47 protein-coding genes and 1 tRNA gene (1 of these 48 running past the window's edge) are annotated in these 57,671 nt (G+C 60.3%); 36 read left to right on the forward strand and 12 right to left on the reverse strand.

All coding sequences use genetic code 11. The features are described 5' to 3' along the window. Positions 1 to 80: 80 nt before the first annotated feature. Positions 81 to 2,096 (reverse strand): excinuclease ABC subunit UvrB, encoded by a 2,016-nt coding sequence (gene uvrB, locus QMX84_RS09440; protein WP_262122801.1) that lies wholly within the window; start codon positions 2,094 to 2,096, stop codon positions 81 to 83. A 334-nt stretch (positions 2,097 to 2,430) separates the two neighbouring features. Between uvrB and QMX84_RS09445 the strand changes: the two genes are divergently transcribed. From QMX84_RS09445 to QMX84_RS09480, 8 genes are all read left to right on the forward strand, one after another. Further along, positions 2,431 to 3,627 carry an amino acid aminotransferase gene (locus QMX84_RS09445; protein WP_262122799.1) on the forward strand — a complete coding sequence of 399 codons (1,197 nt, stop codon included), beginning with the start codon at positions 2,431 to 2,433 and terminating at the stop codon, positions 3,625 to 3,627. A gap of 65 nt (positions 3,628 to 3,692) precedes the next feature. Continuing rightward, positions 3,693 to 3,768, forward strand: a tRNA-Asn gene (locus tag QMX84_RS09450). Positions 3,769 to 4,386: 618 nt separating this feature from the next. Then, positions 4,387 to 6,417, forward strand: coding sequence for a type VI secretion system tip protein TssI/VgrG (tssI, locus tag QMX84_RS09455; RefSeq protein ID WP_282363685.1), 2,031 nt, complete (start codon positions 4,387 to 4,389; stop codon positions 6,415 to 6,417). Beyond that, entirely contained in the window at positions 6,414 to 7,352 is a 939-nt protein-coding gene (locus tag QMX84_RS09460; RefSeq protein WP_282363686.1) for a hypothetical protein, read from the forward strand. Before tssI ends, QMX84_RS09460 begins: the two co-directional genes overlap by 4 nt. Then, positions 7,349 to 10,708, forward strand: a complete 3,360-nt coding sequence (locus tag QMX84_RS09465) for a T6SS effector BTH_I2691 family protein (RefSeq protein ID WP_282363687.1) — start codon at positions 7,349 to 7,351, stop codon at positions 10,706 to 10,708. The genes QMX84_RS09460 and QMX84_RS09465 overlap by 4 nt, the downstream gene beginning before the upstream one ends. Positions 10,709 to 11,029: 321 nt before the next feature. Further along, a complete protein-coding gene (locus tag QMX84_RS09470; protein ID WP_348775191.1) occupies positions 11,030 to 11,680 on the forward strand; it encodes a DUF6708 domain-containing protein in 651 nt (216 codons plus the stop codon). Between the two features lie 329 nt (positions 11,681 to 12,009). After that, on the forward strand, positions 12,010 to 12,552 hold the full coding sequence (locus QMX84_RS09475) for a DUF6708 domain-containing protein (protein WP_348775192.1): 543 nt from the start codon (positions 12,010 to 12,012) through the stop codon (positions 12,550 to 12,552). A 254-nt stretch (positions 12,553 to 12,806) separates the two neighbouring features. Further along, on the forward strand, positions 12,807 to 13,424 hold the full coding sequence (locus QMX84_RS09480; protein WP_348775193.1) for a DUF6708 domain-containing protein: 618 nt from the start codon (positions 12,807 to 12,809) through the stop codon (positions 13,422 to 13,424). On the opposite strand, the gene QMX84_RS09485 is transcribed toward QMX84_RS09480, so the two are convergent. Then, positions 13,421 to 13,681, reverse strand: a complete 261-nt coding sequence (locus QMX84_RS09485; RefSeq protein ID WP_048369178.1) for a hypothetical protein — start codon at positions 13,679 to 13,681, stop codon at positions 13,421 to 13,423. The genes QMX84_RS09480 and QMX84_RS09485 overlap by 4 nt on opposite strands. A gap of 145 nt (positions 13,682 to 13,826) precedes the next feature. Here QMX84_RS09485 and QMX84_RS09490 point away from each other — a divergent pair, with 145 nt between their 5' ends. Both QMX84_RS09490 and QMX84_RS09495 read left to right on the forward strand, forming a co-directional pair. Continuing rightward, entirely contained in the window at positions 13,827 to 14,537 is a 711-nt protein-coding gene (locus tag QMX84_RS09490; protein ID WP_282363690.1) for a response regulator transcription factor, read from the forward strand. Between the two features lie 77 nt (positions 14,538 to 14,614). Next, positions 14,615 to 15,886 (forward strand): HAMP domain-containing sensor histidine kinase, encoded by a 1,272-nt coding sequence (locus QMX84_RS09495; protein WP_262122803.1) that lies wholly within the window; start codon positions 14,615 to 14,617, stop codon positions 15,884 to 15,886. On the opposite strand, the gene QMX84_RS09500 is transcribed toward QMX84_RS09495, so the two are convergent. Then, positions 15,863 to 17,056 carry an MFS transporter gene (locus QMX84_RS09500; protein ID WP_282363691.1) on the reverse strand — a complete coding sequence of 398 codons (1,194 nt, stop codon included), beginning with the start codon at positions 17,054 to 17,056 and terminating at the stop codon, positions 15,863 to 15,865. The two genes, QMX84_RS09495 and QMX84_RS09500, sit on opposite strands and share 24 nt — an antisense overlap. Positions 17,057 to 17,159: 103 nt before the next feature. Between QMX84_RS09500 and QMX84_RS09505 the strand changes: the two genes are divergently transcribed. Beyond that, the gene (locus QMX84_RS09505; protein ID WP_282363692.1) at positions 17,160 to 18,035 is read left to right on the forward strand and encodes a LysR substrate-binding domain-containing protein; all 876 of its coding nucleotides are present in this window, start codon (positions 17,160 to 17,162) and stop codon (positions 18,033 to 18,035) included. A 5-nt stretch (positions 18,036 to 18,040) separates the two neighbouring features. On the opposite strand, the gene QMX84_RS09510 is transcribed toward QMX84_RS09505, so the two are convergent. Further along, positions 18,041 to 19,462 (reverse strand): MFS transporter, encoded by a 1,422-nt coding sequence (locus QMX84_RS09510; RefSeq protein WP_282363693.1) that lies wholly within the window; start codon positions 19,460 to 19,462, stop codon positions 18,041 to 18,043. A gap of 119 nt (positions 19,463 to 19,581) precedes the next feature. On the opposite strand from QMX84_RS09510, the gene QMX84_RS09515 reads away from it, so the two are divergent. From QMX84_RS09515 to QMX84_RS09560, 10 genes are all read left to right on the forward strand, one after another. After that, positions 19,582 to 20,496 carry a LysR family transcriptional regulator gene (locus QMX84_RS09515; RefSeq protein WP_262122773.1) on the forward strand — a complete coding sequence of 305 codons (915 nt, stop codon included), beginning with the start codon at positions 19,582 to 19,584 and terminating at the stop codon, positions 20,494 to 20,496. Between the two features lie 298 nt (positions 20,497 to 20,794). Then, positions 20,795 to 21,712, forward strand: coding sequence for an ABC transporter substrate-binding protein (locus QMX84_RS09520; RefSeq protein ID WP_282363694.1), 918 nt, complete (start codon positions 20,795 to 20,797; stop codon positions 21,710 to 21,712). Beyond that, a complete protein-coding gene (locus QMX84_RS09525; protein WP_282363695.1) occupies positions 21,712 to 22,878 on the forward strand; it encodes a phosphotransferase in 1,167 nt (388 codons plus the stop codon). Before QMX84_RS09520 ends, QMX84_RS09525 begins: the two co-directional genes overlap by 1 nt. Further along, a complete protein-coding gene (locus QMX84_RS09530) occupies positions 22,875 to 23,753 on the forward strand; it encodes a rhodanese-like domain-containing protein (RefSeq protein WP_282363696.1) in 879 nt (292 codons plus the stop codon). Before QMX84_RS09525 ends, QMX84_RS09530 begins: the two co-directional genes overlap by 4 nt. Before the next feature lie 127 nt (positions 23,754 to 23,880). After that, positions 23,881 to 26,103, forward strand: a complete 2,223-nt coding sequence (locus QMX84_RS09535) for a TonB-dependent siderophore receptor (RefSeq protein ID WP_282363697.1) — start codon at positions 23,881 to 23,883, stop codon at positions 26,101 to 26,103. A 47-nt stretch (positions 26,104 to 26,150) separates the two neighbouring features. Continuing rightward, on the forward strand, positions 26,151 to 26,750 hold the full coding sequence (pnuC, locus tag QMX84_RS09540; RefSeq protein WP_048369167.1) for a nicotinamide riboside transporter PnuC: 600 nt from the start codon (positions 26,151 to 26,153) through the stop codon (positions 26,748 to 26,750). Further along, positions 26,740 to 27,468: a UTRA domain-containing protein gene (locus tag QMX84_RS09545; protein WP_282363698.1), complete on the forward strand. Its 729-nt coding sequence runs from the start codon at positions 26,740 to 26,742 to the stop codon at positions 27,466 to 27,468. The genes pnuC and QMX84_RS09545 overlap by 11 nt, the downstream gene beginning before the upstream one ends. A gap of 776 nt (positions 27,469 to 28,244) precedes the next feature. Continuing rightward, positions 28,245 to 29,678 (forward strand): aldehyde dehydrogenase family protein, encoded by a 1,434-nt coding sequence (locus QMX84_RS09550; RefSeq protein ID WP_282363699.1) that lies wholly within the window; start codon positions 28,245 to 28,247, stop codon positions 29,676 to 29,678. Between the two features lie 4 nt (positions 29,679 to 29,682). After that, a complete protein-coding gene (locus QMX84_RS09555) occupies positions 29,683 to 30,513 on the forward strand; it encodes a shikimate dehydrogenase (RefSeq protein WP_262122753.1) in 831 nt (276 codons plus the stop codon). Then, positions 30,500 to 32,098, forward strand: a complete 1,599-nt coding sequence (locus tag QMX84_RS09560) for a GMC family oxidoreductase N-terminal domain-containing protein (protein WP_282363700.1) — start codon at positions 30,500 to 30,502, stop codon at positions 32,096 to 32,098. The genes QMX84_RS09555 and QMX84_RS09560 overlap by 14 nt, the downstream gene beginning before the upstream one ends. A 187-nt stretch (positions 32,099 to 32,285) precedes the next feature. On the opposite strand, the gene QMX84_RS09565 is transcribed toward QMX84_RS09560, so the two are convergent. The 7 genes from QMX84_RS09565 to QMX84_RS09595 all read right to left on the reverse strand — a co-directional run bounded on the left by QMX84_RS09565 (position 32,286) and on the right by QMX84_RS09595 (position 40,022). Next, a complete protein-coding gene (locus QMX84_RS09565; RefSeq protein ID WP_282363701.1) occupies positions 32,286 to 32,837 on the reverse strand; it encodes a sarcosine oxidase in 552 nt (183 codons plus the stop codon). A 3-nt stretch (positions 32,838 to 32,840) separates the two neighbouring features. Beyond that, on the reverse strand, positions 32,841 to 35,738 hold the full coding sequence (locus QMX84_RS09570; RefSeq protein ID WP_282363702.1) for a 2Fe-2S iron-sulfur cluster-binding protein: 2,898 nt from the start codon (positions 35,736 to 35,738) through the stop codon (positions 32,841 to 32,843). Next, complete coding sequence (locus QMX84_RS09575) at positions 35,735 to 36,037, reverse strand: sarcosine oxidase subunit delta (RefSeq protein ID WP_048369159.1); 303 nt, start codon at positions 36,035 to 36,037, stop codon at positions 35,735 to 35,737. The genes QMX84_RS09570 and QMX84_RS09575 overlap by 4 nt, the downstream gene beginning before the upstream one ends. 13 nt (positions 36,038 to 36,050) lie before the next feature. Next, positions 36,051 to 37,292, reverse strand: coding sequence for an FAD-dependent oxidoreductase (locus QMX84_RS09580; RefSeq protein WP_282363703.1), 1,242 nt, complete (start codon positions 37,290 to 37,292; stop codon positions 36,051 to 36,053). Continuing rightward, entirely contained in the window at positions 37,274 to 38,179 is a 906-nt protein-coding gene (folD, locus tag QMX84_RS09585; protein ID WP_262122740.1) for a bifunctional methylenetetrahydrofolate dehydrogenase/methenyltetrahydrofolate cyclohydrolase FolD, read from the reverse strand. Before folD ends, QMX84_RS09580 begins: the two co-directional genes overlap by 19 nt. Further along, on the reverse strand, positions 38,176 to 39,042 hold the full coding sequence (gene purU / locus QMX84_RS09590; protein WP_048369156.1) for a formyltetrahydrofolate deformylase: 867 nt from the start codon (positions 39,040 to 39,042) through the stop codon (positions 38,176 to 38,178). Before purU ends, folD begins: the two co-directional genes overlap by 4 nt. Positions 39,043 to 39,422: 380 nt before the next feature. Continuing rightward, the gene (locus QMX84_RS09595) at positions 39,423 to 40,022 is read right to left on the reverse strand and encodes a helix-turn-helix domain-containing protein (protein ID WP_048369155.1); all 600 of its coding nucleotides are present in this window, start codon (positions 40,020 to 40,022) and stop codon (positions 39,423 to 39,425) included. Between the two features lie 283 nt (positions 40,023 to 40,305). On the opposite strand from QMX84_RS09595, the gene glnT reads away from it, so the two are divergent. From glnT to QMX84_RS09620, 5 genes are all read left to right on the forward strand, one after another. Beyond that, entirely contained in the window at positions 40,306 to 41,640 is a 1,335-nt protein-coding gene (glnT, locus tag QMX84_RS09600) for a type III glutamate--ammonia ligase (protein ID WP_048369154.1), read from the forward strand. Positions 41,641 to 41,688: 48 nt separating this feature from the next. After that, complete coding sequence (locus QMX84_RS09605; protein WP_282363704.1) at positions 41,689 to 42,594, forward strand: glutamine amidotransferase family protein; 906 nt, start codon at positions 41,689 to 41,691, stop codon at positions 42,592 to 42,594. Positions 42,595 to 42,605: 11 nt separating this feature from the next. Continuing rightward, positions 42,606 to 43,289, forward strand: a complete 684-nt coding sequence (locus QMX84_RS09610) for a protein glxC (protein WP_282363705.1) — start codon at positions 42,606 to 42,608, stop codon at positions 43,287 to 43,289. A gap of 19 nt (positions 43,290 to 43,308) precedes the next feature. Beyond that, positions 43,309 to 44,646: an FMN-binding glutamate synthase family protein gene (locus tag QMX84_RS09615; RefSeq protein WP_048369151.1), complete on the forward strand. Its 1,338-nt coding sequence runs from the start codon at positions 43,309 to 43,311 to the stop codon at positions 44,644 to 44,646. 112 nt (positions 44,647 to 44,758) lie between these two features. After that, positions 44,759 to 46,084, forward strand: coding sequence for an ammonium transporter (locus QMX84_RS09620; protein WP_153329003.1), 1,326 nt, complete (start codon positions 44,759 to 44,761; stop codon positions 46,082 to 46,084). Between the two features lie 65 nt (positions 46,085 to 46,149). Here the strand turns inward: QMX84_RS09620 and QMX84_RS09625 are convergent, their stop codons facing one another. Beyond that, complete coding sequence (locus tag QMX84_RS09625) at positions 46,150 to 47,862, reverse strand: amidase (RefSeq protein WP_282363706.1); 1,713 nt, start codon at positions 47,860 to 47,862, stop codon at positions 46,150 to 46,152. Positions 47,863 to 48,070: 208 nt separating this feature from the next. Between QMX84_RS09625 and QMX84_RS09630 the strand changes: the two genes are divergently transcribed. The 10 genes from QMX84_RS09630 to QMX84_RS09675 all read left to right on the forward strand — a co-directional run. Then, on the forward strand, positions 48,071 to 48,412 hold the full coding sequence (locus QMX84_RS09630; protein WP_153336470.1) for a hypothetical protein: 342 nt from the start codon (positions 48,071 to 48,073) through the stop codon (positions 48,410 to 48,412). Positions 48,413 to 48,508: 96 nt separating this feature from the next. Continuing rightward, entirely contained in the window at positions 48,509 to 49,771 is a 1,263-nt protein-coding gene (locus tag QMX84_RS09635) for a TolC family protein (RefSeq protein WP_282363707.1), read from the forward strand. Continuing rightward, positions 49,761 to 50,999: an efflux RND transporter periplasmic adaptor subunit gene (locus tag QMX84_RS09640; RefSeq protein WP_282363708.1), complete on the forward strand. Its 1,239-nt coding sequence runs from the start codon at positions 49,761 to 49,763 to the stop codon at positions 50,997 to 50,999. Before QMX84_RS09635 ends, QMX84_RS09640 begins: the two co-directional genes overlap by 11 nt. Then, complete coding sequence (locus tag QMX84_RS09645) at positions 50,996 to 54,154, forward strand: efflux RND transporter permease subunit (protein ID WP_282363709.1); 3,159 nt, start codon at positions 50,996 to 50,998, stop codon at positions 54,152 to 54,154. The genes QMX84_RS09640 and QMX84_RS09645 overlap by 4 nt, the downstream gene beginning before the upstream one ends. Further along, complete coding sequence (locus QMX84_RS09650; RefSeq protein WP_282363710.1) at positions 54,151 to 54,483, forward strand: copper-binding protein; 333 nt, start codon at positions 54,151 to 54,153, stop codon at positions 54,481 to 54,483. The genes QMX84_RS09645 and QMX84_RS09650 overlap by 4 nt, the downstream gene beginning before the upstream one ends. A gap of 118 nt (positions 54,484 to 54,601) precedes the next feature. Continuing rightward, positions 54,602 to 54,814, forward strand: a complete 213-nt coding sequence (locus QMX84_RS09655) for a hypothetical protein (RefSeq protein ID WP_282363711.1) — start codon at positions 54,602 to 54,604, stop codon at positions 54,812 to 54,814. A gap of 1 nt (position 54,815) precedes the next feature. Beyond that, positions 54,816 to 55,121, forward strand: a complete 306-nt coding sequence (locus tag QMX84_RS09660; RefSeq protein ID WP_048369143.1) for an NIPSNAP family protein — start codon at positions 54,816 to 54,818, stop codon at positions 55,119 to 55,121. Positions 55,122 to 55,250: 129 nt separating this feature from the next. Then, entirely contained in the window at positions 55,251 to 55,982 is a 732-nt protein-coding gene (locus QMX84_RS09665) for a GntR family transcriptional regulator (protein ID WP_153392172.1), read from the forward strand. A 122-nt stretch (positions 55,983 to 56,104) separates the two neighbouring features. After that, positions 56,105 to 57,394 carry an MFS transporter gene (locus tag QMX84_RS09670; RefSeq protein WP_262122710.1) on the forward strand — a complete coding sequence of 430 codons (1,290 nt, stop codon included), beginning with the start codon at positions 56,105 to 56,107 and terminating at the stop codon, positions 57,392 to 57,394. A gap of 28 nt (positions 57,395 to 57,422) precedes the next feature. Then, on the forward strand, positions 57,423 to 57,671 hold the beginning of the coding sequence (locus QMX84_RS09675; protein WP_262122709.1) for an amidohydrolase family protein. 585 nt of this gene lie beyond the right edge of the window; only the first 249 of its 834 coding nucleotides appear in the window; the start codon lies at positions 57,423 to 57,425; the stop codon falls past the right edge of the window.

The following is a 57,671-nucleotide window of genomic DNA, read 5'->3' on the forward strand; positions in this document are numbered from 1 at the left end:
AGCTTGCCTCGCGATCTTTTAAACAATCAAAAGATCGCGAGGCAAGCTCGCTCCTACAGTTAACTGTGTTATTTAGATAATTAAACCTGCAACAACCGCTCCCGGAGTTTGCCGATTTCGTCGCGCATTTGTGCGGCGGCTTCGAATTCCAGGTCGCGGGCCAGGGCGTACATTTTTTCTTCCAGTTGGCGAATGCGTTTGCTGATTTCGCTCGGCGAACGCAATTCGTTTTCGTACTTGGCGTTTTCTTCGGCGGCCTTGGCCATGCCTTTGCGCTTCTTGCTGCGCGAACCCGGTACCACCGCTCCTTCCATGATATCGGCGACGTCTTTGAACACACCTTTAGGAGTGATGCCGTTGGCTTCGTTGAAGGCGATCTGTTTTTCGCGACGGCGTTCGGTTTCGCCTATCGCCCGCTCCATCGACCCGGTGATGCGGTCGGCGTACAAAATTGCCCGGCCATTGAGGTTACGTGCAGCACGGCCAATGGTCTGGATCAAGGAGCGTTCGGAACGCAGGAAGCCTTCCTTGTCGGCGTCCAGAATCGCCACCAGCGACACTTCAGGCATGTCCAGGCCTTCACGCAGCAAGTTGATGCCCACCAGCACATCAAACACCCCAAGGCGCAAATCGCGAATGATCTCGACCCGCTCCACAGTGTCGATGTCCGAGTGCAGGTAACGCACGCGCACACCGTGATCGGCCAGATAGTCGGTCAAGTCTTCGGACATGCGTTTGGTCAGCGTGGTCACTAGCACGCGTTCTTCAATCGCTACGCGTTTGTTGATTTCGGAGAGCAGATCGTCGACCTGGGTCAGCGCCGGGCGAATCTCGATTTGCGGGTCGACCAGACCGGTTGGCCGTACTACCTGCTCAATCACCTGGCCCGCGTGCTCGGCTTCGTAGTTGCCCGGGGTCGCCGAGACGAAGATCGTTTGCGGGCTGATGCGCTCCCACTCGTCAAAGCGCATCGGCCGGTTGTCCAGCGCCGAAGGCAGACGGAAACCGTACTCCACCAGGGTTTCTTTACGCGAACGGTCGCCCTTATACATCGCTCCGACTTGCGGCACGCTGACGTGGGACTCGTCGATTACTAGCAGCGCGTCAGCAGGCAGGTAATCAAACAGCGTTGGTGGCGGGGCGCCCGACTCACGGCCCGAGAGGTAGCGCGAGTAGTTTTCGATGCCGTTGCAATAACCCAGCTCCATGATCATTTCCAGATCGAAGCGAGTGCGCTGTTCCAGACGCTGCGCCTCGACCAGTTTGTCGTGGGTGCGCAGGTACTCAAGGCGCTCCTTGAGTTCTGCCTTGATCCCTTCCACGGCATCGAGCAAGGTTTCGCGCGGGGTCACATAGTGGCTTTTCGGATAGAAGGTAAAGCGCGGCATTTTGCGGATCACTTCGCCGGTCAGCGGATCAAAGGCGCTGATGCTTTCGACTTCGTCATCGAACAGTTCGATGCGGATCGCCTCAAGGTCCGATTCGGCCGGGTAGATATCAATCACATCGCCGCGCACACGGAAGGTGGCGCGGGCAAAATCCATGTCATTACGGGTGTATTGCAGGTCGGCCAGACGGCGCAACAGCTCGCGCTGGTCGAGTTTGTCGCCACGGTCGATGTGCAGCACCATCTTCAGATAGGTTTCCGGACTGCCCAAACCATAAATGCACGACACCGTGGTCACGATGATCGCGTCCTTGCGCTCCAGCAACGCCTTGGTTGCCGACAGTCGCATCTGTTCGATGTGGTCGTTGATCGATGCGTCTTTCTCGATAAAGGTATCGGAGGAGGGGACGTAAGCTTCCGGCTGGTAGTAGTCGTAGTACGAGACGAAGTATTCCACCGCGTTGTTCGGGAAGAACGACTTGAACTCGCCGTACAACTGTGCGGCCAGGGTTTTGTTCGGCGCCAGCACCAGCGTCGGTCGATTGACATGGGCAATCACGTTGGCAATGCTGAACGTCTTGCCCGAACCGGTTACCCCGAGCAGGGTCTGGTGCGACAGACCGGCCTCAATGCCTTCGATCATCTGGCGGATGGCCACGGGCTGGTCGCCGGCGGGCTGAAAGCGGGTAACGAGCTGAAAATCGGACATAACGGACCTCTGGTTTCGCTTCCTTGAGTCGGGGTAATCCCGGCCAAAGCGAGAAAGACTGCACACGACGCATGCCGCAGCGCAAACAGGATACGTGTAAATATGGAGATCGTGACTGACTGTTTCAAGGCGTAAGGCTGGCACGCCGGTTTGGGCAAATATTGCAATTAGACCAGTGGGCCAAAAATAAACTCAAATACTTGGCCAAAACCGGGTTTCGCCTGTTGCCCCAATCCTGATCAGCTTTATACTTGCTCCCCGTTTGTGCACCGCTCTAGTGCAATCGGCTGGAGCGTGTCACCCCCTCCATCATCCATTCAGAGCCGCCGTAATAATGAGCCTGTTCTCCGCTGTCGAAATGGCACCACGCGATCCTATCCTGGGCCTCAACGAAGCATTCAATGCCGATACTCGTACCGACAAAGTGAATTTGGGAGTTGGTGTTTACTGCAACGAAGAGGGACGAATTCCACTCTTGCGTGCCGTTATCGAAGCCGAAACGATCCGGGCAGCTGAGCACGCTTCACGCGGCTATTTGCCGATCGATGGTATTCAAGCCTACGACCAGGCAGTACAGAAGCTGCTGTTCGGTGCTGACTCGGCACTGTTGGCGGCTGGCCGTGTGATTACCACGCAATCGGTTGGCGGTACAGGTGCGCTGAAAATCGGTGCTGACTTCCTCAAGCAACTGCAGCCAGACGCTGTGGTCGCCATCAGCGATCCAAGCTGGGAAAACCACCGCGCACTGTTCGAGGCCGCGGGTTTCCCGGTACAGAACTACCGTTACTACGACGCCGCCAGCCATGACGTCAACCGCGCTGGCATGCTCGAAGACCTCAACGCCTTGCCTGCCGGCTCGATCGTTGTGCTGCACGCCTGCTGCCACAACCCGACCGGCGTTGACCTGACCCCGGCTGACTGGCAGAACGTACTGGAAGTCGTCAAAGCCAAGGGCCTGATCCCGTTCCTGGACATGGCTTACCAGGGCTTTGGCGATGGCATCGCCGAAGACGCCGCTGCCGTGCGCCTGTTTGCTGACTCGGGCCTGAGCTTCTTCGTGTCCAGCTCGTTCTCCAAATCGTTCTCGATCTACGGCGAGCGTGTAGGTGCACTGTCGATCGTCACCCAGTCCAAAGACGAGAGCGCTCGCGTTCTGTCCCAGGTCAAGCGTGTGATCCGTACCAACTACTCCAACCCGCCGACTCACGGTGCAAGCATTGTCGCGGCCGTTCTCAACAGCCCGGACCTGCGTGCCAAGTGGGAAGCCGAGCTGGCTGAAATGCGCGAGCGCATCAGCGGCATGCGCCGTCAGATGGTTGAACTGCTCGCGAAAAAAGCACCAGGCCACGACTTCAGCTTTGTTGCGCGTCAGCGCGGCATGTTCTCGTACTCCGGCCTGACCGTTGAACAAGTAGGGCGCCTGCGCACCGAATTCGGCATCTACGCGCTCGACACTGGCCGGATCTGCGTTGCAACCCTGAACCAGCGCAACATCGAAGGCGTGACCGACGCCATTGTGAAGGTCATCTAAAATTTTTGGAGAGAAGTCAGCCAAAGCGTTGACTTCTTTTTAGATATCAGTAAGATAGCCCTCATTCCGCGATAGCTCAGTTGGTAGAGCAAATGACTGTTAATCATTGGGTCCCTGGTTCGAGTCCAGGTCGTGGAGCCAGATAAAGATTCAGAGCCGCTTTCAGCGCTTCTAAATCGTCCGAAAAACCCGCCGAAAGGCGGGTTTTTTCGTTTATGCGCTGAGCTCGAAGATGACCCGCGCATCCTGCCCAAATTGACCATTTCTATCTAGACCGCACCCTAAAAAGTATGGGATTGATTCTAAAGCCCCTGTAGGAGCGAGCTTGTCTCGCGATCTTTTGACCTGGCTTTTGATCTAAAAGCCCTCACCACGCCTCTCCCGAAGGAGAAGCGACCGATTGGGGGATGCTGAATAATTCGGTGGCCTGCTTGCTGCGCGATAGCGCGACGTCGTAGGCGGGGCGGCTTTTCCTAGGACTATTCCCACGCCAAAAAGCTATCAGGCCTACAGTACAGCTTGGGTCTTTACAGGGTTAAATGTTCCTTATTCTGAATAGGAAAAAGGACATCCCTAATGTCGAAACAATGCTCCGGCACCACTCCAAAATTATGTCCTGTCCACTTGCCTGTGCTCGGCAGGCAAGTGCAGGGCTAGCGCCCGTCAAAATCCTCCCTCCCTTGGTCTAGATCCACGCCGTGCCAGTTGCCTTCTACCGGTGAAATCCGGGGTAGGGTGCTTGCCGCCTCAGGAGCGCCCATGCCCCGTCAAAGCGATCTGCGTTTTACCTTCGAGCCCCTGCAAGGTGATGCCTTTGAGGTGGTCGAGTTCAAGCTCGAAGAAGGCTTGTCGCAACCCTTCAAATTAAACCTGGACCTGGTCAGCCATGACCCGGCGGTGGACTTTAATCGTGTCCTAGATCTGGGCGCGCTGTTCACGGTGTGGCGCGGCGAAACGCCGGTGCGCTATGTCCATGGTCTGGTCAGTCTGTTTCGTCAGGGCGACACCGGTTTTCGCCGTACCCGCTACCACGCGGTGATCGAGCCAACCTTGGCCCGTGCGGGCCTGCGCTCTAACTGGCGGATGTTTCAGTACAAAACCGTGCCCGAGATCATCACCCTGGTGCTTAAGGGCCAACGCATCACCGACCTCGAAAAACAGATCTGTTTCGATCACCAGACCCGCGAATACTGCGTGCAGGCGGGCGAAACCGACCTCGACTTTATTGCCCGCCTCGCCGCTGAAGAAGGCCTGCTCTACACCTTCGAACACCGCACCGACGGCCACACCTTGATCCTCACCGATCGCGTCGGCGGTCTGGGCACCATCGGCACCCACAAAGACTGCCCGGTGCTTTATCAGCCCATGGGCGGTGGCGATTCGGCAGAGCCTGCCTTGCATCGCTTCAGTTACACCGAGCAGGTGCGCACTTCTCGGCAAGTCCAGCGCGATTACACCTTCACCCACCCGCGCTACAACCAGCAGCACACCGCCGAAGGCGGCCTGGCCCTGAAAAACCAGCACAAGGACTACGAGCGCTACGACTACCCCGGCCGCTACAAACGCGATGCAGCGGGTAAACCTTTTACCAAGACCCGCCTCCACGCCTTGCGCAGCGACGCGCGCATGGCCGAACTCGAAGGCGACGATGCCCGCCTGCAACCCGGCCTGGCCTTCGACCTGAGCGAACACCCACGCCCCGATTTCAACGATCGCTGGCGCAGCATCGCCCTTGAGCACACCGGCAAACAACACAGCAGCCTGCAAGAAGAAGCTGGCGGTAGCGACTACAGCACCACCTACCATTTAAAGGCCAGCGCCATCCGCTGGGACGCCGAGTGGAAAGCCCCGTTGCAGCCCAAACCCTGCATCGACGGCCCGCACACCGCCACCGTGGTCGGCCCGCCAGGCGAAGAGATCTACTGCGACGAATGGGGCCGGGTCAAAGTCAGCTTCCCGTGGGACCGCGACAGCCAGGAAAACGACCACAGCTCCTGCTGGATCCGCGTCACCCAAGGCTGGGCGGGCACTTTATGGGGCGCCATGGCCGTGCCGCGCATCGGCCAGGAACTGATCATCAGCTACCTCGACGGCGACCCCGACCAACCCATCGCCACCGGCAGAGCCTACCGCCAGGCCAACCTGCCGCCCTACGAACTGCCCAAACACAAAACCCGCATGACCATCAAAAGCCGCACCCACAAAGGCACGGGGTTTAACGAACTGCGCTTTGAGGATGAGGTAGGCCAGCAAGAGGTTTACATCCATGCCGAGCGGGACAAGAACGTTTACATCAAGCATGACAACACGACGTTTGTGGGCAATGACCGGAAGGAGGAAGTAGGCAATGACGAACACCTCTGCATTGCACATGACCAGTCCAATGAGATCGGACGAGACCGCTCGCTGTCCATCGGGCGTAACCATGAGGTCACCATCGGCAAAGACCTTTGGCAGCAGGTCGGCAATGATCGCTACGACTCCACCTCCGCCAATCACCAAAGCGAAGTCGGTGGCCACAGCCAAAGCACAATCAAAGGCCAGCATCGTTTGACCGCAGGCCAAGGCATGCACCAAGCCACCACGGTCTATCAACTGCAGGCCAGTGAACGCGTGGTGTTCCAGGGTCCCGGCGGCAGTATCACGCTGGATGCACAGGGCATCCATCTCAATGGCGTTGCAATCACCTTGCAGGGCCCGGTGACGGCCAAAGCAGCAGGTGAAGGTAATGCCCTGGCGCTGACGTTGCTGCCCGATACAGGCCAGACCTGCGTGGAGAAAAATCGATGACTCCGGCCACTGTTCAGGCATTCGTCGCGCAACAACATGCCGCCGACGACACGTTGTACTTGCTGCTCGATCTGTCGGCTGACTGCGCCTCGGACGACCCGTTGCACATTGAGGCGTTGCGTCAAACCCTCGGCCGGGAAGCCATTACGCCCCTGCTGCGTCCCGATTTGATGCATACGCCATTAGCTTGCCCCGTGCTCGTGACTCTGGCCGAGCCGGGCAGGTCGCCCTCACAACAGCTGTTGGCACTCTCGGCTCTGCGCGCAAAAGATGATTTTGCCCGCCACAAACGCTATGTGTGTGGCTGGCTCAGCAGTGGCGCCAATGCACAGACCGTCAGCGCCCATGTCATCGCTCTGGGCCAACTGACGCAGGGGCAGACATGCACGTATTTGCCGGTGCATGAACCCCTTCGCCTGGAGTTGCTCGTCGCCACTTACCGTCGTAATGAACCGGGGCCGTGGTGGCCAGTTCGACACTGGCTGCTGCCCACTAGCAGCGGCGACAGCGGTGTGCTGACAGGCATCCCCGATCAGGGTTCTGCTCCCGACGAGCGCGCTTACGCCATACAGCAGGATGTGCCCATGGTGTCTGCACTGCTGAGCAGTTGGCGGCGGGCGCTGCAAGTGCCACTCACCTATGCACCTGATCGCTGGAACGGCCCTACAGCACTCCCGCCGCTAGCCGCTGCAAAGGCTTACATGCAAATCCGCCAAGCCCGCACGCTGGGGCTCGCACAACAATCCGACCTCCTGACACTGGCCTTGTTCCACCTGATGCTGCACCCGCGCCTGCATGAACATGCCGGCGTTCGCGGCGTGATCAAGCAGGCTGTCCAAGAACAGCGACCGCTCAGCACCTTGTTTGCTCTCTTCAACGACAGCGCCTGGAGGCAAGTTGTGGAGGATTTAACCTATGCCGGAGCCTGTCCATGACTGTGGGTGCACAACTCAACATCGCCATCAGCGAAACGGCCGTTTCAACGGACCGTTGCAGGGCCTGTCAACGTAAGGGCCTGCCCATTCTGCCGTTGCGCCACGCCCTCGTGCCGCGCTCACGGGATGAACAAACCCGACCCGATACCGTACAAACCGATACGCGCATGGGGTTGCGCACCTTGCGTGCGGGCTACCTCTACGTGCTGCTGGATCGTTCGATCTGGCAGGCTTATCAGGTGACGCCGGACGGCTATTTGCGCCAGTTCAACCCCTACGAGCCAGCGCCCGCCAACGAGGCTTCTCTGTCAGATGCATGCGTCAGCGCCCATCACGATGGCCCGGCATCGTTCCTCAACATAGACACCGACAAACACGCCACCGCCTGGCTGGCCTTTGCCAGCGACCCTTGGCCTGCCAGCGTGCTGGACGGTTACAAAGCCGGTCGCGCTCCAGAGCGCTTTCAAAAGCTCGACCTCGCCAGCGCACGCGACAATCCGGCCAGCGTCGGCCTGGCCATGAACACTGAAAACCTGCAGGTGGACAAGCAGGTCTACGAGTACCAAGCGCATAAAACCGCAGCCTCATCCGCAGTCCTAACACTTAACCCACCGGTAAAAGACTGGCGCTTCTACGAGCACTCACAACAAGCGCACGCGCCGTATTTCAATAGCGTGCATGGGTTTTGCAGCCGGGCCCATCGTGTAGGCGCGCTGAAGGGCTTTGTGATTGGCGCCATCGCGACCCATAAACTCCAGCAAGGCGTACTGGCCTTTGTGCTGGATGACACTATCGGTCTGGTGCAGGAATACAACGACCTGCGTAACGGCTGGATCGAGACCCGACAGCAGTGGATGAGCGAGCCAGAGCGGGCCTACAAGTACCAGACCTCTCAGCTGTTGCTGGCTATCCGCGTCGTAAACCGCGAAACCGCTGACAATCAGACACCGCCAGCGATTGATCCTGTCAGTGGCGATGGCCCACCGGACTTTTCCAGCCCCGAGGTGCAACGCGAACGACTCGTACGGCAAAGAACCCTGAGCGCCGATGAGGCGCTGGAAGAGCGTTACGACGAACAAGCCCGCGCCCTGTTTCAGCGACTTTATGAAGAGGCGTTGGCGAACTACCAGCGCTATATCGATCAGAGCGCACACGCCTACGTTGCCGCCTGCCGCTCACAGCAGTTTGTACGAATCGAGCAACATGACTACGACGGGGCCAATCGCCCGTCAGGGCTGGCTTACTGCCAAACCATGGCACGCTGCCTGGAGGGCGGCATTAGCGAGGCGCCGCCCCCGCAAGACAAGGGCTCACACACTCAGAACCCTCCTGCATACACCGGCCCTACGGCATCACTGTGGAGCGATTGGCTTAAAAATCCGCAAAGCCCGGTCTATCGCGCCCTGTTAGTCCGTGACAAAAAACTGCTGGCAGACCTGCTGCCCAGCTTTAACGCTGAGACAGATGAGAGTGAGTGGAACGACACTGAAAAGCTCTATTCCACGATTGTCGCGCTCATCGGCAGCGACGAGTTCAAACACTCTGTTCGCCCTCATCTGCAACTGGCCATGGCGCAACTTCTGGGGGCTCTCAACAGCGCAGCGGCCCGCTTGCAACCGGCACTCAGCACGGCTGTGGCGCATGTTGTGTCGCGTCTTAACTGTGCCGTGCAACTGCTCTATAACGGCGTGCATCTGACCCAGCTCAAAGTGACGATGACTCTGGGTCAGTACTACGCCCTGCAATCCGAATACCTGCGCAGCCTGCAACAAAAAGCCTCTGATGCCATCGACCGCACCTGGGACAGCGCGAAAGACAAGTTGGGCGAGATCGACCATGAGGCCCGCCAAGCGCGCAAACAGGTACGCCCGATCATCCAGAACGGCCTGCTCAGCCTGGCGGTATTACACCCCAAAATAGCTGACCATGCCGTGACCATCAGCGTTTGGGTCGAAGGCAAAGTCACCGAACTGCAAGACAGCCTGATGCGCCAGGCCAACTTGGGCGTGGATCATCTGGGCCGAAGCGCACACGCCTTGCTGGTGAACGTCACCGTCGGTTTTGGCACCCTCGACCCGCAAACGCGCAAGCTGCTGCAAGGCCTCAAAGTATCAACCCAACAAGCGGCGCACTGGGTGCGCACCGGCTTTACCGGGCTGCGCGGTGTCGCCACCAGCAGCGAACTGCTGCTGGCCATTGGCGGGCTCTACTTAGCCAGCGACTCATTGAAGAAGAACGTTGAAGAAGCGGAAAAGGCCATTGGGGATAAATCCGATGAGGCCAGGTTGGCGCTGTACGGGAGTAGTTTGGGGGTGTTGGGTGGCGGGGTTGAGATTGTGGGCCTTTCACTGGAAGCTGGCTCAAGCCGACTACAAAAAAGCAACGCACTAAACCCTGCCCGAACAGCAAGGTTTAAAACCCTGGCTAATACCGGACGCTTGCTGGCTAGAGCCGGTGCGACAATTGGCGCAGTTGCTGGTTTATATGATGCGACTCAAGCGGGGTTTGCTGCTAGTCGTAGTTCGAAGGGGGGGGATACTACTGCGACATCCAGATATGTATTTTCTGCAACAGTTTCAGGTATTGGAGCCGGATTTGGTATCTGGGCTGCCGCAACAGGTGCTACAGCGCTCCTAGGTCCACTCGGCATCGCCTTAATACTCGGTTTAGCAGGATACGCGCTACTCAAATGGGCAGAAGCAGAAGAGTCAACAGCGCTAGAGCGCTGGGCCCGCCGCTGCTACTTCGGTTATCACAATGAAACACCCCCCGTTCATTGGGACAAACCTGAACATGCCGCCTTGGCTATTGCCGAACTCAACGCCGCGACCATGGGTATTCAGGCGGGCGTCAACTTCAGCTTGCGACTCGTCGAAACCGACTCACCCGGCAACATGGGCAAAAGCTCGGCAATCCTCAGGCGACAACTGGAATATCGCCTGGTCCTGCCGCTCTTCGATGCCGAACGTTCGGCATATCGCTGGTCACTTACGGTCCATCGCCACGGCGATGGTGCGGCCGATCAGTACACGGGCGGTGAGGTCGTGGCGCAAGGCAATTTGAACCCGCCCGAACTGGCGACGCCAGCCAGCAAGCGTCAAACAGCACTGGCCGTTCCCAAACTGCCAAAAAAACCGGATTACCAGGCCAGCAGCACCACACCCACCCTAAATATTCGGACAGTCACGTCCGCCGATGCCCGCACGCTGCAAATAAAAGATATCAAAGGCGCGATTGAGCTGCTGCCCGATAGCCGTCGACACAACATCGAAGCGGCCACTTTGTCCCTGACCTACTGGCCAAATCGCGACATTCTCGATGCCTATGCGGAACTCACCTTAATGGATCACCAGTAAACCACATGGCCTGTCTGCTCTTAGTTCGCTTATTTCGTATCTGTCCTACGGCAAACTTTGATGAAAGCCATAAACACTGAACTTGACCTTTTACTGCTGGCACCTCCTCGAAAGATCGAAGAGGTAAATGGCACTTACCTGAACTGGAAAGAACGCACGTTATTTAAAACACCTCTACTCGATAAACCGGCCCCGGGCTGGAAGCGTGATTTACCGGGGCCAAACGAGCCTCCATCCATAGAGCCTTACCCGCCAGTACTTACTAATCCACCCAATCATGTTGATGATGTGTACCTTGAGTTGGCGCGCGCCACGATGAGGATGCGTGGGGTAGGCGTTTGGCTAGCCCCCTTTAATTTCCTGCTGTCCATAGTTTTTCCGGCCACTCTGATTTTGTATGCACTTACAGAACATAGAGCGCCTTCACTATCTCTAGTCTTAGTTGGCCTCTGCGGGTGTATTACAGCCCTATGGGCGGGAATGTACTTTTGGAGAATGGACACTTCAGCCCCACGCGACGAGCCCATCCGTTTCAACCGCGCCCGACGCAAGGTCTATGTCTACCGCTTCCGTCACAACGGGCTCAAGCCCTTCAGCTGCAGCGCCTGGGGGGCACGCCCTGAAGTGTATGACTGGGACAATCTGCACGCCGAAGCCTGCAGCATTTATGGCGCCATGGGCAGCGGCGGCTCGACCCAGACAGTCACGCTGGCAGTACTGGAGCCCGGTACCCGTAAGGTAGTCGACCGTTTTCACTTCGCCCACGATATCCAGCAAGGTGAAATGTACTGGGCCATGGCCCAGCTCTTTATGCAGCAAGGACCGCAAGCGCTGCCGTCGTTCCCGCGCCCGCCCCGTGACTGGAACAACGAAAAAATACGCTTCAACCTCGCCCGCCGCCTCGCGCCCAAAGTGCACTGGCCAGAGGCTATCGATCTGGAGTCCCGCTCGGCGCCGTCAATGCCCGGCTAGCTTGCCTATTTCGTTCGCCCTGTGGCTGCTTGCTCACTGAGAACTGGAACGTACTTATGCTATTTAAAACACCTTTACTCGATAAACCGGCTCCGGGCTGGAAGCGAGATTTACCGGGGCCAAACGAGCCTCCATCTAAAGAACCTTACCCGCCAGTACTCACTAATCCTCCCAATCATGTTGATGATGTGTACCTTGAGTTGGCGCGCGCCACGATGAGGATGCGTGGGATTGGTGTTTGGTTAGCACTTTTTATATTTCTGTTATCTATGATTTTTCCCGCTGGGTTAATTATTTTTGTTGTAACAGTGCAGTATTCACCTCCCTTGATGCTGAGTTTTTTCGGTTCCGTTCTGTTTATTACAGGCTCATCCTTCGGAGTCTACATCTGGAGAATGGACACTGAAGCCCCACGCGACGAACCCATCCGTTTCAACCGCGCCCGAGGCAAGGTCTATGTCTACCGCTTCCGTCACAACGGGCTGAAGCCCTTCAGCCGCAGCGCCTGGGGGGCACGCGCTGAAGTGTATGACTGGGACAATCTGCACGCCGAGGCCTGCAGTATTTATGGAGCCATGGGCAGCGGTGGTCTGATTGAGACGGTCACCTTGGCTGTGCTGGAGCCCGGCACCCGAAAGGTGATTGATCGCTTTCATTTCGCCCATGAGCTGCAGCAAGGTGAAATGTACTGGGCCATGGCCCAGCTCTTTATGCAGCAAGGCCCGCAAGCGCTGCCCTCGTTCCCGCGCCCGCCCCGTGACTGGAACAACGAAAAAATACGCTTCAACCTCGCCCGCCGTCTCGCGCCCAAAGTGCACTGGCCAGAGGCTATCGACCTGGAGTCACGCTCGGCGCCGTCGATGCACGGCTAACCCTCATATTTCGTTCGCCCTGTGGCTGCCTGCTCACTGCGAACTGGAAAGTACACATGTTATTTAAAACACCTTTGCTCGATAAACCAGCTCCGGGCTGGAAGCACGATCTTCCTGGCCCTAATGAGCCTCCATCTACAGAACCTTACCCGCCAGTACTCTCAAACCCTCCCAACCATGTAGATGATATTTACCTTGAATTAGCGCGCGCAACGATGAGGATGCGCGGGATTGGTGTTTTGCTAGCACCTTTAATGTTTTTGCTCTTCTGTGCTGCCCCTACCGTTTTAATTTCACATGTAATTGAAACGGGAAAAACACCTTCAATTACTCCAAGTATCTTCTTGATTATTGCGGGCGTTATAACGCTATGGGCGGGCATGTACTTCTGGAGAATGGACACTTCAGCCCCACGCGACGAACCCATCCGCTTCAACCGCGCCCGACGCAAAGTCTATGTCTACCGCTTTCGTCGTAACGGCCTCAAACCCTTCAGCCGCAGCGCCTGGGGGGCTCGCGTTGAAGTGTATGACTGGGACAATCTTCACGCCGAAGCCTGCAGCATTTATGGCGCCATGGGCAGCGGCGGCTCGATCCAGACAGTCACGCTGGCAGTACTGGAGCCCGGTACTCATAAGGTAGTCGACCGTTTTCACTTCGCCCACGATATCCAGCAAGGTGAAATGTACTGGGCCATGGCCCAGCTCTTTATGCAGCAAGGCCCGCAAGCGCTGCCCTTGTTCCCGCGTCCGCCCCGCGACTGGAACAACGAAAAAATACGCTTCAACCTCGCCCGCCGCCTCGCGCCCAAAGTGCACTGGCCAGAGGCTATCGACCTGGAATCCCGCTCGGCGCCGCCAGACGAGGGCTAGCCCCCGTCTTGACCCTGCCTTACGGTCAGTGCTTCACCCTGCGACATCATCCATTTGAGCAGCGCGCTCACCGGCACCCGATGAGTGCGCTCAACCCAGTGCACGTCGTCGAGGCTGTAATGCTCAATGTAGCGAGTGAGCACGATTTCATCCCGATCATCCGACAGGCACAGGCTGGTTTCACTGCATTGCAGGCTGGCGGTGTCACTTTTTACCAGGCGTTGCTCCAGCAGCATGGGTGAATTATCAGCAGACATGGCACACCTTCTCGATCGCGGGAGGCTGATGCTCGCACCCGCGTTTTGCGCGTGTATGTCTGCTTTGTTGCCAAGTTGAAATATATGACGGGGCGCGCTGAATAGTTTTAGATATGAATTCTTACAGAACTTAAGTGATGCGCCGGTGAGCAGTCTGTTGATCGTAGACGATGACATTGAGGTCCTTGCGCTACTGAAAAAATTCTTTGAGCAGCACGGCTATTCGGTGCAGGTCGCTATCGATGGCGCGGCGCTGTGGGCGGCCGTGGCGATCCAGCCACCCGACTTGATCATTCTTGACTTGATGCTGCCCGGAGAAAACGGCCTGGCCCTGTGCCAACGCCTGCGCCAGCAGTATTCCACGCCCGTTATCATGCTGACCGCCATGGGCGAGCTGAGTGACCGGGTGGTTGGCCTGGAAATGGGGGCCGACGATTACCTGAGCAAACCTTTTGACGCCCGCGAGCTTCTGGCCCGGGTGCGTGCGGTGCTGCGCCGGGCGGCCGACAGCCAGCCGGTGACCGGCGAAGTGCCGCGGCCAATCCTTGTGTTTGCCAATTGGCAACTGGACCTCACGCGCCGCGAGTTACGCTCTCCGCAGCAGGTAATGATCCCGCTGTCGGCCGGCGAGTTTGATTTGCTGCTGGTTTTTCTGGAGCACCCGCAGCGCATTCTGACCCGTGAAGTGTTGCTGGACCTGGCCCGTGGCCCTGCCCATGAAGCGTTTGATCGCAGCATCGACGTTCAGGTCAGCCGCCTGCGGCGCAAGCTGGAGTTCGACAGCAACGGGGTAGAGATGATTCGTACGGTACGCAACGTCGGTTACCTGTTCACGCTCGGCGTGGTTCGCAAGTGAAGCGCTGGTTTTCAGGCTGGAGCCTGCGCTCGCACGACACCCTCACGCGCTGGATCGCCCTGACCACGCTTGCCGCCATGCTCACTGCGCTGGCCTTCAATGCCCTGTTTACGCAACTGGCTGGCGTTTGGGCTTACCCGCCCTTGAGCGAAATAGGCTTGCTCGAACGCACCGCGTTAACCACTCATATGATCGAAGCCGCGCCCCCTGAGTTGCGTGCGCATCTGGCAGCCACGGCGAGTAACGCCAAATCCACCGTCAGTTGGCACGCAACGCATCAAGAAATGAACTTGCCGGCGGTCCATGATGATTTGCGTCGAACCGTCACCCCCGAGGGCAGGCAACTGTTGGACAAACCTGACCAGCAACTGGAGGTTTATCACCCCGACGATTGGCCGCAGGGACACGGCTATTACGCCTTGGTCGTGCAGTTGTCTGATGGCTCCTGGTTGATGTTCAGCGCAGCAGCGCGCAGTTGGGGGCTAGGGGAGTGGCAGCGCAACTTGATCCTGATCGTCCTGGTACTGATCTCGACCGTGCTGGTCGCGCTGATTGCGACGCGTCATCTGGCCAAACCGTTGCGCCATTTTGCCGAAGGTGCCCGGCGTTTCGGTGCAGACTTTGGCGCTCCGCCGATTGAGCCGGTCGGGCCCATAGAAATCCGCCAGGTGATCGTTGCGTTCAATGCCATGCAAGGGCAATTGCAGCACTTCATCAACGACCGTACGCAAATGCTGGCGGCTATTTCCCATGACTTGCGCACGCCGCTGACGCGCATGCGTCTGCGTGGTGAGTTCATCGAAGACTCCGAGCAACAGCAGCGGCTGTTTCGCGACGTCGATGAGATGCAGGCCATGATCAATGCCAGTCTGGAGTTTTTTCGCGATGACGCCCGCCTCGAAGAGGCCACTTCATTTGATCTGGCAGAACTGCTGCGGACTCTGACCGACGACTACCGCGATCAGTCCATCGACATCGCAATCAGCAGCCCGCAGCATCTGGTCTTTTTTGGTCGGCCCATGGGCATCAAGCGGGTGGTGGGCAACCTGCTGGACAACGCCGTCAAATACGCTCAAGAACCGACGATTGAGCTGAGCGCAGACGACCAGCAGGTGACCTTGCTGGTACTTGACCGAGGCCCGGGGATTGCACCTGAGAGCCAGGAACAGGTGTTCGCACCGTTCTTTCGCCTTGAAGGTTCGCGCAATAAAAACACCGGCGGCGTGGGCTTGGGCTTGTCGGCCGCCAGAGCGATTGTGTTGGGGCAGGGCGGCACACTAACCCTCTGCAATCGCCCTGACGGCGGGCTCGAAGTAAAAGTGCTGCTACCGGTTTTGAACGGCAAATAACAAGGCCGCCACCAGCGCGCACACGGCGCAGAGTGCCCAAAGCGCTCCCCATCCCCACTGGCTCACGGCGGCAGACGCAACGAGGGGCGCGAGGAACAAACCGAGGAAGGCGCCGCTGTTCCCCATGGCGATGGCCGTGCCTGAGCGTTGGGCCCCGGCAAGGGTGGCCAGTTCGGCGTAGGCCACACCGTGCCAGATCGACACCAGCGTACCGGCAACGATCAGCACGACGGGCAGTACAACGCTGGCCAATGCGGAAGGCATTGGCAGTACGCCGCTGGCGATGCTCAGCCCCAGGAACGCTGCGGCGCTGAACAAGGCGCAGGCTTTTAGAAAGGTCGGGCGGTTATTGCGTTGATCGGTCCAGTGGCCGCTCCACAAACGGCCGACAATGGCGCCCGCCTGAATCACTGCCAGCGCCAACGAAGCCGTCGCCACGCTCAGGCCGACGCCATCGTGGAAGAACACCACGGCATAGGTCACAAGAGTAAATTGCGGTGCGCAGAGCAGGCTGATGGCGAGCACGGCGCGCCATACGTTCAGATCACGCAGCGGGCTGACACGCTTGAGTGCAGGCTTGGCCTGGGCGATTTCTGGCTCATGAATCCAGCGCCAGACCAGGCCACTGCACAGCAGGCACAACGCCGCGGCAGCAGCAAATACCGCGCTGAACCCATAAGTGTGGGCGAGCCAGGGCAAAACGATTGCGCCCAATGCATAGCCGGTGGGTACGGCGGTTTGCCGAATGCTCATGGCCAGCCCGCGTTCGCGCTCCTGAAACCACAGCATGATCGCCCGGCCACTGGCGCCGTTGACGCTGCTGCCCAACACGCCGGTGGCGAACAGTCCAAGACACAACCCCAGCGCGGTGGGGGCATGCCCGGCAAAAGCCGCGAGCAAGAGTAAAGACAGTGCAGCGCTCAACAAGCCTGTCAGCAGCACAGGGCGGTCGCCCCAGCGGTCGGTCAGCAAGCCCCAGGGGATTTCACTCACGGCAATGCCGAGCCCGAGAATACCCAGTGCCAGCCCCAGTTCACTGTTCGACAACTGATAGCTGCTGCGCAGATACACCGCCGTGGCCGGTACACCGCCGACCACGCAGGAAAAACTGACGTTCGCGCCAACTCCCGCAGCCAGTACTTTCCAGCGATGTTGTTGATTGAGTGGCATTGACGCTCTCCCGTTGGGTGACTTGTGAGCGGTCAGCGTCCCATGCCATGATCGTGCGCAAAATCAATTATTTTTAAAAATAATCCCGAAAAGCAGGATGATTATGCGACCAGTCAGTTTCGACCTTGATGTACTGCGCAGCTTCGTTTGCGGGGTTGAGTCAGGGAGCTTTGCGGCAGCGGCGGACAAGCTGGCGCGGTCGACATCGGCCATCAGCGCACAGATGAAAAAACTCGAGGCTCAGGTGGGTGCGCCGTTGCTGCGCAAGGCGGGCAGGGGGCTTGAGTTGACTCAGGCAGGCGAGCAATTGCTGGACTATGCGCGGCGCTTGCTGAGCCTGAATGACGAAGCGCTGTTTGCGGTCTCAGAGGCGTCCCTGCAAGGTTGGGTGCGATTCGGCCTGCAAGAAGATTTGAGCGGTTTTCTGCCCTCGGTGCTGGGGCAATTTACCCGTGCCCACCCGCAGGTCCGGGTCGAGGCGCAAATTGCCCGCAATGCCGATTTGCTCAGCCGTCTGGAGTCCGGTGCGCTGGACATGGCAGTGGTATGGGGCGAGGGCGCCCGGCGCAGTGAAACCATCGCCCGTTTACCCATGCGCTGGATCGGCTCCGAACAGCAGTCACTCGCCTGGAAAGCCCATTTAGCGGAGCCCCTGCCGCTGATCATGTTTGACACCCCTTGCCCGTTTCACACGGCGGGCACCGAGGCGTTGAGCCGTATAGGCATCGACTGGCGGGTGGCGTTCACCAGCTCCAGCTTGCCCGGCCTGGCAGCCGCCACCCAGGCAGGTCTGGGCTACACCATCAGAACCCGCCTGGGCTTGCAAGCCGGCACCTGCGTGCTTGACGAGCAGCCCCTCGGATTGCCGGAACTGCCGAACATCGCCTTGACCTTGCGCTATCAGCAGGCGGAAAGATCCGTGGCTGTCGAGCGCTTGTCACGCATCGTTTTGCAGGCGATCAAGCAGCAGCTGGAGTGAGTGTTCTACTCACCAGACCACGTCTGCGCTGGCGCAGTCATGCCCGATCGACGGCTCAAGGCCAGTACTGCCAGCCCTCCTGCTAGCGAAACACCGACCAGCAAGCCCATCGCCGCCTGAAAACCCGACAAAAAAACCGTCTGTGTCCACACATCTGCGGACGATGTGGCCGAGGTATACAGCGCCGTGGCAATCGTCACGCCCAGCGCGCCGCCCAGGTTATGCAAGGTCCATGACGTGCCCATCGCGACTGCGCCCAGTTGCTCTGGCACCGAAGACAAGGCCGCCATGGTCGAAGGGCCGAGCATGCATCCCCAACCGATGCCCATACTGGCAAATGCCAGCAACACCGTGGACAGATCACTGTTCAGGGTAAAACGCGACTGAATCAGCGCCGACAGCGCCAGAAACAGCAGGCCCGCAATCAACACTGGCGTGGTGGTGTAGCGATCAACCAGTCGTCCGGCGAGCGGGGATACTGCAGCCATCACCAAGGTAGTCGGCAGGAGCATCCAGCCAATGCCCGCGCTGTCCTGCCCGCGGATAAAACCCAGATACAACGGCATGAGAAAAAACGCCGCGCAGTAAAAAAACGCCAGGCAAAACGTCGCAATACTGGCTGCTATAAAGCGCCGGTTAGTAAAAATCCCGAGGTTTACCAACGGTTGTTCAGCCCTTAGCTCGATGCGAATAAACAGGCCCAGCAGCACCGCCGTTCCCCCCGCCAGCAGCAGCGTCTGAACAGACCCCCAGCCCCATTCACCGGCATGGCTGATCAACAGCAGCAGGCCGGGGATGCCCAGCATGAGCAGGAGCAAGCCGGGGATGTCGAGCTTTTGCGTCGTTGCAGGTGGGCGTGAGGCTTGCAATTGCCCCAGACACAGCGCAAAAGCCAGCACGATCAAGGGCACATTGAGTAAAAACACCGAGCGCCAGCCCCATGCAGCTACCAGTAACCCGCCGGCAACCGGGCCCGCTGCCAGCCCCAGGCCATTGGCGCTAAACAGAAGCCCCAGGGCCATGCCGCGCTGCCGGGGCGCGAACGCATCGGCCACCAGGTTGGCCGAGGTGGTGTAGAGCACGGCGCAGGCCAGCCCTTGCACAAAGCGCCAGGCAATCAGCATGCCGATTGAAGTCGACAAGCCAGCACCCAATGACGCCAGGGCAAATACCAGCATGCCGGTATACAGCGCGCCACGTCGGCCATACAGATCCGCCAGCCGCCCGGCTGCGACCATGAATGAACAGAGCGCCATGACAAACATCGTCACCACCCATTGGCTTTGATCGATGCTCGCATTCAACTCGGTTTGAATCGCCGGTATCGCGGTGTTGACGATGGTGAAGTCGATACAGCCCAGAAAGCTGGCAATGGAAATGCCCCCCAACGCCAGCCAGCGGCTGTGGGTTTTGATAGCAGAAGACATGGCAGACAAGACTCGTGCAAAAGAAGTTTGCGTATTTTATCTGTGAGGTTTAATCCGCAGTTCAGCTATAAATACCAAGCTCTCAGGACTAGAAGTCTCAAATAGAAAAGGCCTCAACCATGGTTTCAGTAGAAGGATTGACCGGTATTCAAGCGTTCGTCGCGGCTGTGCAAACCGGCAGTTTCAGTGGCGCTGCCCGCCAATTGGGGCAGACACCTTCGGGCATTGGCAAAGCGGTCTCGCGGCTTGAACAACGGCTGGACGCGCGATTGCTGCACCGCACCACCCGCAGCCTGTCGCTGACGGATGAAGGGCTGGCGTTTTATGACAGCTGCGTGCTGGCGCTGGAGGAATTACAGCGCGCGCAGTCCTCTTTGAGTGAGCGTCGTCGCGTGCCTTCCGGGCGATTGCGCGTGGCTGTTCCGGTCTTGCTGGGGCGCTACTGGATTGCGCCGTTGCTCTTGAAATTGGCAGCGCAGTACCCGGCACTTGAACTTGAAATGGTCTTCTCCAGCCGCGCGGTGGACTTTGCCGAAGAGGGTTACGACCTGGCGGTTCGCATTGGCACGCTGGAAGACAGCACCACCTTGGCGGCCAGACATATAGGCAGCCAAAGCCTGGTGGTATGTGCGTCACCGGCCTATTTGCAGGCGCATGGTCAGCCGCAATCTCCCGCAGACCTGGCCAGCCATGCCTGCATTGGAACGCTGCGCAACGGGCGTGTCGAGGGCTGGCATTTTAGCGGCTTGGCGGGCCGCACGAGCCTGTTGCAACTACCTGCGCGATTGCGTCTGGGGGACATGGAAGCCGTTGCAGCTGCGGCTCTCAACGGCCACGGAGTGGCACAGTTGCCCGGTTGGTTGGTCGATGCACAGATCAAGACGGGTGCCTTGGTGGCGTTGTTGCAAGCGTATCAGGCACCGGGTTTGCCGATTCATGCGGTATGGCCAGCGTCCCCGGCGATGACCGCCCGGGTTCGCATCGTCATAGACCTGCTGCGCGAGTCACCGCTGCCGGGTCGAGCGCCTGTATGAGTACCTGGCGCGCCTCAACCCCCCGAGCTGCCGCCCCGTGTTCGACGCCGGGCTGCCGCACATCAAACAGGCCATCGAATATCTTCAGCATCCCCCAATCGGTTCCCTCTCCTTCGGGAGAGGGCTAGGGTGAGGGGGCTGTTAGATCTTGATCCCGCGCATCCATCGCAGCCTGAAACCAAAACAGCTATATCCATAGCAAAAAACGATATTGGTATAGACCAGATTTCACCTTTATAAATCGCCTACTCAAAAAACAGCGCCCTTCACCGTTGAGTGGCAGGGCAGGAGCGCGGTAATGATTGGCGTACGCGTAATGCTCGAATATTTCCACCCCTGGCCGAACTCGGCCGGGCTTTATCTGGCCCGTGAAAAGGGTTGGTACAGCGACGCCGGTCTGGACGTCGAACTGGTGGTGCATGACCCATGGCGTGGCGACACGCTGGATCACTTGCTCGGCAAAGCCGTGCACTTCGGTTTGTTCCCCAGCAACCGCTTGTTGGTGCGTCGCGCCCTGGACCAGCCACTGCGCGGCATTGCGGCGATCAACCATCGCGGCCTGGAGTCGATTCAAACCCTCACCGACTCGGGCATTACCCGGCCCCGTGATCTGGCCGGGCGCCGCCTGGCGTTGAACCCGACCCCACGCGGTCTGGCCATGGTGCGTCACCTGGTGGCAGCCGATGGCGGCGATCCGGATGCGGTCATCATCGTCGACAGCGGCGTGCGCGAACTGCGCCCCGAAGAGTTGGCCGCCGGTGCCGCCGATGCCAGTTTTGGCGGTTACTGGGCCTGGGAAGCGTTGATGGCCAGCCCGGTTGGCGAAGAGCGTCGCGTGGTGTGGCCGGTGGATGACATCGGTGCCCCGGCGTATCACAGCTATTTGCTCGGCGCCCACGAAGACACCCTGGCCGCTGACCCTGAATTGACCCGAATCTTCCTGGCCGTAACCGCCCGCGGTTATCTGGCCGCCGCGCAAGACCCGCTGAGCGCGTTGCAGGCTTATGAACTCGCCACGCCGTATTTCCCCCGGGAACTGCTCGCGCAGTCTTTGCAGCACATCGCCCCTACCTGGCTGCACCAAGGCCGTTGGGGCGAGCAGCGTGAAAGCCTGCTGCAACCTTATGCCCAGTGGCTGCATGAGCATCAGGTGCTGAACGACGCACACGCCTGGCGTGGCGCAACCACCAATGCCTACCTGCCGGAGACGCTCTGATGGCAGACGCGCGCAGCAGTGCTCATGGCGTGGGACGGGAGCCGGTACAAGCCGACTGGCCAGCGATTGGCGATGCGGCGATTGAGCAACTGCTCAGTCACTACCCGGCGGTCGGCAGCCTGCGTGAAGTCAACTGGCACAGCCCGCGTCCTTTCTCGGCGGCCTGCCTGATCACCACCAGTGAGCAGCCGCTGTTTGTCAAACGTCATCACCGCTCGGTGCGTGAGCCGGAGTGGTTGCGCGAAGAGCATCGCTTTATGGCCTATCTGCGTGGCAACGGCGCGCCGGTGGCCCAGGTGCTGAGCAGTACTGAGGGCGACACGGCCATTGCCCTTGGCGAGTGGACGTATGAAGTGCACCATATCGCTGCCGGGCAAGACCTCTATCGTGAGGCGCTGTCGTGGACGCCGTTTCAGGCGTATCAACATGCCTGGGCTGCCGGGCAGAGTCTGGCCCGTTTGCATGACGCTGCCAGCGGTTTTACTGCGCCGCCGCGTCAGGCGCCGGTGCTGTTGGCCAACTTTCGTCTGTTCAGCCAGCCCGACCCGATTGCGGCCATTGAAGCGGCCTGCGTGAATGATCCGGCATTGGCGGCGTACTTGAGCCAGCGCGATTGGCGTGCTGACCTGCAAAGCCTGCATCTGCCTTTTCATCAGCAGTTGTATCCATTGCTCGCCGCGCAACAGCCCTTGTGGACCCACAACGACTGGCATGCCTCCAATTTGCTCTGGGACACCACGCAGTCAGACAGCCAGGTCAGCAGCGTGCTGGATTTTGGTTTGGCGGATCAGACCTTTGCCTTGTTCGATCTGGCCACGGCTGTGGAGCGCAACAGCATTCCCTGGCTGGACCTGGACATCGGCGGCCGCGCTGCCGCCTCGCTGGAGTCGGTCGATGCGATTTTGCAGGGCTACAGCAGTGTGCGGCCTTTGAAGGCCCAAGACTTTTTGACCCTGGCGGCCTTGCTGCCGTTGGTGCACACCGATTTTGCGTTGTCAGAAGTCGCTTATTACCAGGGCATCGTCGGTTCCGAGGCCAATGCCACGGTGGCCTACGAGGCTTACTTGATCGGTCATACGCGCTGGTTTAACGGCGCAGAAGGTCAACGCCTGCTGGCCCATCTGCACGATTTAGCCGCCCGCACCAAAGAGGGTGAGCAGCCATGAGCGACACCGCGAACGGCCCGTTGATCAGCCCGCAGGCCCTGCATGCGGCGCTGAACGACCCGGATCTGTTGATCATCGATGCCACGGTTGAACTGCCTGCACCGCGTTTTGATGGTGACTATCAGGTGCGCAGCGGCCGTGACGGCTGGCTGCAGGCGCACATTCCGGGGGCGTTGCATGCCGACCTGTACGGCGCTCTGGCAAATCAGCAAGCGTCGTTCAGTTTTGCCTTGCCGGACATTGCGCAGTTGGCGGACGGCTTGACGCAACTGGGCATCAGCCCGCAACGACGGGTGGTGATCTACGACCGCAATGACGGATTCTGGGCGGCGCGGCTGTGGTGGATGCTGCGCAGTGTCGGCCTGCACAGCCAGGTGCTGGACGGCGGTTTCAGGGCCTGGCAGCGCGCAGGTTTGCCCGAGCAGAGCGGGGCGCAGGCGGCGCAGCCAAGCCAGTGGCTGCCAGCCTTTGTCGAAGGTTTGTGGATCGACCGTGCAGGCGTTGAGGCCGTACTCGCCGGGGAGCGCTCCGCGACCCTGGTCTGTGCCTTGTCTGCCGGTTTGTTCGAGGGCAGCGCCGTGACCCGTTATGCCCGTCGCGGGCATATCCCGGGCAGCCTCAATGTGCCAGCCCGCAGTGTGTTCGATGAACACGGTCGCTACCTCGAACCTCAGGTTTTACGTGAGGTGCTGGCGCCGCTGTTGCAGGCCACGGCACCCGTGGTGGTGTACTGCGGCGGCGGTATTTCTGCCGCCGCGCAGGCCCTGGCCCTTACATTAATCGGTCGCTCCGACGTCTATATCTACGACGGTTCCCTCCAGGAATGGGCTGCCGACCCGCGCTTGCCAATGACCACCGGAGCAGCTCCGGCCTGACGTCCACGGGCCTTCGGGCACTGGCCAATCAATCCAAGTAGTACCGGGGCTTTGCAGTTCTGGCGCGTTTGCGGCACCGTGCCTGGCAAATAGCGCCGGTGACGGCGGTGCCCGTTAAGGAGCTTTCATGGTCATGTTGTATCGAACTGCCGAGTTATCCCTCCCTCGGTTTTCGCCAAATCTGTTACGCGCAGGCATGTTGATGGCCTGTGGCGTGGGTACGACCTTGCTGCCCGCCGGGGCATGGGCGGACAGCCCGGCGGCTTCATCCAATAGCGTTCAACTGGACGCCGTAACCGTAGTCGGCGAGCACGACAGCGGTTATCAGGCCACCTCGGCCTCGGTCGGCGGCTTTGACTCGGCGCCTCTGCTCGACACGCCCGCGGCAATCAGCGTGATCACCGATCAGCAGATCAAGGATCAGCAAGCGCGCCTGCTCAGCGAAGTGCTGCGCAATGACGCCTCCGTGGGCGAAAGCTATGCGCCGATTGGTTACTACGAAAACTTTGAGGTGCGCGGCTTCTCCCTGAATTCGGCCAGCAGCTACAAGATTAATGGGCGCACCATCACCGGCGAGCAAAATGTCGGTCTGGAAAACAAGCAACAGGTCGAAGTGCTCAAAGGCCTGGCGGGCCTGCAAAGTGGCGTGTCCGAGCCTGGCGGCCTGGTCAACTACGTGACCAAACGCCCGGAAAATGTGCACTCGGTGACGGTATCGACCACCGATCAGGGCGGCAGTTATCTGGCGACTGATTTGGGTGGCTGGTTCGGCAGCGAGCAGCAGGTGGGTATCCGCACCAACCTGGCCCATGAAGACATCCATTCCTATGTCGACCATGCCGACGGCAAGCGCGATTTTGCCTCGCTGGCGCTGGACTGGAACATCGACCCCAACAGCACGTTGCAATTGAATGCCGAGTACCAGCGCCGTCAACAGCGTTCGGTGCCGGGCTATCAGTTGCTGGGCGGCACTGAGCTGCCTCATCACGTCAACCCTCACGATCTGCTGGCTTATCAAAGCTGGTCGAAGCCGGTGACCATCAACTCGCTGAACATGGACGGCTTGTACGAGTACCGCTTCAACGAGAACTGGAAAGCCAGCTTCAGCGCCTCGCGCAGCCGGGTGGTGATTGATGACTACAGCACCTTTGCCTGGGGCTGCTACGGCTCGGCCAGTTGCGCCGACGCCGCCGTGCCCAACACTTTCAGTCCTGAAGGTAACTACGACATTTATGACTACCGCAACCCCGATGACACGCGGCGCAATGATGAGGCGCAACTGGCACTCAGCGGCCAGTTCGACACCGGTTCGCTCAAGCACGAACTGACGGTGGGCAGCAGCGCATTTCGCCGGGTGCTCGACAGCCGCCCTGAGTTCAACCAGATGATCGGTTCCGGCACGATTGGCACCACCCCTGAACCGCTGGAGCCGTATGACGGCACCCCGGGCCACACTTACCGCCATCTCGACAGCCGCCAATACGGCGTGTTCGTGACCGACCGCATCAGCTTCAACGAGCAGTGGCAAACCGTGCTCGGCGGGCGGCAGATTCGCCTCGACGAAAAAGCTTATGACAGCGACGGGTCGACCAATCGGCATACCCAACGCTCGGAGTTTTTGCCGCAAGCGGCTTTGATCTACAAGCCATGGTTGGATACCTCGGTGTACCTCAGCTACAGCAAGGGTTTGTCACTGGGCGGCCAGGCGGCCTGGTTCAGCACCAATGCCAGTGAAATCCTCGCGCCCACCACCTCGCGCCAAATCGAACTGGGGGTCAAGCACGACTGGCAAAACCTGAGCCTGACTGCCGCGCTGTTCCAGATCAGCCAGGACTACCAGTACAACAAGCCCAACGGCGACGGCACTTTCACCTTCGTGCAGCAGGGCAAGCAGAAAAACACAGGGATCGAGTTATCGGCCAATGGCCACGTGAGCACTAACCTGCAAATCGCCGCCAGTGTTGCAGCCATCCGCGCTCGGGTCAGCGACAGCGGCACCGACGCCTATGATGGGCATCAAGCCATCAACGTCCCAAACCTGCGCGCCAGCCTTCACGCTGACTACAGCATCCCGGGGGTGCCGGGGTTGGCCTTGCTGGGCGGCGGGCAATACAGCGCCAGCAAATATGCCAATCAGCAGGGCAGCGTCAAAGCCGCCGGTTACACCGTGTTCGATGTCGGCAGCCGCTACAGCACCCGCATCGAAGGCTACGACACGGTGTTTCGCCTGACGGTCGACAACCTGTTCGACAAACGCTACTGGCGTGACGTGGGTGCCTACATGGGCGACGACTACGTATTCCAGGGTGCGCCGCGAACCGCGCGTTTGTCCGCCACGGTGAACTTCTGATTCGGGCAGCACCCTGGGTGCTGCACCACTTTATTGAGGGCGCAAGAATGTCAAATCTGGAAATCGTCGCCGTGCTGATCAATGTCCTAGGTGTCTGGCTGACCACCCAGCGCATCCGCTGGTGCTGGCCGGTCAGTGTCGTGGCCGTGTTGTTGTATGCGTGGATTTTTTTCGACGCCAAGCTGTATTCCGACACCTTGCTGCAAATCATCTTTGCCTTTCTGCAAGGTTACGGCTGGTGGCGCTGGAGCCAGGGCGGGCTGGATCACGGCAAAGTGCACGTGGCGCGACTGCCGTTACGCGATGCCGTACTGGGCGCGATTGCCGGTGTCATCGGCACCGTGTTGCTGGGCGGCCTGATGTCCAGTTTTACCGATGCCGCTGTGCCGTGGCTGGACGCTTCATTGACCGCGTTCAGCCTGGTCGCCAGCGTCTGGGCGGCGCGCAAATACGTGGCCAGCTGGGCGTTGTGGATAGCCCTGGACGTCGTCTACGTGGGCATGTACTTGAGCAAAGACCTGCAACTGACAGCAGGCCTTTACGCCGGGTTTGTGCTGCTGGCGTTCTATGGCTACCGTAGCTGGAAGCGTGACCTGCTGAGCCAGGAAGCGCAGACCCAAGCCCGTGGATGTGCCAATGCCATTTGATCCCGTGTCCCCTCATTACTTGCGTATTCGTGACGAAATTGCCGCTGACGTCGCCAGCGGGACGCCCCAGGCTGACCACAAATTTCCGTCCGAACGTGAGATGGCCGAGCGTTTTGGCTGCACTCGCGTGACATTGCGCCAAGCGTTGCAGCAGCTCGAAGCCGAAGGGGTGGTGTACCGGGAAAACCGCCGGGGCTGGTTCGTCAGCCCCCAACGCATTCGCTACGACCCGACCCGCATCACCGGCTTTATGGACTACGTTGCCGCCCAAGGGCGTACGCCATTAACCGAATGCCTGCACGCCGAATTGCGCCCGGCGGGCAGTTGGCTGGCACGGCGGATGGGCTTGGCATCGGCTGACGAACCGATGTTTTATTTGCAACGGCGGCGCTGGGTGGATCGGCGTCCGGTGCTTCTGGAATTCAACGCACTGGTCGCCAGCTGGTGCCCAGGCTTACTCGATGCCGACCTCAATACCTCTCTAACCACTGTGCTGAGAGAGCGTTTTGGCCGTGTCCAGTCGCGCTGCGAACTGGCCATGCACACTGGCACCGTGGACGAGCATCAGGCCGAACTGCTGCAACTCAGTGTCGGTTCCAGCAGCTTGTACCTTGAACGCCTGAACTTTGGTGAAGCCGGCCAGCCGGTTGAGTTTGACCAGGAGTTTTGGCGCCCGGACGCCTTGTCCGTGGTCATGGAAACCCGCTACCCGGGTTAACCGCAAAAGATCGCAGCCTTCGATCCTCGGCAGCTCATATCAAACACAAAATAAGTGATTGATTCTAAAGGTCCTGTAGGAGCGAGCTTGCTCGCGAGCTGTTGATCTTGATCTAGCTTTTGATCTTGATCTAAGAGGCCCCGTTAAACCACGCTGGCCGAACGCAGGTTTTGCGCAGTGGGTAACCCGGCAGGACGCCGGGTTAGCCGCGACACGGCCAAGGATGGCCGATCGCGGCGGGCCCACGGAGCAAGGCCTGTGGTGAGGGTATGCCGAGCCTTAGCGAGGCACCGAGTGGTGGGGCAAAAAGCGTTTGGCCACTTTGCGCTTTTCAAAGTGGCACGGCGTAAGGCCGGAACCCTAAGTGGCCGTTGCCGCAGCAAATGATATGTACTCAAACCCTCTCAAATCAAAAGCCCCTCACCCTAGCCCTCTCCCGAAGGAGAGGGAACCGATTGGGGGATGCTGAAGATATTCGGTGGCCTGTTTGTTGCGCGACAGCGCGGCGTCGAAGACGGTGGCAGCAAACCAATAGCCCTGTGCCGTCCTGGCACAGCGGGTATGAACCCCCGTCACAGCCAATTCATAGACGCTGTCCGGGCTTCAGCGTATGTTTTTGCCATCACCTTCTTAATAGCGATTGACTGCATTTTCCAGGGTATTTCGCCCCCTAAAAGCTGGCGCCCTGCGTCATGGTCAAGGCGTTCGGCTGCCTTCAAGGCAGCACACCCATAGTGAACCTGGAACGTGTTTATTCCCTCGCTGGAGCACTACGCGTGAATAAAAACTATATAGGCGGAGAGTGGGTTACCGGCGTTGATGTGAACGTAAACATCAATCCGTCAGACACCAACGATGTAATCGGTGAGTATGCGCGGGCAGATGCCACGCAGGCGCAAGCGGCGGTTGAAGCGGCGTTTGATGCGCAGGCCGCATGGGCGAAATTTACCGCAGAACAACGCAGTGACGCGCTGGACCGTATCGGCAGCGAGGTCCTCGCACGTCGCGAGGAACTCGGTCGCTTGCTCGCCCGTGAAGAGGGCAAAACTCTCGCCGAAGGCGTCGGGGAAGTGGTGCGGGCCGGGCGCGTGTTCAAGTTTTTCGCCGGTGAAGCTTTGCGAATGTCAGGCGAGCGTTTGCCTTCCATTCGCCCTGGCGTCGAGGTCGATGTACGCCGCGAGCCTGAAGGGGTGATCGGGATCATCACGCCGTGGAACTTCCCGATCGCGATCCCGGCCTGGAAGATCGCCCCCGCGCTGGCGTTTGGCAACACCGTGGTCTTTAAACCCGCAGATCTGGTGCCGGGCAGTGCCTGGGCGCTGGCCGAAATCATTGTGCGGGCCGGGGCGCTGCCGGCCGGGGTGTTTAACCTGGTCATGGGGCCGGGCTCAAAAGTGGGTGACGTCTTGGCCCATTCGCGCAAAGTGTGCGGCGTGACCTTTACCGGCTCAACTTTCACCGGCCGCCAGGTGGGCCTGGCCTGCATGGAAAGGGGCGCCAAGGTGCAACTGGAAATGGGCGGTAAAAACCCGCTGGTGATTCTGGATGACGCCGATTTGCAGCAAGCCGTGGAGGTCGCGGTGTCCGGTTCGTATTTCTCGACCGGCCAGCGCTGTACCGCTTCCAGCCGCTTGATCGTGCAAGACGGCATCCACGACCGCTTTATCGAAGCCGTGAAACAACGGCTCGCCGGGCTGCGGGTCGACCATGCGCTGGCCGACGGCTGCGACATGGGCCCGGTGGTGTCCCAGGCGCAACTCAAGCAGGACTGCGAGTACATCGACATTGCGTGCAGTGAAGGCGGCAACCTGGTCTTTGGCGGCGAACGGCTGGAACGCGTAACCCCGGGCTTTTACTTGTCCCCGGCGCTGATTACCGAGACCACCAACGACATGCGCATCAACCGCGAAGAAGTCTTTGGTCCGGTGGCCAGCGTGATCCGGGTCAAGGATTACGAGCAGGCCGTTGCGTTGGCCAACGACACCGATTTCGGCTTGTCCTCGGGTATCTGCACCACCTCGCTGAAATACGCCGCTGACTTCAAGCAGCGTTCCGGCGCGGGCATGGTGATGGTCAATGTGGCCACCGCAGGCGTCGACTATCACGCCCCGTTTGGCGGCCGAAAGGCTTCCAGTTACGGCACACGAGAGCAGGGCAGCTATGCCCGTGAATTCTATACAGGCGTAAAAACCGCCTACACCCTGGCCTGAAGCAATGACTGACATCACTCAAATCAGCGGCACCACACGGGTCTTCGCCATCCTTGCCGACCCGATCCACCACGTGCAGACCCCGCAAGCCATGAACCGGCTGTTTTCCTCGATGGGGCTGGACCAGGTGCTGGTGCCGTTTCATGTGTCGCCGTCTGACCTTGAGCGGGTGGTCAACGGCTTGCGCGGTATCAAGAGCCTTGACGGTTTTATCGTCACGGTGCCGCACAAAACCGCCATTGTTGATCTGTGCGACAGCGTTTCCGAGGCCGCGCGCCTGGTGGGTGCGGTGAACGTCGTGACCCGTTCCAGCGACGGCAAATTACACGGTGAGATCCTCGACGGTGAAGGCTTCGTCAGCGGCCTGCGGCAGGCCGGCATCGAACTTGAAGGCCGCGCGGTGTACCTGGCGGGCGCAGGCGGGGCGGCCAATGCCATCGCTTTTGCCCTGGCTGCCTCCGGGATTGGCTGGCTGACCATCGCCAACCGCAGTCGCGAGAAAGCCACGTCGCTGGTTGACCGCCTCGCCAAGGCGTTTCCTGATCTGCAAGTCACGGTCGGAACCTCCGACCCTTCAGGCTACGACCTGGTGGTCAACGGTACGTCATTGGGGCTTAAGGAGGGCGACCCGCTGCCGTGTGACGTCACGCTGCTCACAGCCGATCAAGTGGTTGCCGAGATCATCATGAAACCAGTCATCACTCCATTATTGGCGGCGGCGCAAAAAGTTGGCTGCCGGATCCATGAAGGGCTGCCTATGCTGCTCTGCCAGATTGAGTTGATGGCAGCAGCGATGTCGTCGAGCAAGAAAGAGTCCTGTCATGAGTGCGTTTGATTACATCATCGTCGGCGGCGGCACCGCAGGCTGCATTCTCGCCAACCGTTTGACTGCCTCCGGCAAGTACCGTGTCCTGGTGTTGGAAGCCGGTGGTGAACCCAAGGGTTTCTGGATTCCGATTCCGGCAGGCTTCAGCAAACTGCTGGTCGACAAACGCTATAACTGGCGTTTCAAGACCCAGGCCGAAGAGAACACCCAGGGCCGCGAAATTGCCGTGCCACGCGGCAAAGGCCTGGGCGGCTCGACCTTGATCAACGGGATGATCTACGTGCGCGGTCAGCCGGGTGATTACGACGCCTGGGAGGCCGCTGGCGCCAAGGGCTGGAACTTCACCACCCTCAAGCCGTACTTCAAAAAGATCGAAAACTACCCGCTGGGCGATCATCGCCGTGGTCATGACGGCCCTATGCACCTCAGCCAGGTGTCTGAGCGCTATCCCATTGCCGACGCGTTCATGCTCGCGGCCAAGCAAGACAATCAGCCGTTCAACAGCGACTACAACAATGAACAGCAGACCGGTTTCGGCTACTACCAGGTGGTCCAGCACCAAGGGCGGCGCTGGAGCGTGGTGGACGGTTACCTGAACCCGGCCCGGCGCAGGCCCAACCTGACCATTGAAACCCATGCCCATGTGTTGCGTCTGGAGCTCAAGGGCAATCGCTGCACGGGCATCACTTACCGCCAGAATGGCCGGGAAATCACCGTCAACGCCCAGCAGGACGTGATCCTCTGTGCCGGGGCGATCCAGTCGCCTCAGATCCTTGAGTTGTCCGGGATCGGTCGCCCGGATGTCCTCGAAAAAGTCGGCATCGCGGTCAAGCACCGGCTGGACGGGGTTGGTGAAAACTACATCGATCACTTTGCCACCCGCCTGAACTGGAAGCTCAAAAACGCGATCACCCTCAACCAAATGGCCCGTGGCTGGCGTTTGGGCATGGCGGTGTTCGAATACTTTACCCAGCGCACCGGGATTCTGACCTTGGGTACCGGGCTGGTGCACGGGTTTGTCAAAAGCCAGGCGCAGATGCCGACCCCGGACGTACAGTACTTTGTGGTGCACGCCAGCTACGCCAACGCGGCCGAGCGGATTCTAGACAAGCACCCGGGCATGACCATCGGGGTTAGCCAGTTACGGCCAAAGTCCAAGGGCAGCATCCATATCCAGTCGGCCGACCCGCAAGTCATGCCGGCCATTCGGCCGAACTTCTTGAGCGTCGAAGAAGACCGCCAGAGCTTGATCGAGGGCATGAAAATCGCCCGGCGGATCATGCAGCGGCCTGCCATGCAAGCCTTTGTCGAGCTGGAAACCGGCCCAGGCATTGACGTGCAGACCGACGAACAATGGCTTGAGTTTGCCCAACGCAACGGCCAGACCATCTATCACCCCATCGCCACCTGCCGCATGGGCGAAGATGCTGACGCCGTGGTCGACTCGTCCCTGCGGGTACGGGGCATGACAGGGTTGCGCGTGGTTGACGCCTCGGTGATTCCTTCAATGGTCTCCGGCAACATCCAGGGCGCGGTCATGGCTGTGGCAGAGCGCGGCGCGGACCTGATTCTGGAAGCGGCTTCACTGCATTGAAAAAGCGTCACCCACCTGTAGGAGCGAGCTTGCTCGCGATCTTTTGATCTTGATCTAACAGCCCCCTCACCCTAGCCCTCTCCCGAAGGAGAGGGAACCGATTGGGGGATGCTGAAGATATTTGGTGGCCTGTTTGCTGCGCGACAGCGCGGCGTCGAAGACGGGACGGTAGCCCCTACAGGCGCTTTTACCCCCCAATAAACTCCTGCATTGCATCTACCAGCGCTTCGTGGAAATAGGCTTTCGATGGCCGGTCATACAGGATGTGCAAAGCTGGCTGCTGCGCACTGCCCGAATTGATCACGATGACGTTGATACGCGCCGCCGAGGTTTGCGCCACGGCGCCAAACCCGAAAGCTTCGGCACTCAGGTCGACGCCGCAGAGCTTGGCCATGATCGCGCTCAGGTGCTCGCCACTGAGCTGGAAACAGCCGTGGCTGTCCTGGCGCGGCAGCAGGTAGTTGGCTTGATGGTCCATCTCCCAGCGTGCTTCTTCGTCGGCGATGCGTTCGTCTTGCAGGTGGCTGGCGATCAGCAGGTATTCAGTCTGTGAAAGCCGTGCCACCAGGCTGCCGTCAGGTTGGGTGATGGCGCGGTTGGGGGCGGTCGGCAGTTCGAAGCCGCGGCCGCGCAGGTAGTCGGCGCTGTCAGCCCCGCGAAAGCCGACCCGGGGCAGGTCGGTCAAGTCGCACAGGGCACAGCCAATCAAGGGCACTTGCTGTTGTCTCAGGCTGGTCATGGATCAAAGCTCCTGGCGCTGGTTTTCAGGGTCAAAGAAGGGCAGGGCGACAACCTCGGCCTGAACGGTCACACCCCCTTCAACACGGATCGGGATGCGTTGCCCCGGCGTGCTCTGGTTGATGCCCGCGTAGGCCAGGCCAATGATCTTGCCCAGGCTGGCGGAGTACTCACAGGAGGTAACGCTGCCGCTGATGTCCGGGCCGTTAAGCACCAGATGCCCTTCAAGGGGTTGCGCGCTGTCTTTGGGCAAGCTGAAGCCCACCAGTTTGCGCTTGAGCGGTTGGGCTTCGAGGATGTCCACCGAGCGCCGTCCGACGAAGAAGGGTTTGTTGCGACTCACCGCCCAGCCCATGTCGATTTCTGCCGGGTGGGTCATGCCGTCGGTGTCCTGGCTGATGATCACGTGGCCTTTCTCAAGGCGTAGCAAGCGCTGGGTTTCGACGCCAAACGGGCGAATATCAAACGCTTTGCCGGCGCTGATCAGGGCATCCCAGAGCGCCAGCCCGTGCCGGGCCGGAACGTGGATCTCATACCCCAGCTCGCCGACAAAACCGACCCGCAGCAAGCGCGCTGCAATCCCGGCCACCGTGCCTTGGCGCACGCCCAGATACGGGAAGGCACTGGCACTTAAATCGAGGTCAGAACAGAGCAGTTCGAGGACTTTGCGTGAGTCCGGCCCGGCCACGTTGACCGCGCAAATGGCGGCGGTGACGTTGGTGATGTCGACGTCCAGACGCCATTGCGCGTTCCACTTCAGCATCTGCTGGTAAATGCGGTCTACGCCGCTGGTGGTGGCGGTGACGTAAAAGTGTTGCTCGGCAAAGCGTGCGCACACGCCATCATCAATCACTACCCCGTGCTCGTTGGTCATCAGCGCATAGCGCGAGCGCCCCACGGGCTGCTTGATGAAGGCAAAGGTGTACAGGCGGTTCAACAGCTCAGCGGCATCCGGGCCGCGCACATCGAGGCCGCCCAGGGTCGACACGTCAATGATGCCGACCTTGTTGCGCACGTGCAGGGCTTCGGCCTGCATGCAGGCTTCGCGGTCTTTGGCCGCGCCGTAGTAGGCCGGGCGTTGCCAGATACCGGCCGGCATCATTTTCGCGCCTGCCTGCACATGTCGGATGTGCATGGGTGTTTGTCGATACGGGTCAAACGCGCGACCGGCCACATGGGCGAGTTTTTCTGCCACAAACGGCGGCCGCGCAGTGGTGACCCCGGTCTCGCTGATGTTGCGTTGCGTCGCCCACGCCACCAGGCGTGCGGTGGGCAGTGCCGAGTGGCGGCCTTGGGACGGGCCCATGCCCACGGTGGAGTAGCGTTTGACCAGTTGCACGTCGCGATAGCCGATGCGCGTGGCGTTGACGATGTCGGCCACTTGCAGGTCTTCGTCAAAGTCGACGAAGTCTTTGCCCTTGGGGTGCGGGAAAATCGGCCAGTTGAAGTTGACTGGTGCTTCTGCCCGCCACCGTTCAGGGGCTGCATCTGCGCTCAGGCCGAGTGCCCGTGCCGCAGCAGCACCGGCACGGGCGCCGTCGGCGAGTACGTTGTCCAGTGAGTGACGGCCATTGACGGACCCGGCAACCAGCAAGTTTTGCGGCAGCCCGCTGAGTGTGAACTCGGCGCGCTGGTCGTCATAGGCCAGTTTGCCCCCCGCCTGGCACAGCAGTTGATAGACCGGCATATAGCCTGCCGACATGCACAACAGATCGCACTCCAGACGTTTGCCGCTGTCGGCCACGCGGCCTTGGGCGAGGATGGTGCGCACCTCGACCCCGGTCACGTGGCGCATGCCTTTTTCGTGCAGGGCTTCGTACACGGTGCTGTTGTTCAGGCACGGGATTTTGCGTTGCAGCAAGGCTTCACGCAGCGCCGGATTACCCGGCGCGGCCCGCAGGTCGATCAGCGATGCAACCTCCACGCCTTGCTCATGCAAATCCAGCGCGGCCAGATACCCGTCGTCATTGCCGGTCAGTACCACGGCACGTTGGCCGGGCTTGACCGCATAGAGTTTCATCAGGCGTTGGGCGGCACTGCTCAGCATCACCCCCGGCAGGTCGTTGTTGCGAAAGATCACCGGCTGATCGAACGACCCGCTGCACACCAGGCATTGGCTGGCCCGCACCTTGTACAGGCGTTTGCCCTGAATCACCGGCAGGTAGTTGTCGGTGAACCAGGCGTTACAGGTCGCCTCGGTGAGCACTTTAATATTGGCGTGCTGCACCACTTGCGCCAGCAGCGAATGGCGCACAGCGTTGGCCTGAATGCCTTCAATGTCGAAGCGGGCATAGGTCAGTGAGCCACCGAGCACCGCTTGCTGCTCGATCAGCAGCACCTTGGCCCCGGCATTGGCGGCCGTCAACGCGGCTTGCAAACCGGCAGGCCCGGCGCCGATCACCGCCAGATCCGTGAACAGATACGCCTTGTCGTAGTACTCGGGGGTGAAATTCAGGTCGAGCACACCCAGCCCGGCTTTTTTGCGAATCATCGGCTCCCAGAGCTTCCACATGCCCTTGGGCTTGTAGAACGAGCGGTAGTAGAACCCCACCGGCATGAATTTGGAAAACTTGCCCAGCCAGGCGTCGCGGTCATGGTCCAGGCTGCCGTTGACGTTTTGCGCGCTGACCTGCAAACCCGACGTCAGCGGGCAGGCATCGGCCAGCACGTTGGGTTCTTTGGGCAATTGCACCAGACTGTTGGCGTCTTGCCCGGCCATGGTCAGCGGGCCACGGGGGCGATGGTATTTGAACGAGCGGGAGAGCAGAAACCGGCCGTTGGCCAGCAGCGCACTGGCAATGCTGTCACCTTGCAGGCCCTGGTAACGCTCGCCATCGAACGTGAAGTCCAGCGGCTGATGACGGTCGATCAGCAGGCCCATCGGGGCGGGGAGGCGGTTCATCCTGCAATCTCCTTGGCGGCGGTGCTGAACTCGACACGGCGGGTAAACAGCTCTTTGGGGTCGAAGGTGCGCAGTACTTCATCGCTGACGGTGTGGCGCTCGGCGATAAACCAGTAGCTGGACGGCGTGTGCATCCACCATTCGCGCACCACCCCGGCGAGGTTTTCGCTGTTGAACACGTAGTCGGCCCATTCGCCATCGCTGCAGGTGGTCGGATCTGGCATGACCTTGAACTCGCCGCCGTAGGTGAACTCACTGATATTGCGCGGCCCGTTGAGCGGGCACATCATGATTTTCATTGCGTGCTCCGGGTCAGTGGCTGGCCGCCGTGGCGCCCATTTCGTTGACTTGCTGGAAGGTTGAAAAACGTTCGAGGGCGAACGGTTTGATCAGTTCGGGCACCTTGCCGCCGCTGGCAACCAGCTCGGCCATGGTCTTGCCGCAGATGGGCGTGGCCTTGAAGCCCCACGTGCCCCAACCGGCGTCGAGGTAGTAATTTTTTACCGGCGACAAGCCCATGATCGGGCTGTAGTCGGGGGTCATGTCGGTGCTCCCGGCCCACTGGCGCATCAGTTTGGCGTTGGCCAAAAAAGGGAACATCTCGATGGCGTGGGCCAGCAGGCTTTCTTTCAAGTCCAGGGTCGAGCGGGTGTTGTACAGCGGGTAGGGGTCGGAGCCGCCACCGAACACCACTTCGCCACGGCTGGTTTGCTGCACGTAACAGTGCAGTGCCGACGAACTCACCAGCGGGTCGAGAAACGGCTTGAAAGGTTGCGTGACCATGGCTTGCAACGGGAAGGTCTGAATCGGCGAGCGGATCCCGGCTTTGGCCATCAGCAGCGAGCTATGCCCGGCAATCGCCTGCACGGCGCAACCGCAGCGGATCGTCCCGCGGTTGGTTTTGACAGCGGTGATCGCGCCGTTCTCGATCACCAGGTCCTGAACCTCGGTCAGTTGATGAATCTCCACCCCGCGTTTGGCCGCCTGCTTGGCATAACCCCAGGCCACGGCATCGTGGCGGGCGGTGGCGCCGTCGATGTGCCACAGCCCGGCGAGCACCGGCAGGTGGCCGGGATCAAGGTTGAGGGTGGGCACCAGTTCGCGTATCTGCTGGCGGTCAATCATCTCGCTGCGTCCGCCAAAGTGCTTGTTGACCTCGGCCCGCTGGCGGAACGAACGCACGGTGGCATCGGTGTGGGCCAGCGTCAGTTGGCCGCGCTCCGAATACATGATGTTGAAGTCGAATTCGTTGGACAGCGACTGGAACATCCGCACTGACTCGGCGTAAAACTTCACGCCTTCGCTGGTCAGGTAGTTGGAGCGAATGACCGCCGTGTTGCGCGCCGTATTGCCGCCCCCCAGATAGGCCTTTTCGAGTACCGCGATATTGCTGATGCCGTGGTATTTGGACAGGTAGTAAGCGGTGGCCAGGCCATGCCCGCCCGCGCCAATGATGACCACGTCATAGCTGGGTTTGAGCGCCTTGGGCGGCGGTAAGTCGACCTCTATCGGGTACTCCGAACTCAGCCCGTATTTCAAGAGATTGAAGGGCATACGGCCTCCGACAGGCTGCGTTGCGCCTGAGATTGGTTAAGGGCAGCGGTCACAGTGTTTTTCATCAGAAAAGCGATGGTCATCGGGCCGACGCCGCCGGGCACCGGGGTGATGGCCGCGACGCGGGTCAGTGCGCTGTCGAAATCCACATCGCCGACCAGGCGGCTGCGACCGTTGTCATCGATGCGGTTGATGCCGACATCAATCACCACGGCGCCGGGCTTGAGCCAATCGGCGTCGATCAGGCGCGGGCGGCCCACGGCGGCGATCACAATGTCGGCCTGGCGGCATAGCGCTTGCGGGTCCTGGCTGCGAGAGTGGAGCACGGTCACCGAACAGTCGGCTTGCAGCAGCAGGGCGGCCATGGGTTTACCGACGATGTTCGAGCGGCCAATCACCACCGCGTGCTTGCCGCGCAAATCACCGCAAGCCTGCTTGAGCAAATACAGGCAGCCGCTGGGTGTGCAGGGCGCCAGCACCGCGCGGCCCTGGCTCAGCCCGCCGACGTTGTCACTGTGGAAACCGTCGACGTCCTTGTCCGGGCTGATCGCCTGCAGGGCGCGCAGTTCGTCGATATGCGCGGGCAGGGGCAGTTGCAGCAACACACCGTGAACCGAACGGTCGGCATTCAAGCTGGCGATCAACTGCAGCAAGTGTTCAGTCTCTGTATCGCTCGGCAGGCGATGTTCCAGCGAACGAATACCAACCTCTTCGGCGCGCAGGACCTTGTTGCGCACATACACCTGACTGGCCGGGTCGTTGCCCACCAGAATCACCGCCAGGGTGGGCTCAATGGCCTGCTCGTAGAGGCTGGCTACATCTTCGCGCACTTGCTGCAACACGCGTGTGGCGGCGGCTTTACCGTCAATCAAAAGGGGCGTATTCACCGGAAAATCACCGTTCTGTCCTGGTTGAGAAACACCCGATGTTCAAGGTGGTATTTGACCGCCCTGGACAGCGCCACGGTTTCGGTGTCGCGCCCGATTGCCACCAGATCTTCCGGCAAATGGGCGTGATCGACCCGTTGCACTTGCTGCTCAATGATCGGCCCCTCGTCCAGGTCGCTGGTCACGTAATGCGCGGTGGCACCGATCAGCTTTACCCCGCGTTGCCAGGCCTGGTGATACGGCTTGGCGCCCTTGAAGCCGGGCAGGAACGAATGGTGGATATTGATCGCCCGGCCTGACAGCTGTTGGCACAGGTCGTCGGAGAGGATTTGCATGTAACGCGCCAACACCACCAGCTCGGTGCCGGTGTCGTCGACGATTTTCATCAGTTCGGCTTCTTGCCGGGCCTTGGTGTCTTTGTTGACGGGCAGGTAAATGAAGCGGATACCCTCGCGCTCAGCCATGGGCCGCAGGTCGAGGTGGTTGGAAACAATGGCGGTGATGGTCATGTCGACCTCGCCCTTGTGGTAGCGGTACAGCAAGTCGCCCAGGCAATGGTCGTACTTGCTCACCATCAGCAACACACGCATTGGCTGGCGGGTGTCGTGCAGTTCCCAGGTCATGTCGAAGGCGGCGGCAACGTCACTGAACCCGTCTTTGATCTGCTGAAGGTCAGCGGCCTGCTCATCGTTGAAGCGAAACACGGCCCGCATGAAAAAGCGCCCGCTGAACTCATCGTCAAATTGCGCCATCTCCCCGATGTAGCAACCGTTGTCCGCCAGAAACGTGGTCACGGCAGCAACGATGCCAGACACCGCCGGACACGTGACCTTGATGATGAAATGGTTTTTTTCGTGTTGCATGACACATCCTCGGGAAGGTAGTGGCAGCTCATCGCAGGGCGAAAAAAGACATCAGCACAGCCGTTCTCGAGGTGGAACGTACTTTCTTGGAGGGAATAAAATATTCCTGAATGTTGGCTTTATAGGGGAATGCCCGCGCCGCGTCCAGAGGTTTAAGAAAGTTTTTTAACTGACAGGAATTTTATGCGGGGAGGAAACATTCGCATCTGTAGGAGCGAGCTTGCCTCGCGATCTTTTGATCTTGATCTAAGAGCCCCCTCACCCTAGCCCTCTCCCGAAGGAGAGGGAACCGATTGGGGGATGCTGAAGATATTCGGTGGCCTTTTTGCTGCGCCACAACGCGGTATCGAAGACGGGGCGGCAGCCAAAGAGGGAAGGGCTTATTCCTTGTCGTTGCCGTAGTTCATGATCGACAACAAACGAATCGGTACTTGCACCAGCTGTTCTGGCCCATGGGGGATGTCGCCTTCGAAGGTCAGGCTGTCGCCCGCCTGCATGCGGTACAACTGGTTGCCGTGGCGATAGATCAATTCGCCTTCCAGCAAATGCAAAAACTCGGTGCCCGGATGGGCGAAGGTCGGGAACTCTTCGCTGGCGTCGTCCATGCTCACCATGTACGCCTCAAAACTCTTCTTCGGGCCGCGCGTGTGGTTGAGCAAGTGGTAGGTGTGGCCTTTCTCGGTGCCCCGGCGCACCACCTCCATGCCTTGGTCGGCCTTGACCAGCAGTGCGCTGCCGTCCTGCTGATCGTATTCACTGAACAGCTTGGACATCGGCAAGCCGAGCACGTCGCACAGACGGCTCAAGGTATCGAGGCTGGTAGAGACCTGGGCGTTTTCGATTTTGCTCAACATGCCTTGGCTGATATCGGCAATTTTGGCCACGTCGGACAACTTCAAATCCTGAGCCTGACGTTGGCGCTTTATCTGCATGCCCAAGTATTGCTCAAGCTTGAGCCGTGGAGCGGGTTCGGTTGGCATCGTCATTCAGTCCTGCACACTTTCCGTTCAGTAATAATAGTTTCGCACTGAGAAAGTGCAAAAAGCTGACTACAGGCTAGCGGATCATTGGCCATATTCCCATCGGGAAAAGAATTTTCCCATATAGACAGCACGAAAACGCCACTGGAGGCGTTTTGACGCAGCGCTGACAACTCTGGCAAGGGCTTTGCATTCCTATTGGGAAACTAACTTTCTTTTTAGGAATAAAAAGACAGTTAAGGCCAACCCTCACTGTTTTGCCTTTCGCCAGGAGTGACGAGTAATGCTGCCAGCAGAAACCCAGCGCATCATCGATAAGCACGGGATCAAGTACGTGCTTGCGCAGTTTGTCGATATTCACGGTGCGGCGAAAACCAAGTCGGTGCCGATTTGTGGCCTCAAGACCGTCGCCGAAGAGGGTGCCGGGTTCGCCGGTTTTGCCATTAGTGGCATGGGCATGGAGCCCCACGGCGCGGATTTTATGGCCCGTGGCGATTTGTCGACCCTGACCCCGGTGCCTTGGCAGCCAGGTTACGGGCGAGTGGTGTGCGTGGGGCATGTTGATGGCAAGCCGCACCCTTACGACAGCCGTTATGTGTTGCAGCAACAAGTGCAGCGCCTGGCGGACAAGGGCTGGACCCTCAATACCGGGCTGGAGCCTGAGTTCAACCTGATGCGCCGTGACGAACAGGGCACGCTGCAACTGGTCGACCCCAGCGACAACCTCGACAAGCCTTGCTACGACTACAAAGGCCTGTCGCGCTCAAGAGAGTTTCTGGAAAAACTCACCGAAGCCCTGCAAGCGGTGGACTTTGAGGTCTACCAAATTGACCACGAAGACGCCAACGGCCAATTCGAAATCAATTACACCTACAGCGATGCGCTGACCTCCGCCGATCGCTTCACGTTCTTTCGCATGGCGGCCGGTGAGATCGCCAACGACCTGGGCATGATTTGCTCATTCATGCCCAAGCCTGACCCCAAGCGAGCGGGCAACGGCATGCACTTTCACCTGTCGATCAGCAGCGCCGAAAACAAAAACCTGTTCCATGACGCCAGCGACCCCAGCGGCATGGGCCTGTCGAAAATGGCTTATCACTTTGCTGCCGGCCTGCTCGCCCATGGCCCGGCCCTGTGTGCCTTCGCTGCGCCGACCGTCAACTCTTACAAGCGCCTGGTGGTGGGGCAGTCTCTGTCCGGCGCCACCTGGGCACCGGCTTTTATCGCCTTCGGCGCCAACAACCGTTCGGCCATGGTCCGCGTGCCTTACGGGCGTCTGGAATTTCGCCTGCCGGATGCCGGGTGCAACCCGTATCTGGTCAGCGCAGCGATCATCGCGGCCGGGCTCGACGGCATCGATCGTCAACTGGAAATCGACCACGTCTGCAACGAAAACCTCTACAGCCTGAGCCTCGAAGAAATCGCCGCCCGGGGCATCAAGACCTTGCCGCAATCGCTCAAGGAAGCCTGTGACGCGTTGCAAGCCGACCCGCTGTTTGCCGAAGTGCTCGGCCCACAAATCGTTGGCGAGTTTATCAAGCTCAAACGCATGGAGTGGGTGGAGTACAGCCGCCACGTCTCCGACTGGGAAATCAAGCGTTACACCGAATTCTTCTGATTATGTCTGGCGGCACAGCCGCTCCCGAACAACCTGAGGACTGCTCTTATGTGTGGAATCGTAGGTCTGTATCTGAAAAACCCGCAGCTGGAAGCCCGGCTCGGCACGTTGTTTGAACCCATGTTGCAGGCCATGACGGATCGCGGTCCGGACAGTGCCGGCTTTGCTATCTACGGCGACGAAGTGGCGGCAGGCTGGGTCAAATTGACGTTGCAGGCAACCACTGAAAGCTATGACTGGAACAACCTGATGGGCGCGCTGGAAGGGCGCCTGGGCTGCTCGCTGGATTGGTTTCAGAATGCCAGCGCTGCGGTGCTCAAGGTCAATGCCGATGAGGCATTGGTGCGTGCCGCACTGGCTGAGCTCGCGCCGACGGTGCGCATCATGAGCGCCGGGCAGAGCATCGAGATCCTTAAGGGCATGGGCCTGCCTGAGGACATTTCCCGGCGCTTCGGCCTGGCCAGCATGCAGGGCAGCCACATCATCGGCCACACCCGCATGGCCACTGAAAGTGCGGTGACCATGGAAGGCAGCCACCCGTTTTCGACTGGCGCCGACTTGTGCCTGGTGCACAACGGCTCGCTGTCCAATCACTTCCGCCTGCGTCAGGAACTCAAGCGCGAAGGGATTCATTTCGAAACCGACAACGACACCGAAGTCGCGGCCGGTTATCTGACCTGGCGCCTGCAACAGGGCGACTCGCTGAAAGAAGCGCTGGACCACGCGCTGGAAGACCTCGACGGCTTCTACACCTTCGCCATCGGTACCCGTAACGGGTTTGCGGTGATCCGCGACCCGATTGCCTGCAAACCGGCGATTTTGGCCGAAACCGACGATTACGTGGCCATGGCTTCTGAGTATCAGGCGCTGTCGAGCCTGCCGGGCATTGAACACGCACGGATCTGGGAACCGGCACCCGCCACGTTGTACATCTGGGAACGCGAGTCAGCTTAAGGAGCGCACACATGAAAACCATCGATCTTTCCACTGCCAGCGTGCGCGAACTCAATCAGGCGCTGCACGACCAGGTTCATAACTTTATCGACGCCGAATGGCGGGTGACGCACTCCAACGGCAAGCACAACCTCGCGGTGGGCGTGAACCAGGCCGTGTCCATCGATATTGAAGGCCACGCCGGTTACTACTGCGCGGGCATGAACCAGCAGGCGACGATCACGGTGCACGGCAACGTCGGCGTGGGCTGCGCCGAAAACATGATGTCGGGCGTGGTGCGGGTCAAAGGCAGCGCGTCGCAGGCGGCCGGGGCCACTGCCCATGGCGGCTTGCTGGTGATTGAGGGCGATGCCGGGGCGCGCTGCGGGATCTCCATGAAAGGCATCGACATTGTGGTCGGCGGCAGCATTGGCCACATGAGCTGTTTTATGGGCCAGGCCGGGCGTCTGGTGGTGTGCGGCGATGCCGGTGATGCGCTGGGCGACTCGCTGTACGAAACCCACATCTATGTGCGCGGCAGCGTCGAGTCGCTGGGGTCGGACTGTGTTGAAAAAGAGATGCGCGCCGAGCATCTGCAAGAGCTGCAAGGGCTGCTGGATGTAGCCGGTTTTGCGCACAAAGCCGCCGAGTTCAAGCGCTATGGCTCGGCCCGTCAGCTGTACAACTTCAAAGTCGATAACGCGTCCGCGTACTGATCCGCGCGAGGAGAACCCCATGAGCGATTCCACTAACCCAACGCCAACCACGCCGGTACTGCGCGAATCGGCCACCTTCGATCGCCTGACCATTCAGGAGATCCAGCGCGCGGCCGAAACCGGTATCTACGATATTCGTGGCGGTGGCACCAAACGCAAACTGCCGCATTTCGATGACTTGCTGCTGCTCGGCGCCAGCGTCTCGCGTTACCCGCTGGAAGGTTATCGCGAGAAGTGCGGCACCGATGTGATCCTCGGCAACCGCTTCGCGAAGAAGCCGATTCACCTGAAAATCCCGGTGACCATCGCCGGTATGAGTTTCGGTGCCTTGTCGGCCAATGCCAAGGAAGCCCTGGGCCGAGGCGCGACCATCGCCGGGACCAGTACCACCACCGGCGACGGCGGCATGACCCCGGAAGAGCGTGGCCAGTCGCAGCATCTGGTGTATCAGTATTTGCCGTCTCGCTACGGCATGAACCCGGACGATTTGCGCAAGGCCGACGCGATTGAAATTGTCCTCGGGCAGGGCGCCAAACCGGGCGGTGGCGGCATGCTGCTGGGGATGAAAGTCACTGAGCGGGTGGCCGGGATGCGCACCTTGCCGATTGGCGTCGATCAACGCAGCGCCTGCCGTCACCCGGACTGGACCGGCCCGGACGACCTGGCGATCAAAATTGCCGAACTGCGGGAAATCACCGACTGGGAAAAACCCATCTACGTAAAAATCGGCGCCAGCCGTCCGTATTACGACGTCAAACTGGCGGTCAAAGCCGGGGCCGACGTGATCGTGCTTGACGGTATGCAAGGCGGCACGGCGGCCACTCAGGAAGTGTTTATCGAACACGTCGGCATCCCGATTTTGTCGGCCATCCCGCAAGCGGTTCAGGCCCTGCAAGAGATGGGCATGCACCGCAAAGTGCAGTTGATTGTCTCGGGCGGCATCCGCAATGGCGCCGACGTGGCCAAGGCCATGGCCCTGGGGGCAGACGCCGTGGCCATTGGTACGGCAGCCTTGATCGCCCTGGGTGACAACCATCCGCGGCTGGACGCTGAGCTGAAGAAAATCGGTTCGGCAGCGGGTTACTACGACGACTGGCAGAACGGCCGCGACCCCGCCGGGATCACCACTCAAGACCCGGAACTGTCCAAGCGTCTGGACCCGGTCGAAGGCGGTCGGCGCTTGGCCAACTACCTGCGGGTGATGGTGCTGGAAGCCCAGACCATGGCCCGGGCGTGCGGCAAATCGCACCTGCACAACCTTGACCCCGAAGACCTGGTCGCCCTGACCGTAGAGTCGGCCGCCATGGCCCGCGTGCCGCTGGCGGGCACCAGTTGGGTACCGGGCTCCGGCTACTGATAGACCCCACCTCGTAGGAGCGAGCTTGTCTCGCGATCTTTTGATCTTTTAAAAGATCGCGAGACAAGCTCGCTCCTACAATTTCGAACGTTCTTTTGCAGGAGCTTTGAACATGGTCAATCGCCCTCTCGGCAAATCATTTTTGATGGTGTGCACAGCCATGCTGTTGGCACCGCTGGCTCAGGCCGCCGATGCCCCCGTCTTGAACACCGGCAGCACCGCCTGGATGATCACCGCTGCCGCGCTCGTGTTGTTTATGTGCCTGCCCGGTCTGGCGCTGTTTTATGGCGGCCTGGTGCGGGCCAAGAACATGCTTTCACTGTTTACCCAGTGCTTCGGGATTGCCGGGGTGGTGGGCGTGCTGTGGGTGATCTATGGCTACAGCATGGTGGTGGATACCACGGGCATGGTGGAGGGGCAGGTGACCTTCAACAGTTTTGTCGGTGGCCTGGGGCAAGCCTTTTTGAAAGGCATTAACGCCGACAGCCTGGTGGGTGACATCCCGGAAGGGGTGTACGTGACCTTTCAGATGACCTTCGCCATCATCACCCCGGCGCTGATCGCCGGTGCCTTTGCCGAGCGCATGAAGTTCTCGGCGGCGCTGCTGTTCATGGCGGTGTGGTTCACCCTGGTGTACGCCCCGGTGGCGCATATGGTCTGGGGCGGGCCCGGTGCATTAATGCATAACTGGGGCGTGCTGGATTATGCCGGTGGTACGGCGGTGCACATCAATGCCGGGGTTGCCGCCTTGGCCGCTTGCCTGATTTTGGGCAAGCGCAAGGGCTACCAGAACACCCCGATGCCCGCGCACAACCTGAGCCTGACCATGGCCGGTGCGGCGATGCTGTGGGTCGGCTGGTTTGGCTTCAATATCGGTTCGGGCGGCGGCTTGAGCGGGTTGTCCGGCATGGTGATGCTCAACACCCAGTTGGGCGCATGCGCAGGCATTCTGGGCTGGATGTTCACCGAGTGGTTCAAGGTCGGCAAACCCAGTGCTCAAGGCTTGGCCTGCGGTGCACTGGCCGGGCTGGTGGGCATTACCCCGGCGTGTGCTTATGTTGGCGTCGGCGGTGCGCTGGCCATCGGCTTGTTGTGCGGGGTGTTCTGCTACCTGAGCGTCACCGTGCTCAAGCGCCGTATCGGTTATGACGACAGCCTGGACGTATTCGGCCTGCATGGCATTGGCGGGATGATCGGTGCGGTGCTGACCGGGGTGTTCTGTGTGCCGTCGTTGGGCGGTCTGGTGGACGGTGTGAGCATGGGCGCGCAAGTCATGGCGCAGATCAAGGGCGTACTGCTGACCACGGTGTATTGCTTTGCCGCCAGCTGGGTAATTCTGAAAATCATCGACCGGGTGATGGGTTTACGTGCCGACGATGCCGTGGAAGAGCTGGGGCTGGATCTGGCTGAGCATAACGAGCGGGCTTATAACCACTGAAGCATTAGCATCCTGTAGTGATCGTGCTCGCGATCTTTGACAAAAGATCGCGAGCATACTCAAGCCTACAGAGCGGTATTCAGCGGCGGGGTGCGGGGTGGGATCTGGCGTTTGCTGCCCAGTGCTTCAAACGCCGAAGCAATGCTCAGCAACGCCGAATCGTCGTAAGCGCGCCCGGCAAAGGTCAGGCCCACCGGCATGCCGATGTCTGCCATCACGCCCATCGGCACGGTGACGGTCGGCACACCCAAATGACGGATCGCCAGGTTGCCGTTGGCCACCCACACGCCGTTGCTCCAGGCAATGTCGGCCGATGCCGGATTAACATCGGCGTCGGCCGGGCCTACATCCGCGACAGTCGGGAACAGCACGGCATCCAGGCCCAGGTCGTCCATCCAGTCTTCAAGGTCGATCTTGCGGGTCTGTTCCAGGCCACGCAGGCCGCCCGGCAAGCTCGCGATCTGGTCCCACGGGGTAATCCCGCGCTGGGCCATGCGCACGTACTCATCCATGCCCGCAGCCAGTTCATCTTCGCGGTTGGGCAGGGTGCCGGGGTCGTGCGGGAAAATCTGCGGGCCATCCACGTCGGCCAGGCGGTTGAGTTTCGGGTCGCCATTGGCACGCAGGAAGTCATCGAAGGCCCAGGCTGACAGCTCCCACAATTCGTCGTGCATGAACTCCTTGGACACCAGCCCGCGGGTGAACACGGTTGGCGCGCCCGGACGGTCGCCTTCGCAGTTGGACACCAACGGGAAGTCGACCTCGATCACTTCGGCGCCCTTGGCCTCAAGGGCCTGGCGCGCGGCTTGCCACAGGTCGATGACCGACGCACGGGTGATGATGCGCTGCCCGGTCGGGCCGCCGATGCCGGGGTTCTCTGCGGTGCCGGCCAGCGGATCGGCATTGATGTACATGCGCGGCACGCCAAAGCGTTTGCCGGCCAGGGATTCAGCGCTGGCGGCCAGGTCCAAGTACGACGCCGGGCGCACGGCCTCAACACTCGGCAGCGGCACCCAGGGCTGCATGCGCCACAGGTCGCCACGGGTGTCCGGGTCTTCGGCAACTACCACGTCGAGCACTTGCAGCAGGTCGGCCATGGTTCTGGCATAGGGCACGACCACGTCCATGGTTGGTGTCAGCGGCCAGTTACCGCGCACTGAAATTACTCCGCGAGATGGCGTGTACGCGCACAGGCCGTTATTGGACGCCGGACCGCGCCCGCTGGACCAGGTTTCTTCGGCCAGCCCAAACGCCGAGAAACTCGCAGCGGTGGCCGTGCCAGCACCATTGGACGAGCCGGACGCGAAGGGCGCCGTCAGGTAGTCAGCGTTGTACGGGCTTTCGGCGCGGCCATACACCCCGCGCTGCATGCCGCCGTTGGCCATGGGCGGCATGTTGGTTTTGCCCAGGCAAATGGCCCCGGCGGCGCGCAAACGCTCAATGGTGAACGCATCGCGATAAGCGATCAGGTCTTTAAAGGCCGGGCTGCCGGACGCGGCTGTCAGGCCCTTGACCAGGTAACTGTCCTTGGCGGTATAGGGGATCCCGTCCAGCGGGCCGAGGGTTTCACCCTTGGCGCGACGGGCGTCCGACGCTTCGGCTTCTTTAAGGGCTTCGGGGTTGCGCACCACCACCGCGTTCAGCGCGGTCGGCGTTTGCGGGCCGTCATAGGCCTCGATGCGTGCAATGTACGACTTGACCAGCTCAACCGCGGTGGTCTGGCCCGAATCGAGCGCTTCACGCAGTTGGGCAATGGAAACTTCAGTAACTTCGATCATGCGCTCACCGCCGAAGGTTAAGGGTGGATGTGGACTGTGTGCAGCTTAGCGAAACCGTTTTCGTTAATCGATATTTATCCGTAATTATTAAGCGGCTCGCGCCTACCGAATAAAACGCTGAACATAATCTGCGCTTAATTCCAGCACGCTCTGATAGCGCGAGTCGGCTAATTGTAACCGTCATTTTTAACGATTAAACTCACGCCCCATGAAACGCTATCTGCGGCTTTGCCTTGTTTTTGTCTTGAGCCTCGCGCTTCCCTTGAGTGGGATGGCGGGTGTGCAGGCACCGGCAGACCCGTGCCCCATGCAAGTGTTGGGCATGAAGATGATGAACGACATGGGCATGGACTGCTGCGACGACAGCAAGGCGCCGTCCGAACATAGCAAGTCGTGCAAACCCGGCCAGGAATGCAAAACCGGGACGATGTTGCAAATTTCGGTCATCAAGCCCGCACTTTCCTTGCCCAATCCGCTCACGCTGGCACTGTTCAGCGATGCTGTACCCACCTCAGCCCCGTCCGGGGTGTGGCGCCCGCCACGGGTTTGATTCCTGTCCCTCTTTGAACCGTCTTGCGCATTAGCGCGAGGCACAGTTGTGCGCTGTGTTTGCAGCGTGCACGGGATCTTCACAGGAATCTAAAACATGAAACCCATGTGCTTTGGCACCGGCTTGCGCGTATGCGTCGGCCTGGTGGCAAGTGTGCTGGCGTGGCCGAGTTTCGCGGGTGGTCTGACCCTCGATGAAGCGCTACGCCTGGCCGACAATACGGCGCCTGCGCTGGCGGCCCAAAATGCCAGCGTGCAAGCGGCCAGCAGTGCCGCGATCCCGGCGGGCGAATTACCGGACCCGAAACTGGTGCTGGGGGTGCAGAACTTCCCGGTGGGCGGCCCCGATCGCGGCAGCCTGGACCGCGATTTCATGACCATGCAAATGGTCGGCATCCGTCAGGACATGCCCAATAGCGAGAAGCGCAAGGCGCGCATTGAAGTGGCCGATGCCGCCGTGGACACCGCCATTGCCCAGCGCCGGGTGGCGCGGCTGAATGTGCGTCAGGCCACCGCGCTGGCGTGGATCAACAGTTATTCAGTGGAGCGCAAAGACGCGCTGTTTAAGGATTTCTACTCTGAAAACCGCCTGTTTGGCGATGCCGTGCGTGCGGCGATTGCGGGCGGCCGCGCGCAACCCTCTGATGCCGTCACCCCCAAACAGGAAGCTGCATTGTTGGCTGAGCAGCAGGATGAGTTGCAGCAACAGCGTGCCCAGGCCCATGCCGCACTCAAGCGCTGGATTGGCCCGGCGGGCAACGACACCCCCTTGGGGCGCTTGCCCGAATGGCCGGTCGAAGGCGGGATGTACACCCATAACGTGCAGCACCATCCGCAGCTCGCCGCCTTTGAACCCATGACCCGCGAGGCGCAAGCCAAGCTGCATGAGGCCGAGGCCCAGAAGCATTCGGACTGGAGTTGGGAGCTCGATTACCAGCACCGGGGGCAGCAATTCGGTGACATGGTCAGCGTGCAGTTTTCTTGGGATTTACCGATATTTCCCGGTCGCCGGCAAAACCCGGTGATTGCCGCCCGGCAAGCCGACCTCGACCAGCTGGATGCCGAGCGCGAAGACATGACCCGCGAGCACACCCGGCAACTGGACGATGATCTGGCCGATTTTCAGCGCCTTAACCGCGCTGTGCAACGCGGTCAGGACAGCCTGATTCCGCTGGCCCAAGAGAAGGTCGCGTTGAGCATGGCCAGTTACCGCGCAGGCAAGGGCGATCTGAATGCGCTGGTCACAGCACGTCGCGAGTTGATCCAGGCCCGCCTCAAACAGGTGGACGTTGAAGAGCAGCGCGCAGCGGTCAATGCCCGTCTGTATTTCGCTTATGGGGAAGGCGCACATGACATTTAATAAAACCAAAGTAACCGGGCTGGTAGTCGCTGCGCTGGCGTTGGGCGTGGCAGCAGGCTGGTGGGCGGGGCAACCGCGTGACACCGGCATGGCGCCGTCAATGGCAGCCAGCGCGCCCAAGGCGCTGTACTGGTATGACCCGATGTTCCCGCAGCAAAAGTTCGATAAACCGGGCAAGTCGCCTTTTATGGACATGCAATTGGTGGCGCAGTACGCCGACGATAAAGCCGACGCGCAAACGCTGCGGGTTGATCCGGGGCAGACCGAAAATCTCGGTGTGCGCCTGGCCACGGTCAGTCGCGGCATGTTGGCGACCCGTGTCATGGCGTCCGGGGTGCTGGGGTTCAATGAGCGTGATGTGGCGGTGGTTCAGGCACGCACGCCGGGCTTTGTCGAGCGCGTTTACACTCTTGCGCCCGGTGATGTGCTCAAACCCGACGCTGCGCTGGCGGATGTTCTGGTGCCGGAATGGGCGGCGGCGCAGGAAGAGTTTCTGGCGCTCAAGCGCGTGGGTGATTCCGCGCTGTTGGCGGCGGCGCGTCAGCGTCTGCGCCTTACGGGGATGCCGTCGGCATTGATTGCGCAGGTCGAGCGCAGTGGCAAGGTGCAGCCGGTGTTGACCGTTACCAGCCCGGTGGGCGGTGTGCTGCAAACCCTGAATGTGCGTCAGGGCATGACCTTGGCGCTAGGTGAAACCCTGGCCCAGGTCAATGGCCTGGGCAGCGTCTGGCTGACCGTGGCGGTGCCCGAGGCGCAAGCCGCAGCCGTTGCGCCGGGGCAAACCGTCGAGGCACGTTTACCGGCCTTTGCCGGGGAGGTGTTCAAGGGCACGGTCAGCACGATCCTGCCGCAAACCAACGCCGACAGCCGCACGTTGCAGGTGCGGGTCGAACTGGCGAACCCCGGTGCACGGCTGCGACCGGGTTTGACCGCGCAGGTCAGCCTTGAACAGGGCATCGATCAGCATGTGCTGTGGGTGCCCAGCGAAGCTGTGATTCGCACCGGCCATCAAGCCTTGGTCATGCTGGCTGAGGAGGGCGGGCATTACCGCCCGGTTGAGGTGCGTACCGGGCCTGAAAACGACGGCCAGACCGCGATCCTGCAAGGGTTGCAAGAAGGCCAGCAGGTGGTGAGTTCAGGCCAGTTCCTGCTTGACTCCGAGGCCAGCCTCAAGGGGCTGGACGTCACGCCGCTGGCGCCAAACCTGCCAACCGGGAGCCAGCCATGATTGCCGCGCTGATTCGCTGGTCTGTCGGCAACCGGATGCTGGTGTTTCTGGCGACGTTGTTTGTGACGGCGTGGGGCATCTGGTCGGTGCAAAATACGCCGATTGATGCCCTGCCGGAATTGTCCGATGTGCAGGTGATTATCCGCACGCCGTACCCTGGGCAAGCCCCGCAGATTGTCGAAAATCAGGTCACTTACCCGTTGACCACCACCATGCTCTCGGTGCCTGGCGCCAAGGCCGTGCGTGGCTATTCATTTTTTGGCGACAGCTTTGTCTATGTGTTGTTTGAAGACGGCACCGACCTGTATTGGGCGCGCTCGCGGGTGCTGGAGTACCTGAGCCAGATTCAAGGCCGCTTGCCCGCCAGCGCCAAACCGGCGCTGGGTCCGGATGCCACGGGGGTGGGCTGGATTTATCAGTACTCGCTGGTGGACCGCAGTGGCAAGCATGACCTCGCACAACTGCGCGCCCTGCAGGACTGGTTTCTCAAGTTCGAACTCAAAACCCTGCCCAATGTGGCGGAAGTGGCGACCGTGGGCGGGATGGTCAAGCAGTATCAGGTGCAACTCGATCCTTTAAAAATGGCCGCGCTGGGCATTACTCAGGCTGAAGTCACTGAGGCCATCGGCAAGGCCAATCAGGAAACCGGCGGCGCGGTGCTGACCATGGCCGAAAGCGAATTTATGGTGCGGGCGTCGGGCAACCTCAAGACCCTGGAGGACTTCAGGGCAATCCCGCTCAAGCTTGGCGTCGGTGCGGTACCGGTCACGCTGGGGGACGTAGCAAACATTCAGCTGGGGCCGGAATTGCGCCGGGGCATTTCAGAACTCGACGGTCAAGGCGAGGCCGTGGGCGGCGTGGTGATTCTGCGCAGCGGCAAAAACGCTCGCGAGACCATTGCTGCGGTCAAGCAAAAACTCGAGGAGCTGAAAGCCAGCCTGCCCGCGGGTGTAGAGATCGTCACCACCTACGACCGCAGCCAATTGATTGATCGGGCGGTGGACAACCTCAGCCACAAGCTGCTGGAGGAGTTCCTCGTGGTGGCGCTGGTGTGCGGGGTCTTCCTGTGGCACCTGCGCTCCTCGCTGGTGGCGATTATCTCGTTGCCGGTGGGGGTGTTGATGGCCTTTATTGTGATGCGTTATCAGGGCATCAACGCCAACATCATGTCGCTGGGCGGTATCGCGATTGCCATCGGCGCCATGGTCGATGCGGCGGTGGTGATGATCGAGAACGCCCATAAAAAAATCGAAGCCTGGCACCACGCGCATCCCGGTGAAGAACTGAAGGGTGCCCAGCACTGGCAGGTGATCACCCAGGCCGCCACGGAAGTCGGGCCGGCGTTGTTCTTTTGCCTGCTGATTATCACCTTGTCGTTTATCCCGGTGTTCACCCTGGAGGCGCAGGAAGGGCGGCTGTTCGGCCCGCTGGCGTTCACCAAAACCTGGTCGATGGCCGCGGCTGCCGGATTGTCGGTGACCTTGGTGCCGGTGCTGATGGGCTACTGGATTCGCGGGCCCATCCCCGACGAAAAAAAGAACCCGCTCAACCGTGGTTTGATCCGGCTGTATCAACCGGCGCTGGACGCGGTATTGCGCCGCCCGAAAACCACTCTGGCGGTTGCCTTGCTGGTGTTCGTCAGCTCCTTGTGGCCGATGTCGCGGCTGGGCGGGGAGTTTTTGCCGCCGCTGGATGAAGGGGATTTGCTGTACATGCCCTCAGCGCTGCCAGGGTTGTCGGCGCAAAAGGCCGCGCAACTTCTGCAACTCACCGACCGGTTGATCAAGACCGTGCCGGAGGTTGCCCACGTGTCGGGCAAGGCCGGGCGCGCCGAAAGTGCCACCGACCCGGCGCCGCTGGAGATGTTTGAAACCACCATCGCGTTCAAGCCTCGTGAGCAATGGCGTCCCGGCATGACCCCGAAAAAGCTGGTGGAGGAACTGGACCGTGTGGTGCGGGTGCCGGGGCTGACCAACCTGTGGGTGCCGCCGATCCGCAACCGCCTCGACATGCTCGCCACCGGCATCAAGAGCCCTATCGGGGTCAAGGTCAACGGCGGTGATCTGGCCGCAATCGACAGCGTTGCCCAAGCCATTGAACGCGTGGCCAAGGGTGTGCCGGGGGTCAGTTCGGCGCTGGCTGAACGGCTCACGGGCGGGCGTTACATTGACGTCGATATCGACCGTGGGGCAGCGGCCCGTTACGGGCTCAACATTGCCGATGTACAGGCGATTGTGGCCGGGGCCATTGGCGGTGAAAACGGTGGTGAAACCATCGAAGGGCGGGCGCGATTCCCCATCAACGTAAGGTACCCGCGTGCCTGGCGGGACTCGCTGAGTGCTCTGCAACAGTTGCCGATCTACACCCCGCAGGGCAGCCAGATCACCCTCGGCACCGTGGCCACTGTGCGCATCAGCGAGGGCCCGCCGATGCTCAAAAGTGAAAACGCGCGGCCTTCCGGCTGGGTGTATATCGACGTGCGCGACCGCGATTTGGCATCAGTGGTTAGGGATTTGCGCCAGGCCATCAGCGAGCAGGTGCACTTGCAACCTGGCATGAGCGTGAATTACTCGGGGCAGTTTGAATACCTTGAGCGGGCCAACGCACGGCTCAAGCTGGTCGTGCCCGCGACCTTGCTGATCATCTTTGTGCTGCTGTACCTGACCTTCAGCCGTTTCGACGAAGCCCTGCTGATCATGGCGACCTTGCCTTTTGCCCTCACGGGTGGCGTGTGGTTTTTGTACCTGCTGGGCTTCAACTTGTCAGTGGCCACCGGAGTCGGGTTTATCGCCCTGGCCGGGGTGTCTGCCGAGTTCGGTGTGATCATGCTGCTGTACCTGAAAAACGCCTGGGCCGAGCGCCAGCAGGCGGGCGAGGGCAGCGAGCAAGGGCTGGTTGCCGCCATTCGCGAAGGCGCCGTGCAACGTGTGCGGCCCAAGGCGATGACCGTGGCCGTGATCATTGCCGGTCTGTTGCCGATCTTGCTGGGCGGCGGCACCGGCAGTGAAATCATGAGCCGCATCGCGGCGCCCATGGTCGGCGGCATGCTCACCGCGCCTCTGCTTTCCCTGTTTGTTATCCCGGCGGCGTACCGCGTGATGCGCCGTCGCCATTTACCTGTTGAAACCCAACCTTCTCAAGGAAACCCCCTATGAAATTCCCTCTCGTAGTCGTAGCCAGCCTTGTTGTCGCGTTCAGTGTTGCGGCCCATGCAGAAGACATGTCGGGCATGCCAATGGACGGCATGCAGGCTCACCAGCAAGCACCGGCTGCCAGCGCCGAAGGCGTGATCAAGGCGATTGATCCGGCCAGGCACACCGTGACCCTGGCCCACGGCCCGGTCCCGGCCTTGCAATGGCCGCCCATGACCATGGGCTTTGCCGTGACCGACGCGCAATTGGCCGGGCTGGCGGTGGGTGACAACGTGGCGTTCAGCTTCCGCATGGAAGGCAGCAAAGCGACGATTGTCACGATCAAGAAATAACTGGATGACTGTAGGAGCGAGCTTGTCTCGCGATCTTTTCAACGATCAAAAGATCGCGAGGCAAGCTCGCTCCTACAGGGGTATATTCTGCGGGCCGATTCACAAGGATGTTGTTTAGATGCAATGGTTTAAGCGCTTCAATCAGGCGTGTGAACGCTTCGGAAAGCGGATCCCGACCTGGGTTTTTGGCCTGGTCGCCGCAGGCTTTTTTATCGCATGGCTGATCACGCTGTTTATCCCGATACCCTTCAACCCCGTGCTGCTGATGATCCCTGCGGTGGTTATCACGATGGGCGTGCTGAATAGACTCTACCCTTCAAAGGAACGATGAAATGGTTACGTGTTACCTGCGTTATGTGATCGACCCCTACCAACTGGCAGAATTCGAAGCGTATGCGCGCATCTGGATCCCGCTGGTGGAGAAGTTCGGCGGCACCCATCACGGTTATTTCCTGCCTTCGGAAGGGGCTAACAATATTGCCCTGGCGATGTTTACCTTCCCCAGCCTGACCGCCTACGAAGACTACCGTGAGCGCTCCAAGACCGATGCCGAATGCATCGCTGCATTCAAGCTGGCCGAAGACAACCGTTGCATCCTCAGCTACGAGCGCAGCTTCTTCCGCCCCGTGTTCGAATAAGCCCTGCCTCAAACGTGCGGGTGCCTGACAGCGCCCGCCGCTATTCGGTGCTTGACAGCCAACCCGTCCGGAGAAATACTCGCCACCAATATTCATATATATGACTAGATAACAAGGTGAATAAGGTCAATGAATTCTCTATCCGGTGATACCCGCCTGCCGCAGTACCAACGCTTGCGTGATCATTTGGCGGAGCAGATCGCGCAAAATCGCTGGCGTCCGGGGGAGGCGATCCCGACTGAAGCCGCGCTGTCGGCGCAATACCTGCTCTCAACCGGCACCGTGCGCAAAGCCATTGATGCGCTGGTCAGCGAGGGCATTCTGGAGCGCCAGCAAGGGCGCGGGACGTTTATTCGGCGGCCTCAGTTTCAGTCGTCGCTGTTTCGTTTTTTCCGTTTTCAAACCGCTGCCGGCGAGCGCCAGGTGCCGCAGAGCCGCATCCTTTCAGTAGAGCCGGTCGCCGCGCCTTCGGCCGTGGCTCAAGCCTTGGGCTTGCCCGCCGATGCGCAGGTCATTCGTATCATGCGTGTGCGTTTGCTGGATGAGCAGCCGGTGCTGGCCGAAGAAATCTGGCTGCCTCACGCACTGTTTGCGCCCTTGCTGCAGCTCGACTTGAGCCAGCAGGGGCCGTTGCTCTATCCGATCTATGAAGATGTTTGCGCTCAGGTCGTCGCCCGTGCGGAAGAGACCCTGACCGCCGAATCGGTCAATGACGTGTATGCACGCTTGCTGCAAGTGCCGGTCAACAGCCCGGTGGTGGTGATTGAGCGCCTGGCCCGTGATTACGCCGGTACGCCGCTGGAATGGCGGCGCTCGCGCGGGCATGCCGAGCACTTCCGTTATAGCGTGGACATCCGCTAACCCCAAGCCTTCGGCCCGCTGCCTGCGGACCGGGGGCTTTTTTGTGTGTTGCTTTTGACTGGCCTGACGGCGGTTCGGTCAGCATTCGGCCGCCTTGCGTTTGACTTATAAGGATAAAAAACATGTTCAGTTGGTATCGTCAGATCACTTCACGGGAACGCAAAACGTTCTGGGCCTGCTTCGGCGGCTGGTCGCTCGACGCTTTGGAAGTACAAATGTTTGGTCTGGCGATTCCGGCACTGATTGCCGCTTTCGCCTTGACCAAGGGCGACGCCGGCTTGATCAGCGGCGTGACCCTGGTAACTTCGGCCATCGGCGGCTGGGTCGGCGGCACGTTGTCCGACCGCTACGGGCGAGTGCGCACGTTGCAGTGGATGATCCTGTGGTTTTCGTTCTTCACCTTTCTCTCGGCTTTTGTCACCGACTTCAACCAACTGTTGATCGTCAAGGCGCTGCAAGGCTTTGGGATCGGCGGTGAGTGGGCCGCGGGCGCGGTGCTGATGGCCGAAACCATTAATCCGAACTATCGCGGCAAGGTCATGGGCACCGTACAAAGCGCCTGGGCCGTAGGCTGGGGCCTGGCCGTCGGGGTGTTTACGCTGATCTATTCGTTGGTGCCGCAAGACATGGCCTGGCGGGTGATGTTCCTGGTCGGGCTGCTGCCGTCGCTGCTGATCATCTGGGTGCGCCGCAACGTGCAAGAGCCCGACAGCTTTCAGCGTCTGCAAAAAGAAAACGCCATCCCGCCAAGCTTCTTCAAATCGCTGTCGGGTATTTTCCGCCCTGAACTGCTGCGCGTGACCTTGTTTGGCGGGCTGTTGGGCCTCGGTGCCCACGGCGGTTACCACGCGGTTATGACCTGGCTGCCGACCTTCCTGAAAACCGAGCGCAACCTGTCAGTGTTGAACTCGGGCGGTTATCTGGCGGTGATCATTGCGGCCTTCTGGTTCGGCTGTGTGGTCAGTGGCTTTTTGATCGACCGCATCGGGCGCCGCAAAAATATCATCCTGTTCGCCCTGTGCTGCGTGATCACCGTGCAGTGCTACGTCTTCCTGCCCTTGAGCAATACGCAAATGTTGTTCCTGGGCTTTCCGCTGGGCTTTTTCGCGGCAGGGATTCCGGCCAGCCTCGGGGCGCTGTTTAACGAACTGTACCCGGCGGATGTGCGCGGCGCCGGTGTCGGCTTTTGCTACAACTTCGGGCGCGTGTTGTCGGCGGTGTTCCCGTTCTTGGTCGGGCACATGAGTGAGTCCATGTCCCTGGGCTCGGCGATTGGTATCGACGCCGGGATTGCCTATGGCGTGGCGGTGATTGCCGCCTTGTGCCTGCCGGAAACCCGTGGCCGCAACCTTGAAGCGCCCATCCAGGCGCAACCGGCCAGTGGTAGCAGCAACGACACCGCACGTGCCTGATACCCATTACTTTTGATAGATGAACGACATGCCTGATACCCGCTTCACGCCGATTAGCGGCATTGATTCCCACGCTCATGTGTTCAGTCGCGAACTGAGCCTGGCGGCCGCACGGCGCTATACCCCGGGCTACGACGCCACTCTGGCGCAGTACCAGAGCCAATTGCAGACCAATGGCTTTAGTCATGGCGTGCTGGTGCAGCCGAGTTTTCTCGGCACTGACAACCGCTACCTGCTGGCGGCGCTCAAGCAAGCGCCGCAACAGTTGCGCGGGGTC

It is taken from the genome of Pseudomonas sp. PS01297 (genome assembly GCF_029959305.1).
Lineage (GTDB): Bacteria > Pseudomonadota > Gammaproteobacteria > Pseudomonadales > Pseudomonadaceae > Aquipseudomonas > Aquipseudomonas helleri.

Bases quoted from the DNA above. Each gene is read 5' to 3' on its own strand.
- uvrB (WP_262122801.1), bottom strand. From the start codon at position 2,096: ATGTCCGATTTTCAGCTCGTTACCCGCTTTCAGCCCGCCGGCGACCAG.
- QMX84_RS09445 (WP_262122799.1), top strand. From the start codon at position 2,431: ATGAGCCTGTTCTCCGCTGTCGAAATGGCACCACGCGATCCTATCCTG.
- tssI (WP_282363685.1), top strand. From the start codon at position 4,387: ATGCCCCGTCAAAGCGATCTGCGTTTTACCTTCGAGCCCCTGCAAGGT.
- QMX84_RS09460 (WP_282363686.1), top strand. From the start codon at position 6,414: ATGACTCCGGCCACTGTTCAGGCATTCGTCGCGCAACAACATGCCGCC.
- QMX84_RS09465 (WP_282363687.1), top strand. From the start codon at position 7,349: ATGACTGTGGGTGCACAACTCAACATCGCCATCAGCGAAACGGCCGTT.
- QMX84_RS09470 (WP_348775191.1), top strand. From the start codon at position 11,030: ATGCGTGGGGTAGGCGTTTGGCTAGCCCCCTTTAATTTCCTGCTGTCC.
- QMX84_RS09475 (WP_348775192.1), top strand. From the start codon at position 12,010: ATGCTGAGTTTTTTCGGTTCCGTTCTGTTTATTACAGGCTCATCCTTC.
- QMX84_RS09480 (WP_348775193.1), top strand. From the start codon at position 12,807: ATGTTTTTGCTCTTCTGTGCTGCCCCTACCGTTTTAATTTCACATGTA.
- QMX84_RS09485 (WP_048369178.1), bottom strand. From the start codon at position 13,681: ATGTCTGCTGATAATTCACCCATGCTGCTGGAGCAACGCCTGGTAAAA.
- QMX84_RS09495 (WP_262122803.1), top strand. From the start codon at position 14,615: ATGCTCACTGCGCTGGCCTTCAATGCCCTGTTTACGCAACTGGCTGGC.
- QMX84_RS09500 (WP_282363691.1), bottom strand. From the start codon at position 17,056: ATGCCACTCAATCAACAACATCGCTGGAAAGTACTGGCTGCGGGAGTT.
- QMX84_RS09505 (WP_282363692.1), top strand. From the start codon at position 17,160: ATGCGACCAGTCAGTTTCGACCTTGATGTACTGCGCAGCTTCGTTTGC.
- QMX84_RS09510 (WP_282363693.1), bottom strand. From the start codon at position 19,462: ATGTCTTCTGCTATCAAAACCCACAGCCGCTGGCTGGCGTTGGGGGGC.
- QMX84_RS09515 (WP_262122773.1), top strand. From the start codon at position 19,582: ATGGTTTCAGTAGAAGGATTGACCGGTATTCAAGCGTTCGTCGCGGCT.
- QMX84_RS09520 (WP_282363694.1), top strand. From the start codon at position 20,795: ATGATTGGCGTACGCGTAATGCTCGAATATTTCCACCCCTGGCCGAAC.
- QMX84_RS09525 (WP_282363695.1), top strand. From the start codon at position 21,712: ATGGCAGACGCGCGCAGCAGTGCTCATGGCGTGGGACGGGAGCCGGTA.
- QMX84_RS09530 (WP_282363696.1), top strand. From the start codon at position 22,875: ATGAGCGACACCGCGAACGGCCCGTTGATCAGCCCGCAGGCCCTGCAT.
- QMX84_RS09535 (WP_282363697.1), top strand. From the start codon at position 23,881: ATGGTCATGTTGTATCGAACTGCCGAGTTATCCCTCCCTCGGTTTTCG.
- pnuC (WP_048369167.1), top strand. From the start codon at position 26,151: ATGTCAAATCTGGAAATCGTCGCCGTGCTGATCAATGTCCTAGGTGTC.
- QMX84_RS09545 (WP_282363698.1), top strand. From the start codon at position 26,740: ATGCCATTTGATCCCGTGTCCCCTCATTACTTGCGTATTCGTGACGAA.
- QMX84_RS09555 (WP_262122753.1), top strand. From the start codon at position 29,683: ATGACTGACATCACTCAAATCAGCGGCACCACACGGGTCTTCGCCATC.
- QMX84_RS09560 (WP_282363700.1), top strand. From the start codon at position 30,500: ATGAGTGCGTTTGATTACATCATCGTCGGCGGCGGCACCGCAGGCTGC.
- QMX84_RS09565 (WP_282363701.1), bottom strand. From the start codon at position 32,837: ATGACCAGCCTGAGACAACAGCAAGTGCCCTTGATTGGCTGTGCCCTG.
- QMX84_RS09570 (WP_282363702.1), bottom strand. From the start codon at position 35,738: ATGAACCGCCTCCCCGCCCCGATGGGCCTGCTGATCGACCGTCATCAG.
- QMX84_RS09575 (WP_048369159.1), bottom strand. From the start codon at position 36,037: ATGAAAATCATGATGTGCCCGCTCAACGGGCCGCGCAATATCAGTGAG.
- QMX84_RS09580 (WP_282363703.1), bottom strand. From the start codon at position 37,292: ATGCCCTTCAATCTCTTGAAATACGGGCTGAGTTCGGAGTACCCGATA.
- purU (WP_048369156.1), bottom strand. From the start codon at position 39,042: ATGCAACACGAAAAAAACCATTTCATCATCAAGGTCACGTGTCCGGCG.
- QMX84_RS09595 (WP_048369155.1), bottom strand. From the start codon at position 40,022: ATGCCAACCGAACCCGCTCCACGGCTCAAGCTTGAGCAATACTTGGGC.
- glnT (WP_048369154.1), top strand. From the start codon at position 40,306: ATGCTGCCAGCAGAAACCCAGCGCATCATCGATAAGCACGGGATCAAG.
- QMX84_RS09605 (WP_282363704.1), top strand. From the start codon at position 41,689: ATGTGTGGAATCGTAGGTCTGTATCTGAAAAACCCGCAGCTGGAAGCC.
- QMX84_RS09610 (WP_282363705.1), top strand. From the start codon at position 42,606: ATGAAAACCATCGATCTTTCCACTGCCAGCGTGCGCGAACTCAATCAG.
- QMX84_RS09615 (WP_048369151.1), top strand. From the start codon at position 43,309: ATGAGCGATTCCACTAACCCAACGCCAACCACGCCGGTACTGCGCGAA.
- QMX84_RS09620 (WP_153329003.1), top strand. From the start codon at position 44,759: ATGGTCAATCGCCCTCTCGGCAAATCATTTTTGATGGTGTGCACAGCC.
- QMX84_RS09625 (WP_282363706.1), bottom strand. From the start codon at position 47,862: ATGATCGAAGTTACTGAAGTTTCCATTGCCCAACTGCGTGAAGCGCTC.
- QMX84_RS09630 (WP_153336470.1), top strand. From the start codon at position 48,071: ATGAAACGCTATCTGCGGCTTTGCCTTGTTTTTGTCTTGAGCCTCGCG.
- QMX84_RS09635 (WP_282363707.1), top strand. From the start codon at position 48,509: ATGAAACCCATGTGCTTTGGCACCGGCTTGCGCGTATGCGTCGGCCTG.
- QMX84_RS09640 (WP_282363708.1), top strand. From the start codon at position 49,761: ATGACATTTAATAAAACCAAAGTAACCGGGCTGGTAGTCGCTGCGCTG.
- QMX84_RS09645 (WP_282363709.1), top strand. From the start codon at position 50,996: ATGATTGCCGCGCTGATTCGCTGGTCTGTCGGCAACCGGATGCTGGTG.
- QMX84_RS09650 (WP_282363710.1), top strand. From the start codon at position 54,151: ATGAAATTCCCTCTCGTAGTCGTAGCCAGCCTTGTTGTCGCGTTCAGT.
- QMX84_RS09655 (WP_282363711.1), top strand. From the start codon at position 54,602: ATGCAATGGTTTAAGCGCTTCAATCAGGCGTGTGAACGCTTCGGAAAG.
- QMX84_RS09660 (WP_048369143.1), top strand. From the start codon at position 54,816: ATGGTTACGTGTTACCTGCGTTATGTGATCGACCCCTACCAACTGGCA.
- QMX84_RS09665 (WP_153392172.1), top strand. From the start codon at position 55,251: ATGAATTCTCTATCCGGTGATACCCGCCTGCCGCAGTACCAACGCTTG.
- QMX84_RS09670 (WP_262122710.1), top strand. From the start codon at position 56,105: ATGTTCAGTTGGTATCGTCAGATCACTTCACGGGAACGCAAAACGTTC.